General features: G+C 69.0%; 43 protein-coding genes and 6 pseudogenes. 33 read left to right on the top strand and 16 right to left on the bottom strand.

Annotation, left to right across the window (positions count from 1 at the left end; genetic code table 11):
- Positions 1–102: 102 nt before the first annotated feature.
- On the top strand, positions 103–579 hold the full coding sequence (locus ACFYZQ_RS39295) for an AAA family ATPase (protein WP_389158950.1): 477 nt from the start codon (positions 103–105) through the stop codon (positions 577–579).
- 129 nt (positions 580–708) lie between these two features.
- Here the strand turns inward: ACFYZQ_RS39295 and ACFYZQ_RS39290 are convergent, their stop codons facing one another.
- The 4 genes from ACFYZQ_RS39290 to ACFYZQ_RS39275 form a co-directional block, all read right to left on the bottom strand.
- The gene (locus ACFYZQ_RS39290; protein WP_389158946.1) at positions 709–1596 is read right to left on the bottom strand and encodes a neutral zinc metallopeptidase; all 888 of its coding nucleotides are present in this window, start codon (positions 1594–1596) and stop codon (positions 709–711) included.
- Positions 1597–1840: 244 nt separating this feature from the next.
- A complete protein-coding gene (locus tag ACFYZQ_RS39285) occupies positions 1841–2023 on the bottom strand; it encodes a suppressor of fused domain protein (RefSeq protein ID WP_389158956.1) in 183 nt (60 codons plus the stop codon).
- A gap of 265 nt (positions 2024–2288) precedes the next feature.
- The gene (locus tag ACFYZQ_RS39280; protein WP_389158943.1) at positions 2289–2900 is read right to left on the bottom strand and encodes a hypothetical protein; all 612 of its coding nucleotides are present in this window, start codon (positions 2898–2900) and stop codon (positions 2289–2291) included.
- Positions 2901–3115: 215 nt separating this feature from the next.
- Positions 3116–3241: a hypothetical protein gene (locus ACFYZQ_RS39275; RefSeq protein WP_389158940.1), complete on the bottom strand. Its 126-nt coding sequence runs from the start codon at positions 3239–3241 to the stop codon at positions 3116–3118.
- Positions 3242–3765: 524 nt separating this feature from the next.
- On the opposite strand from ACFYZQ_RS39275, the gene ACFYZQ_RS39270 reads away from it, so the two are divergent.
- Positions 3766–4098, top strand: coding sequence for a hypothetical protein (locus ACFYZQ_RS39270; protein ID WP_389158937.1), 333 nt, complete (start codon positions 3766–3768; stop codon positions 4096–4098).
- A 329-nt stretch (positions 4099–4427) separates the two neighbouring features.
- Complete coding sequence (locus tag ACFYZQ_RS39265; RefSeq protein WP_389158934.1) at positions 4428–5165, top strand: hypothetical protein; 738 nt, start codon at positions 4428–4430, stop codon at positions 5163–5165.
- Between the two features lie 16 nt (positions 5166–5181).
- Here ACFYZQ_RS39265 and ACFYZQ_RS39260 read toward each other — a convergent pair.
- A pseudogene (locus tag ACFYZQ_RS39260) lies at positions 5182–5292 on the bottom strand (IS5/IS1182 family transposase); the annotation flags it as partial.
- A 50-nt stretch (positions 5293–5342) separates the two neighbouring features.
- On the opposite strand from ACFYZQ_RS39260, the gene ACFYZQ_RS39255 reads away from it, so the two are divergent.
- Entirely contained in the window at positions 5343–5867 is a 525-nt protein-coding gene (locus tag ACFYZQ_RS39255) for an AAA family ATPase (RefSeq protein WP_389158931.1), read from the top strand.
- Between the two features lie 290 nt (positions 5868–6157).
- Here the strand turns inward: ACFYZQ_RS39255 and ACFYZQ_RS39250 are convergent, their stop codons facing one another.
- Positions 6158–6736: a hypothetical protein gene (locus ACFYZQ_RS39250; RefSeq protein WP_389158928.1), complete on the bottom strand. Its 579-nt coding sequence runs from the start codon at positions 6734–6736 to the stop codon at positions 6158–6160.
- An 838-nt stretch (positions 6737–7574) separates the two neighbouring features.
- Between ACFYZQ_RS39250 and mscL the strand changes: the two genes are divergently transcribed.
- Together mscL and ACFYZQ_RS39240 are read left to right on the top strand one after the other, a co-directional pair.
- A complete protein-coding gene (gene mscL, locus ACFYZQ_RS39245) occupies positions 7575–8018 on the top strand; it encodes a large conductance mechanosensitive channel protein MscL (protein WP_389158925.1) in 444 nt (147 codons plus the stop codon).
- A 220-nt stretch (positions 8019–8238) separates the two neighbouring features.
- Positions 8239–8355: pseudogene (locus ACFYZQ_RS39240) on the top strand (IS5/IS1182 family transposase); the annotation flags it as partial.
- Positions 8356–8364: 9 nt separating this feature from the next.
- Here ACFYZQ_RS39240 and ACFYZQ_RS39235 read toward each other — a convergent pair.
- Complete coding sequence (locus ACFYZQ_RS39235) at positions 8365–9246, bottom strand: NAD(P)H-binding protein (RefSeq protein ID WP_389158922.1); 882 nt, start codon at positions 9244–9246, stop codon at positions 8365–8367.
- 84 nt (positions 9247–9330) lie between these two features.
- Between ACFYZQ_RS39235 and ACFYZQ_RS39230 the strand changes: the two genes are divergently transcribed.
- From ACFYZQ_RS39230 to ACFYZQ_RS39170, 13 genes and pseudogenes are all read left to right on the top strand, one after another.
- Complete coding sequence (locus ACFYZQ_RS39230; RefSeq protein WP_389158919.1) at positions 9331–10071, top strand: helix-turn-helix transcriptional regulator; 741 nt, start codon at positions 9331–9333, stop codon at positions 10069–10071.
- A gap of 65 nt (positions 10072–10136) precedes the next feature.
- Positions 10137–10277, top strand: a pseudogene (locus ACFYZQ_RS39225) (IS5/IS1182 family transposase); the annotation flags it as partial.
- Positions 10278–10739: 462 nt separating this feature from the next.
- A pseudogene (locus ACFYZQ_RS39220) lies at positions 10740–10868 on the top strand (hypothetical protein); the annotation flags it as partial.
- 100 nt (positions 10869–10968) lie between these two features.
- On the top strand, positions 10969–11373 hold the full coding sequence (locus ACFYZQ_RS39215) for a hypothetical protein (RefSeq protein WP_389158959.1): 405 nt from the start codon (positions 10969–10971) through the stop codon (positions 11371–11373).
- 214 nt (positions 11374–11587) lie between these two features.
- Positions 11588–11746, top strand: coding sequence for a hypothetical protein (locus tag ACFYZQ_RS39210; RefSeq protein WP_389158916.1), 159 nt, complete (start codon positions 11588–11590; stop codon positions 11744–11746).
- A 340-nt stretch (positions 11747–12086) separates the two neighbouring features.
- The gene (locus ACFYZQ_RS39205; protein ID WP_389158914.1) at positions 12087–12350 is read left to right on the top strand and encodes a hypothetical protein; all 264 of its coding nucleotides are present in this window, start codon (positions 12087–12089) and stop codon (positions 12348–12350) included.
- Positions 12340–14121, top strand: a complete 1782-nt coding sequence (locus ACFYZQ_RS39200; RefSeq protein WP_389158912.1) for a ThiF family adenylyltransferase — start codon at positions 12340–12342, stop codon at positions 14119–14121. The genes ACFYZQ_RS39205 and ACFYZQ_RS39200 overlap by 11 nt, the downstream gene beginning before the upstream one ends.
- Entirely contained in the window at positions 14102–14530 is a 429-nt protein-coding gene (locus tag ACFYZQ_RS39195; RefSeq protein ID WP_389158909.1) for a hypothetical protein, read from the top strand. The genes ACFYZQ_RS39200 and ACFYZQ_RS39195 overlap by 20 nt, the downstream gene beginning before the upstream one ends.
- A complete protein-coding gene (locus ACFYZQ_RS39190) occupies positions 14530–15018 on the top strand; it encodes a hypothetical protein (protein WP_389158907.1) in 489 nt (162 codons plus the stop codon). Before ACFYZQ_RS39195 ends, ACFYZQ_RS39190 begins: the two co-directional genes overlap by 1 nt.
- Complete coding sequence (locus ACFYZQ_RS39185; protein WP_389158904.1) at positions 14999–16321, top strand: hypothetical protein; 1323 nt, start codon at positions 14999–15001, stop codon at positions 16319–16321. Before ACFYZQ_RS39190 ends, ACFYZQ_RS39185 begins: the two co-directional genes overlap by 20 nt.
- Positions 16322–16356: 35 nt before the next feature.
- Complete coding sequence (locus tag ACFYZQ_RS39180) at positions 16357–17001, top strand: Mov34/MPN/PAD-1 family protein (RefSeq protein WP_389158901.1); 645 nt, start codon at positions 16357–16359, stop codon at positions 16999–17001.
- Entirely contained in the window at positions 16998–19256 is a 2259-nt protein-coding gene (locus ACFYZQ_RS39175) for an AAA family ATPase (RefSeq protein ID WP_389158898.1), read from the top strand. Before ACFYZQ_RS39180 ends, ACFYZQ_RS39175 begins: the two co-directional genes overlap by 4 nt.
- Positions 19257–19359: 103 nt before the next feature.
- Positions 19360–21372 (top strand): caspase domain-containing protein, encoded by a 2013-nt coding sequence (locus tag ACFYZQ_RS39170; protein ID WP_389158895.1) that lies wholly within the window; start codon positions 19360–19362, stop codon positions 21370–21372.
- A 20-nt stretch (positions 21373–21392) separates the two neighbouring features.
- Here the strand turns inward: ACFYZQ_RS39170 and ACFYZQ_RS39165 are convergent, their stop codons facing one another.
- Positions 21393–24263, bottom strand: coding sequence for a CHAT domain-containing protein (locus ACFYZQ_RS39165; RefSeq protein ID WP_389158892.1), 2871 nt, complete (start codon positions 24261–24263; stop codon positions 21393–21395).
- Positions 24264–24551: 288 nt separating this feature from the next.
- Here ACFYZQ_RS39165 and ACFYZQ_RS39160 point away from each other — a divergent pair, with 288 nt between their 5' ends.
- Positions 24552–24899 (top strand): hypothetical protein, encoded by a 348-nt coding sequence (locus ACFYZQ_RS39160; protein ID WP_389158889.1) that lies wholly within the window; start codon positions 24552–24554, stop codon positions 24897–24899.
- A gap of 200 nt (positions 24900–25099) precedes the next feature.
- On the opposite strand, the pseudogene ACFYZQ_RS39155 reads toward ACFYZQ_RS39160, so the two are convergent.
- Positions 25100–25801 (bottom strand): annotated as a pseudogene (locus ACFYZQ_RS39155) (transposase); the annotation flags it as partial.
- A gap of 97 nt (positions 25802–25898) precedes the next feature.
- Entirely contained in the window at positions 25899–26249 is a 351-nt protein-coding gene (locus ACFYZQ_RS39150; protein ID WP_389158886.1) for a hypothetical protein, read from the bottom strand.
- A gap of 71 nt (positions 26250–26320) precedes the next feature.
- Between ACFYZQ_RS39150 and ACFYZQ_RS39145 the strand changes: the two genes are divergently transcribed.
- The 4 genes from ACFYZQ_RS39145 to ACFYZQ_RS39130 all read left to right on the top strand — a co-directional run bounded on the left by ACFYZQ_RS39145 (position 26321) and on the right by ACFYZQ_RS39130 (position 30105).
- Positions 26321–26722: a hypothetical protein gene (locus ACFYZQ_RS39145; protein ID WP_389158883.1), complete on the top strand. Its 402-nt coding sequence runs from the start codon at positions 26321–26323 to the stop codon at positions 26720–26722.
- A gap of 178 nt (positions 26723–26900) precedes the next feature.
- Entirely contained in the window at positions 26901–27434 is a 534-nt protein-coding gene (locus ACFYZQ_RS39140; protein ID WP_389158880.1) for a GNAT family N-acetyltransferase, read from the top strand.
- 207 nt (positions 27435–27641) lie between these two features.
- Positions 27642–28118: a DUF6924 domain-containing protein gene (locus ACFYZQ_RS39135; RefSeq protein ID WP_389158877.1), complete on the top strand. Its 477-nt coding sequence runs from the start codon at positions 27642–27644 to the stop codon at positions 28116–28118.
- Positions 28119–28986: 868 nt separating this feature from the next.
- Positions 28987–30105, top strand: coding sequence for an IS630 family transposase (locus ACFYZQ_RS39130; protein WP_389158874.1), 1119 nt, complete (start codon positions 28987–28989; stop codon positions 30103–30105).
- 283 nt (positions 30106–30388) lie between these two features.
- On the opposite strand, the gene ACFYZQ_RS39125 is transcribed toward ACFYZQ_RS39130, so the two are convergent.
- Entirely contained in the window at positions 30389–31006 is a 618-nt protein-coding gene (locus ACFYZQ_RS39125; protein WP_389158871.1) for a TetR/AcrR family transcriptional regulator, read from the bottom strand.
- Between the two features lie 122 nt (positions 31007–31128).
- Here ACFYZQ_RS39125 and ACFYZQ_RS39120 point away from each other — a divergent pair, with 122 nt between their 5' ends.
- Positions 31129–31533, top strand: coding sequence for a Dabb family protein (locus tag ACFYZQ_RS39120; protein ID WP_389158868.1), 405 nt, complete (start codon positions 31129–31131; stop codon positions 31531–31533).
- Between the two features lie 28 nt (positions 31534–31561).
- Complete coding sequence (locus ACFYZQ_RS39115; protein WP_389158865.1) at positions 31562–32464, top strand: SDR family oxidoreductase; 903 nt, start codon at positions 31562–31564, stop codon at positions 32462–32464.
- Here the strand turns inward: ACFYZQ_RS39115 and ACFYZQ_RS39110 are convergent.
- On the bottom strand, positions 32457–32828 hold the full coding sequence (locus ACFYZQ_RS39110) for a hypothetical protein (protein WP_389158863.1): 372 nt from the start codon (positions 32826–32828) through the stop codon (positions 32457–32459). The two genes, ACFYZQ_RS39115 and ACFYZQ_RS39110, sit on opposite strands and share 8 nt — an antisense overlap.
- On the opposite strand from ACFYZQ_RS39110, the gene ACFYZQ_RS39105 reads away from it, so the two are divergent.
- The 5 genes from ACFYZQ_RS39105 to ACFYZQ_RS39085 all read left to right on the top strand — a co-directional run bounded on the left by ACFYZQ_RS39105 (position 32829) and on the right by ACFYZQ_RS39085 (position 37560).
- A complete protein-coding gene (locus ACFYZQ_RS39105) occupies positions 32829–33164 on the top strand; it encodes a hypothetical protein (protein ID WP_389158860.1) in 336 nt (111 codons plus the stop codon).
- 53 nt (positions 33165–33217) lie between these two features.
- Positions 33218–34143, top strand: a protein-coding gene (locus ACFYZQ_RS39100; protein ID WP_389158953.1) for an IS5 family transposase whose coding sequence is annotated in 2 segments (ribosomal slippage) — positions 33218–33581 and positions 33581–34143 — 927 coding nt in all. Because the reading frame shifts where the segments join, the coding sequence is not laid out codon by codon here.
- A complete protein-coding gene (locus ACFYZQ_RS39095; RefSeq protein WP_389158857.1) occupies positions 34088–34303 on the top strand; it encodes a tetratricopeptide repeat protein in 216 nt (71 codons plus the stop codon). Before ACFYZQ_RS39100 ends, ACFYZQ_RS39095 begins: the two co-directional genes overlap by 56 nt.
- A 638-nt stretch (positions 34304–34941) precedes the next feature.
- Entirely contained in the window at positions 34942–35967 is a 1026-nt protein-coding gene (locus ACFYZQ_RS39090) for a hypothetical protein (protein ID WP_389158854.1), read from the top strand.
- 729 nt (positions 35968–36696) lie between these two features.
- Positions 36697–37560: a hypothetical protein gene (locus tag ACFYZQ_RS39085; RefSeq protein WP_389158851.1), complete on the top strand. Its 864-nt coding sequence runs from the start codon at positions 36697–36699 to the stop codon at positions 37558–37560.
- Positions 37561–38270: 710 nt separating this feature from the next.
- On the opposite strand, the gene ACFYZQ_RS39080 is transcribed toward ACFYZQ_RS39085, so the two are convergent.
- Positions 38271–39209, bottom strand: coding sequence for a LysR family transcriptional regulator (locus tag ACFYZQ_RS39080; RefSeq protein ID WP_389158848.1), 939 nt, complete (start codon positions 39207–39209; stop codon positions 38271–38273).
- 81 nt (positions 39210–39290) lie between these two features.
- On the opposite strand from ACFYZQ_RS39080, the gene ACFYZQ_RS39075 reads away from it, so the two are divergent.
- Positions 39291–40328 (top strand): DMT family transporter, encoded by a 1038-nt coding sequence (locus ACFYZQ_RS39075; protein ID WP_389158845.1) that lies wholly within the window; start codon positions 39291–39293, stop codon positions 40326–40328.
- Positions 40329–40405: 77 nt separating this feature from the next.
- On the opposite strand, the pseudogene ACFYZQ_RS39070 reads toward ACFYZQ_RS39075, so the two are convergent.
- From ACFYZQ_RS39070 to ACFYZQ_RS39060, 3 genes and pseudogenes are all read right to left on the bottom strand, one after another.
- Positions 40406–41803: pseudogene (locus ACFYZQ_RS39070) on the bottom strand (Helicase associated domain protein); the annotation flags it as partial.
- Positions 41804–41898: 95 nt separating this feature from the next.
- Positions 41899–44268 carry a hypothetical protein gene (locus ACFYZQ_RS39065; protein ID WP_389158842.1) on the bottom strand — a complete coding sequence of 790 codons (2370 nt, stop codon included), beginning with the start codon at positions 44266–44268 and terminating at the stop codon, positions 41899–41901.
- Positions 44265–45101, bottom strand: coding sequence for a hypothetical protein (locus tag ACFYZQ_RS39060; RefSeq protein WP_389158839.1), 837 nt, complete (start codon positions 45099–45101; stop codon positions 44265–44267). The genes ACFYZQ_RS39065 and ACFYZQ_RS39060 overlap by 4 nt, the downstream gene beginning before the upstream one ends.
- Before the next feature lie 295 nt (positions 45102–45396).
- Here ACFYZQ_RS39060 and ACFYZQ_RS39055 point away from each other — a divergent pair, with 295 nt between their 5' ends.
- Positions 45397–46491: a tyrosine-type recombinase/integrase gene (locus tag ACFYZQ_RS39055; protein ID WP_389158836.1), complete on the top strand. Its 1095-nt coding sequence runs from the start codon at positions 45397–45399 to the stop codon at positions 46489–46491.
- The last annotated feature ends 91 nt before the right edge of the window (positions 46492–46582 follow it).

Genomic DNA, 46582 nt, shown 5'->3' with positions numbered 1-46582 from the left:
GCACGACGGCGCAGCTCAAGCGGGTAGTGGGAAGGACGTGCCATAACTCGATCCTCTCAAACGATCGAGTCCCTACCGAACCCGGAACGGTTCACACAGGTCGTGAGGGTGGAGCTGGTGATGGCCGCCAAACGGCACGGCATGCCGACCGTCGCGGTCGTCGTCGCCACACGGCTGTCGGTCTGCCTGGAGCGCCAGAGCCCGCGGCCGGACAACCGGCGCGTGCCTGAGGACGTCGTCCGCGCCCAGCACCAGGCCATGGTCCACTCCCACCAGCGTCTCGCGGCCGAAGGCTTCAGTACCACCGTCTTCGTCGACACCCTGTATCGCCTGGAGCCGTTCCTCGAGCGGCTCTCGCAGGCCCGGGAGGCCGAACTCGGGCGCGACGGCAGCACCGGCTTCGGCGGGCCCCGGCGCCGGACCAGCTCACCTACACGGCCGACTTCGCCTGGCCTCACCGGTGGTGGATCGCCAGCACCGACGGCAAACCGCCCCGGGAGTCGAGCAGCTACGAGCGGACCCGGGTCGCCAGCCTCGCCCTGCAGAACGCGATCCGCGACGCCCGTACCGCGCGGGTGAAGCCCGCGCGACGAGCCATCAGCCCCTGCCACCACGAGTTCAACCTCAGTAACAACCGACCGCGGCGCGGCACATCTGCCCACCAGCGGCGACCCATAGCCGGGCGTCGTAACGTGGTTGTCAGTGTGGTCAGCTGAACGTGTTGCAGCTGGCGACGCGGCCGGAGCGGTAGCCGGTGGAGAACCATTGCTGGCGCTGGCTCGCGGAGCCGTGGGTCCAGGTGTCGGGTGTGACCTTGCCTTGGTAGCGCTGCTGGATACGGTCGTCTCCGACGGCGGCGGCCGCGTCCAGCCCGCGGTTGATGTCGTCCTTCGTCAAGTCGGTGACCAGTGGCTTACCGCTCTTGGGGTCGGGGGTGGTGGTGGCGTGGTGGGCCCACACTCCGGCGTAGCAGTCCGCCTGCAACTCGAGTTTCACCGAGCCGCTGTTCTGGCCCTTTCCGCTGCCGCGGGAGATCGTTCCGCTGAGGTCCTGGACGTGGTGGCCGTATTCGTGCGCGATGACGTAGGCCTCGGCGAACGGGCCGCCCTTGGCGCCGAACTTGCTGCTCAAGTCGTTGAAGAAGCCGAGGTCGAGATAGACCTGGTCATCGGCTGAGCAGTAGAAGGGGCCGACCTCGGAAGTCGCGTTCCCGCAGCCGGTGTTCACACTGCCGGTGAACAGGAACGTGGGGGCCTGCTGGTAGGGCTTACCGGCGGCTGTCTCCGTCTGCTTCCAGAATGCCTGCACGCTGTCGACCACGGCGACGATCCGGCACTCCTCCTTGCGGTTGGCGTCGGCACCGGTCCGGCAGTCCGCCGCGAGGTCCGCGACTGACTTGCCGGACGAGGACGTGTCGCTGCTGCCCGAGCCGAACATGCCGGGGTCGACACCCAAGAGCACGGACGCGACCAGCACCACGAGCCCGACCAGTCCCCCGCCGATGGTCTTCCCGCCGCCCGGGATCCCGCCAAGCACACCTCCCCGCCCGTCCGTGACCTCGAACGTGTCCAGAGCAGCATCGTCGTCAAATTGCATACGTTGACCCTCCCTCAAGCAGCGCGCCGGACCGCCCCGCGTCGTCCCGCTCGCCTACCCCGTACGAGGACATCCCCATCCCGTCCTCTTCCCGCTCCGCCTCTTGGAGGAGCCGGCGGGCGACGTCGCGACGCCGCTCTGTGGGTGAACGGCGGACCGCCGTGCGGCAACGGCCCCTCCATGCCGTCGACCGCACAGCGCGGCGCCCCGCCTGCCGCCGGTGCCGGGACCGTGCCCGCGAGGTTCAGGCGACGGACGGCCGCCGCGGGTCGGTCGGGACGATCGCGTACTCGTCGAAGAGCCGTTCAAGGGTTTCGTGACCGTGCGTGCGGCGGTACTCCATCTCGGCCGCCGTCACCGGCAGCACCCAGACAACGCGGGCGTGTCCGCCGGCCAGCGCGAATTTTTCCAGGCCCGAGGGGGGGATCAGCAGGTGGCCACGGTGGGACCCGGGCAGTCAGGGCTCCACGATGGGCAGGCTGTGCTCGAGGTCGAGGCGGGTGATCGGCGTGGTAGTAGACGGTCATGACCAAGAGCTCGGCGAAGCGCTCGTCGCGGACGGGGGCGTGAGGACGATTCCAGGCCGTGGCCGTCGGTCGCGATCGTGGACCAGTAGCCGGCGGTGATGTAGGCCCAGCTGTCGGCGCGCGGTCCTGATGCGACGGGCATCGGCCACCGCCACGAGGCGCGCCTCAGTACAGGGGCCAGGCCGAACGCGGGGTGTGAAGCCGTGCCTGGGTGGCACCGGTGCGCTCGAGCTCTGCCACGAGGACGGTCAGGACGACACGCGCAAGCATCGGCATGACCCCGTCCTTGGCGTCCAGGGTCAGTGTCAGCTTCGTCTCGTCGACCCAGGTGCAGTTCGCGTAGTAAGGCGCGGTGGCGATCTGGTCGGCGGCGGGTACGCGGCCGTCTTCGGTCGCCTGGCCGACCGAGGGAGCGGCAGCTCGCAGCGCCGTGACGGCCGCCTGCGGGTCGCAGTCGGTGACCGCGACGCACCAGACCTGGTCGGCAAGGAACTCGTAGTCCTCGCATTTGATGGTGGTGATCGGCAGTGTGTGGGGGTCGACGGTGATGCCGCCGGGCTGGCTCAAGGAGGTCGCGGCCCGGCGCATCCACGCGGCGGTGCGCACATCGTGCGCCTCGAGGTAGGCCTGCGCGATCCGCCAAGGCGCGTCCAGGACGCCGAGTTCGGCTGCCTCTGCGAATCGCTCCTCCGCGCCGTCGCGGTCGCCCGCGGCCAACAGTTCGCGGCCGTGCTGGAGGGCGGCCTCGCCGTCGGGGCCGGGCTGGTGATCATCCATACCGTCATCCCTACCAGTCAGCTCGGGCTGGTGGGCCGTTTCCCAGGGATGGACACCAGCAATGGGTGAGCCGGTCGACGCCTACAGGTCGGTATCGCCGTGCCCCTGGGCCCCTCCACGCGCGGTGGTGCTCGCGCCGGAGGGCTGGCCGGGCTCATCTCCTCGTCGAGCTCGCTGCCCATCGGCCGGTCGGCCGCGTTGTGGCTTCGCCGGCGTCAGGGGAGAGCGTTGCGCAGATAGGCGGGCAGTATCTGGCAGGTTGCCGGATCCGTGGCCCAGCCGGGGTCGGCGAGTTGCCCGACAGCGATGACGGACTGGTAGCCGTCGCCGGTGCGGGCCACGACGCGGAACGTTCACCCCGGGGGACCGGTCGGCGAGGCGCGCTCTGAGAACAGTCCGGTCCACGTCGGTGGAGTCCGCACCGGTGACCCACGGCCGAAGTCGTTGCAGATCCACACGCCGCTGAATGGTTCATGCATCAACATTTCAACATTTCCACTGCACGCATGTCTTCGCCGTACACGACCGCGATCATGCCCCTACACACCTGCCCGGCGCCCGTTACCGGTGAGTACTGGCCGGAAAGCGAGCCTCTTGCACCCGATGACTCCTTTATCGCGCGCTCGGACGGGTGCGACGGTTCGCCACTGCGGTGGGGCACCCGCTCACGAGCCACACGCAGGATGGGGCGCTGTCGTCATGTCCTGGCGCTCACCGTCGGCCGCAGCGTCAGCGACCCGGTCATAATGTTCCCCGTGTGCCGGGCCCGGTGCTCCGCGAGTGCGCCCGACCGGCGTCAGCTCGCAGACGGATCGCAGCGCGGGCCGCTCCTGTACAGCAACTCTCAACCCGGAAGGCCCGACCCATGAACGCGGCAGCCAGCGCCACGACCGTCAGGACGAATACGGGCGATACCGCCACCCTGACTCGCGCCGCCGTCATTCAGGCATCCCGCACGGAACCCGACTACACCGCCTACGCCCCCAATGACGTCTGGGTCGTCGCCGACATCGGTGGCCGTCTCATCCCGGTGATCCCGTTGGTGCGCGCCGCCCTTGGTGCCGAACCGCACAACACCAATGAGGCTGAAGTCAGGATCAGGGAGCTCGGGTTCCAGATCTTTATCAAGCGCCTGTACACCCCGGGCGGACAGCCTGTCCGGCTCACGCAGACACAGCTCAAGGACGCCCGCCCGTAATCGATGGAGGGCGGCAGGAGCGCGCGCCGCGATGCCGTGGTGAAGATGCGGGCGGGGCAGATCGTGGTTCGCGGCGGGACGGCCCGTCATGGGCAAGAGCCCGTTCACCCTCGGCGTGGCGCTGGTCTCGAGCGCGCCGGCTGGGGCGTTCCCAAAGAGCCCCGCCCGTCTCGCGGGGCTCCTTGATGAGCGGGTGAGCAGAGCCGCGACAGTTTACGCGGAGCCGCGTGGACGGGCCCGGCCACGGTCGGGACGGGGGGCGCAGGCATGGTGTCGTCTGCCGTGTGCGCGGGCATGCTGCGGGCATCGCGGGCGGGGAGGGAACGGCCATGGCGGCGATCACGGAGGTGCAGCGGAGCCGATCGGTGCGGGGACGTGTGGCGCTCCACCTGTTCCGCTGGACGATGGTGCTCCTCGTTCTCTTCTTCACCGTGCGGACCTACGACGAGACCGCCATCGCCGTCGCGCGCGGCACCGGAGGGCTGGACACCGTGGACGCGACCGTGGTGGAGGTCCGGGATGTCTCCCACGAAGGCTGCTCCGGCTCCGGCCAGGACACGAACTGTGACGAGAAGGTCAGCTGGTTCAGTCAGGATGTCACTCTGCGTGTGGGCGACGGTGGCACCAGGACGGTGTCGGTGGACAGCCGTGGGCCGTCCTTCGCCGAGGGACGGCAGGTGCGGCTGGGGCTGTGGCACGACAAGGCCGTGGAGATCGACGGGTACGTCGTCCACAGCGCCTGGACCGGCGACGGCTTCTTCTTCGTCGTCCCCGTGCTGCTGTACCCCCTGGCCATGGGTTACGTGATCGTGGTGGCCGTCGCGCTGCTGGCGCGGGTGCTGGGCCGAGGCGGACGGGCCCGCCTGGGTGTGGGTGACCGCTTTGCCGCAGCCACGTTCGGTGTCGTTGCCGGCCTGGCCTCGTGTGTGGCCCTGATCTTCTTCTCGGCGGCACGGGATGCGACACCCGCGTGGTGGCCGATCGCACCGGTCGGTGCCGGGTCGGCCGTCGCCGCACTGATGCTCGTCAGCGGAGCGCGGAAGGCGGCCGGGCCGAGTCACGGGTGACCTGTCCCGCCTACATCCCGGTCATGCCCCGGCCCCATTCCCCGGCAAGGTGGATCTTGGAGGTCAGACCGCCACGCGAACGGCCGAGTCCGTGGCCCCCGTCCGCCTGTGGCTCAGCCTGTGATCGGGTAGATAAAGCGGTGGTCGCCCGATTGGCTTCCCTGCCACGATCTGGGTGTGACCACGTTGTTCCTGATGGTCGGCCTGCCAGGGGCCGGAAAGACCACGCGGGCTCGGCAGCTCGCCGCGGAGCACGGCGCGCTGCGTTTGACGCCCGACGACTGGATGATTCCCCTGTTCGGCGAGGCGGAGGCGGACGGGAAGCGCGACGTGCTGGAGGGGCGCATGCTCTGGCTCGCCTTGGAGGCGGTCAAACTGGGCACCAACGTCGTCGTGGACTACGGCTGCTGGTCACGGGCCGAACGGTCTGCGATCCGCTGGCTGGTGGAGGCCGAGGAGGCGTGCTTCCGCATGGTCTACCTGCCGGTGGACGATGAGACCCAACGCGCCCGTATCGCCCACCGCTGGGCGACCACCCCCGAGGAGACGTTGCCGATGTCCGAGGCCGACATCCTGCACGGGCAGGCGCATTTTGAGGAGCCCGACGCGGCGGAGCTGGAGGGCCGCAGGGTTGCTGGCCCGCCGCCTGGCTGGGTCGGCTGGCGGGAGTGGGCCGCCGACCGGTGGCCGTCGTTCGCGTGACTGCCGCGGCCCCCGACAACTCAGCCTTACCGGGCGTGCCTGCACTAGCCCGAAATGATCCGCCGGACAGGCCCCTAACCGCCGTTTAGCCCGGCGGCCGGACTGGGACTGTCCGCGCCGTGCCCGGGGCCGGAGTGGGGGCCCTGGTCGGTCGGGCGCGTGCAGCGCTACCGTTGGGTTCCCGGGAACCACGCAACGCGGCGGTGTTCCGGTAGGACGCGGGCTCGGGCGCGCGGCGGACACGGCCCCCGGCCCCTATACGGCCTCTCCGGCCGGGCCGCCGCCGTGGCTCAGGAGTAGGTCAACGGGCAGCCGTACCGCAGGGAGTACTGCGCGGCGCGCAGGTAGAGCGCCACGTAGAAGGCCGCGTCCCGGTCCTCGGCCCATGGTCCCGGCCGCACCCGGGCGGTCCGCTCCGCCGCGCCCTCCAGGAACCACAGGCTCAGTGCGAGGTTCTCGCCCGCCGGTATCGCGTCCACGGGCAGTCCGACGGCACCGGCCAGCCGCTCGGCCAGGGCGAGCACCCGCGGGGCCCCGGCGACCGCTGTCTGTTCGCCGGAGTACGCGGTGCCGACGGGGAGCACGATCTCCTCCTCCAGCGCGAACGGCACCAGCACGCTCCAGTCGAGGAGGGCCGACAGCTCCGCGTCGGTCAGCAGCGTCCTGCACAGCGCCACGAAGCCCTCCATGGCCGGGCTGACCTTCTCCTCGAACCAGCCCGGCGCCTCCCGTTCGGCCCGCCGCAGCTCGTAAGGGGGCAGCCCGCGCCGCTCCAGCTCGGTGTTCAGCGCGGCGGCGACGTCCCCGTACCCGTCCTCGCCCGGCTGCGACCAGTCCTGCGCGGTGATACTCACCAGATAGACACCCACGATCGCAACGTACCGGCCGCCACCGACAACGTCCCGGCCCCTCGTGACAAACCCCGGACCGACGGCTGGTAGGGATCGTTGAGCCTTTTGGAGACCACCCCGTCCATCCCGACCGATCCTCTACAGCCACTCGCGCGCGGTGGCCGGGTCGGTGGTCGACGGACACAACGTCCACGGCGCGAAGAGCCGACGGGCGGCGAACAGGGACTCCAGAGCCGCCCGGCACCGCTGGTACGGCCACCGGTCGCGTACGTCCTGGTTCGAACGCCACGAAGTGAGCCGGCCATAACTCCAATCACGGGTGGACCCGCCCGAGTGACCTGAGCGCGACACGTTGACGAGGAGGTGCGGGCAGACTGCCGCACCGGGCGGCGCCTCTGAGCACGGTGATCAGCATGGTCGTGGCACCGATCGAGCCATGACTCCACGCACCTTGTGGCCGGCAACCGACGGCCGAGCCCATACCGCGTTCCTGCGAGGAGGCCCACCGGGCATGACGAGCCCGGGATCGGCCCGTCTGCGACCAAGACTTGAGCGGTCGATCGCAGACCGTCGGCGGCATTCCGGGCCGGTCAGCGAGGAGATGGGCGAATGATCTACCCAGTCAGCGCCCCAAAGGACGTGCCAGACCTGGGTGCGTTGCCCGGCCAAGAGTGACCGTTCGGCCACTGGCCCGAGCTGGGTGAGACGGACGACAGCGATGCAGAGGATGGCCTCGGCGAGCCGGCGGCGGCCGTGGTGCCGCCACGCAGCAGGTATGGGTGAGACGTGGCAGGGCATCCGGGGTGAGGAGCCGGGGCGTCGCCCGTCGACGTCATGGACTTGAAAGGGTGTAAAGGTGAAGGGCTTCCGCAGCTTCATCCTGCGCGGCAATGTGGTCGACCTGGCGGTCGGCATCGTCATCGGAGCGGCGTTTACCGCCGTCGTCAACGGCTTCGTCAGCGCCTTTTTGACCCCGCTCGTTGGGCTGGCCACCGGTGCCACCGGCGACATGGCCCGCAAGACCTTCACAGTAGGCGCCACCAAGTTCCCCTACGGCACCTTCATCAACGCGGCGATCAGCTTCCTCCTCCTAGCCAGCGCCCTGTACTTCCTGGTCGTGCTCCCGATCAACAAGCTCCACGAACGCCTCGCCCCGCACCAAGACGTCCAAGCCCCCAAACGGGACTGCCCCGAATGCCTCAGCCCCGTACCCGCCCAGGCCCGACGCTGCGCCTCCTGCACCGTCTCCCTGCCTGCCGTGCCCGCTCAGGCCGGGGAGACAACCCAGCGCGCCGGGTGACCCGACCTCCATGGCCCGGCCTGCGTTGCCGGGCCCGTCGCGGGCACGTCCGCGGTGACCGTAGCTACCGCCTGTGCCAGGGCATCCAACGTCGGCTCCGCTCAGCCTTCCCTCCAGCCCGCGGGGAGGCCGTCGGGTGCATGCACCGGGCGGGCACTGGCGTCGCCCGCCCGGGAATTGCGGCGTTTCGGCTGAGTACCCCGCACGGGCCGGGGCGGCGAGTTGGCTCGCCGGCTGCCGCCGCCTGCACCGCCGCTACGAGCGCAAAGCCGAGCACTTCCTGGCCTTCTCCAGCATCGCCTGCACCCTCATCTGCTACCGCAGACTCACCAAATGAGACGACGTCTTACGAGGCGTCGACGATCTGGTGCCGGAGATGGTCATAGGCCCAGGCAGCGAGGGTCGTCGGGGTGGTTGTCTGGACGGTGCGGCGCTGTTCGGGCACGAAGTTTTCGCGCAGGCCGGTCGACATTCCGAGCACGGCCTCGACCAATCCGTCGGTCATCCCGGCCTGGCGGAGCTGGGTGCGCATGGCGTCGTGGGTGATCTGTTCGACGCTGATCTGCCGACCAGTGGCGGCAGTAAGGATTTCGGCGACGTGTCGCCAGGTGAGGTCGGCGGGTCCGTGAATTGCTTGCACGCACCGTCCGGACCAGGTGGTAGAAAGCAGACGGGTGGCGGCGACCTCGGCGATGTCACGAGGCGCCACCCAGGCCATGGGTAGGTCGAGCGGAAGAATCACCTGGAGGGTGCCGGCTCGCAAGGCGTCGAGCTGAAGTTCGAGATTGGTGAAGAAGTAGCCGCAGCGGAGGTGGGTGACGTCGACGCCAATGTCGTTTAAAGCAGTTTCCGTGTGTGCTAGGCCGTCGATCTCGCCGGCGCCGTGACGTTTCTCGGCGCCGACGCTGCTCTGGAAGACGACACGGCCGATCCGGTTGTCGGTGACAGCGCGGACCACGCTGCTGGTGGCGCGGGCGTAGTCGGCGAGGGGATCCTCGCTGCCGGTGGTCGGGTCCACCCAGAACAGCGCGCCAACGTCTTCAGTGGCGGCTACCACCGCGTCGACATCGTACTGATCGACCGGCACGGCATCCACCTCGTCCTGGAACTCGGGAGCCAGCCGGTCAGGTTCGCGCAGCAAGACGCGTGGCCGGACCCCGGCGCGGATCAGCGTGGCGACTACATGGCGGCCGACGTTACCGGTCGGGGTAGTGACAGCGATCTGCATTGTTTCCTCTCGTCCAGTTACTGGGCTTCAGGCTAGGACCTGAGGAGGCCTGAACCTGTCCTCCTCTCCTGGAAGACTGCGGGCATGGACCTCGACCCGACGATCAGAACCTTGACTTTGCTGACTCTGCTGCAGTCGGGGGGCGACTGGACGGCTGCCGACCTGGCCGAACGGCTCGGCACGAGCGTCCGCACCATACGACGCGACGCCCAGCGGCTACGCCGGCTCGGGTATACCGTCGAGGCCCGCCCGGGACCAGGCAGCACCTACCGGCTGAGCCCTGGAATCAAAGTCCCCCCGCTGCTGTTCACCGTCGACGAGATCACTGCACTGGTAGCAGGACTGCACGTGATCCGCACCTGGCTCCCCAAGGAGGCGGTCGCGTCGAGCGCCTTGCTCAAGCTCGACCAAATCTTGCCCCGACCCCTGCGCCGCCGCGCAGCCGCCACCAACCTCGCAACCGAGGTGCTCCAGCAGCCCGACGCTGCGATCTCGGCGGCAACCATCGGTGTCATCGCCGACGCGGTAGCCGAGGACAGCAGGCTCCGATTCCGCTACATCGACCAGCACGACCGACCGTCCACCCGCCTGGTCGAGCCATACCGCCACTTCCTACGCGCCGGCCAGTGGTACCTCGTGGCGTTCGATGTCGACCGGGACGACTGGCGCACCTTTCGCCTCGACCGAGTCACCGACATCTCCCCGGTGGCGGGCACCTACCAGCCCCACGAATTCCCTGATGTGTCCATCGAACACTGGTTGACCACCGACTTCGGCCGCGCCACTTCACGCTCACTCCGCTCAGCCGCCAAGCCTGCTCGATGACGTCGACGTTCGCGTACGACCCGCGTAATCCTGAACGTCCGTCTTCGACAACGTGGCGATCGGACCGCTGGACCGTCGTGCGCACCATGGCCTGGCTCGTCGGCTCCCGCCGCACCCACCGCCGCTATGAGCGCAGAGCCGAGCACTTCCTCGCGTTCGTTGCCATCGCCGCAGCCCTCATCGGGTATCGCCGTCTCGACAGATGAGCGGGCCGACCGCGCAGATGCTGACCATGCCTGCGTTGTCAGCGGCAGTCCATGAGGTGCGCTCACCATCTCGAAGGGATTCTCGGGTCACCTGGTCTTCGCTCGCAGCAACCGCCCTCTGTTGGAAGCTCCCGTGTTCTACAGCCTCGACGTGAGAACTCTAGGCGGTCATGCACACATGGGAGTCACGGTCGGGCGGCTGGCAAACACTCCAAATCGATTCCGGGACATGGGACGACGCGGCCCTGCCCGCCCTGGTTGAGTGGAGCAGTGCACCGGCCTGCGTCGCCGACGTCTCCGACAGTTCCCTCGCTCTCGTGACCGGGCTGGACATCACCGGGCAGCGTTGGCAGGCATGGCTCAACCTAGACATCACCGCCAGGCTTTTGACCGAGGAGCCCGAAGACCTCGAAGATCAACTCCTGCGGCTGGACACGCCAGAGTTCCTCGAAGCCGTCAGACATGAGCGCGTCGAGCTCGAAGGAGCCGGCCCTGGCGGGGCGCTCGTTCGGGGACGCTCTGACGTCCTACCCGACGTCGAGTGTCGTCGGGATCATGCGAGGAGAGACCCACCTGCTCAACCCGCCGCCGCAGACCTCCATCGCCGAGGACGACCTGATCATCGTCATCGCCCCGGACGACGACACAGCCTGGACGGACGACTGCGCGGGAGCTGGCCGAGAAGGCGGCGATGGCGTCCGGCCCTGCCACGCCCGCGCGACCGGAGCGGGTGCTCCTGCTGGGCTGGAATCGCCGAGCGCCGCTCGTCGTGGAGCAGCTGCGCCGCCGCGCCCGGCCCGGATCGGCCGTCGACGTGGTGGCGAACGGCGGTGAGGCGACGGTCCGGCAGGTGAGCGAGGCGGACGCGGACAGCGGCGCCGGCCTGACCTTGACCCTGCACCACGGGGACGTCACCCGCCCCGAGACCCTGCGGCGTCTGGACGTTCATTCCTATGACAGCCTCATCGTGCTCCGCCAGGACTTCGCTCCCGGACAACGGCCGGACGACCCCGACAACCGCACGCTCGTCACCCTCGTGCTTCTGCGCCAGCTGGAGGAGACCAGCGGACGCGAACTGCCGTCGTCACCGAACTGATCGACGACAGCAACCGGGCGCTGGCGCCCATCAGTCCCGGAGCCGACGTGATCATCAGCGGCAGGCTGATCGGCCTGCTCATGGCACAGACTCCCCAGAACCGGCACCTGGCAGCGGTGTTCGAGGAACTGTTCTCCGCCGACGGCGCCGGGGTCCGCATGCGGCCGGCCGCCGACTACGTGCTGCCGGGGTCGAGACGTCGTTCGCCACCGTCGTGGCCGCGGCACGCCATCGCGGCGAATGCGCCATCGGTTACCGAAGCCACGACGACTCCTCGACGAGTCCCGGCCACGGCCTGCGGATCAACCCGCCCAAAGCCGAGCGGCGCCACTGGAGGGCCGAGGACGAGGTGGTCGTCGTCGGCAAGGACTGACGAAAGACTTATCTTGGAACGTTTGTGCTAAGAAATCGCCACTCCCGTCACATAATCGAATGAGTGGTCGAAGAAGATCGCCTGGAAAGGTGACGTGCCATATTGTCTCGTCAATTACCTTCACGAAAAGCGGGTAGTCGGTTCATACTTGGCGCCCGAGGGGTGACAGGGGGTCTGGTCGAATTCGGGGGGATTCTTCGGCGAGTGAGTATCAATTCCGTGGCGCACACGGCAGCCTTTTTCGTGCGCCGCGTCGTCGGCATCCGATGGCCTGCCGTTCCGCGTTCTCTCCGTGCCTTCGCGCCTTGGCGCCGAGCTCCACACAGAGAAAGAGATCTCCATGAGCACGACGACGGTTACCTTGCGCAATGCGATTTCCAATGCTCGCCAGGCCATTGATGTCCAGCCGGGACAGACGGTCCGGCAAGCGGTCGACAACAGCGGGTTCATCGCAGCGGGCAGCGACTTCAGTGTGCGGGACAAGAACGGACAGGTGGTGGACGACAGGCCGGTCGAGGATTACGCCAACACCGTCCTGTCCGTGGGACTGCCCGGTGACAATGTCGTCGGCGGCGTCACGGCCGGGGTGCGCCGTGTCCGCTGAGCGCTACGTACGGCAGAGCGGCGTCCTCGTCCAGGATCTGGTCGCCGACGCACGGATCGCCGTCCGGGGTTCCGGCGCGGCCCTGACCTACCTGCTCCAATGCCTGGCCATGATGGGCGCTGGAAGCAGGCACGGGCACATCAGACTCGTCGGTATGGAGCGGCTCGTCGAAGAGCAGGACCTCGCCGATCAGTTCCTGCTCTGCCCCGACGATCTGGGTGCGCCTCTCGACCAGGCCCTTGCCCTGCGCACTCACCAGATGAACGGCTCGGTCCGTGTGTTCGCCGACTCACGGCCACGGGACGCGCGAGAACTGGTCCTGGCCGTTCCGCGGGCCGCCGAGACGGAAGCGGCCGCGGCCTGGGGCACGGTGGACGTCTGGGGGCAGGTGCTGCCCCTGGCCGTCAGCGTGGGGCCCGATGTCCTGCCGGACGCGGCGGACGAGACGGGCCCGCTGACCGCCGCGCTGGGAGCCGTGTGCGGGGGACTGCTCGCCCAGGCCGCGCTAGTCGAGTTGGGCGCACTCGTGGACGGCCCAGCGGTCGTCTCCCAGTGGACCGAGGAGCGCCTCATGGTGCGCGCACCGGGCATCGGCGCCGCCGCGAAGTCCCTGATGGCGCGGGACAACCCGCAGCCGGATCTGCAGGGCCTACTGGAGCATGTGGCCACGGCCGGGCAGGCGCACGACTTCACCGTGCAGGTGGACGGGCAGCCGGCGCGGCCCAGGGTGACCGCGGTGGTCGATGACGACCATGTACTGGCTTCCGTGGCGGTGCCGGACTCGAACCGGACCCGCTCGCCGGTCGCCGTCGTACCCGCGCGGCGGCCGCCCCGGCGCACTCAGCCATGCTTCTGGTCTCCACTGGCAGACATCGTCCCCGACGCCGCGGGCCCCCTTTCCGAGCACTGGGAGCCGCGGCCGATCCCGGACGCCCGGGTGGTCCTGTGCGGCGCGGGGGCTCTCGGCGGCTGGGCTGCCGGGGTCCTGGCCGCCAGCGGCACCGTGGGACATCTGACCGTCATCGACATGGACGACAGGGTCGAACTGCACAACCTCAACCGCCAGATCCTGTTCGGGGACGGCGACGTCGGCGCCGCGAAGGCCGAGCGGACCGCCGCCCGGCTGCGGGCCATCAACCCCGGGCTGGAGGTCGAGGCCCTGGCGACCGTGATCGGCCCGGACCTGCTCACCGCTTCAGCCGTGGTCGACATCGGCGCGCTCGCAGGCAGCCCGGAACTGCAGGCACAACTGGCCCAGGCCACTCGGCTGCGTGCCTTGCTGGAACAGCAACTCGCCATGGCCTGGGCGGTGTTGTCGTGCCCGGACAACCAGCAGACCCGCTGGACGCTGAACGTACTCGCCGAACGGCACAAGCTGCCCCTCGTCAACGGCGCCGTGGACGGACTAACCGGCCGCGTGCACGTCTGCGATCCAGGCACATCGAGCATGTGCCTCGTGTGCTGGCTCGGAGCGTCGATCGCCGACGACCCGGTACGGCGCTCCTGCACGGACATCGTCGACGGCGTACCCATCCCGTCACTCGTCACCAGCGCGGCGATCGTGGGCGCCACCCAGGCGGCGACGCTGATCGCCACGCTGACCGGGGCGGCGGACCGGGTCAGGCGCTTCCACGTCTGGGACGGGACCACGGCCTCCCTCACCGGCCATCGGGCCGGTGAACGGGACCCCGAGGAGTGCCCGGCCCACCTGGGCGACCCCTTGGTCGGCACGAGTGGACAGGAGGACGACCGTGGCCATACCCCCGCATGAGTTCTTCGAGGCGAAGGGCCAGTTCTTCGACCTCGAACCGCTGGCGACGGACCGGGACAACTGGGTCACGAGCATCGCGGTGACGGTGCGCGGGATTCTCGGATCCGCGAATCTCCCCAGGCGCCACCGCCCGCAGGACTACCGCCTGCTCATCGACGTCACACGACTACGGGAAGAACTGCCCGCCGTCTGGGTGTTCTCCCCCGCCAACCCGGAGATTCAGCACGTCAACATCTTCCGCCCCAGTGAGACGTGCCCCTTCACCCGGACACGGCTGCCCCTGCTGTGCTGGGGGACGACCGGCACGGCCTGGCAGCACCAACCCCAGCCGGCCCGCACCCTGTCCAACTTCCTCGAGGCGACGCGCCAGGTCCTCGCCAACGCCAACATGGACAGCAGGGCCCGCTGATGCCGGTGACCGAAGCGGAGGTGCTGGCGCTGCGGAGGGACCATCCGGGCATCGGTGTCCTGGCGCGCGAGACCCGGCCGACCACACTGCTGATGGCACGGTGGCGGGCGCTGCTCGCAGCGCAGCCCCTGACCGGACAGCCCGACGTGGTCGCCGTCACCGTCGGAATGCGGGGCATCGCCGGCGGTGGATCGTGGATCCGACAGGACTACGGATTGGTACTGGACGTCAGCGCGTTGCACCGGAGGCTGCCGACGGTCTGGATCACCGCGCCGACGGACGTCCAGATCCGGCACGTGAACATCTGGCGGTCGGCCGACGACGGCGCGTGGTGCCCCTGGCTCGGCATGCGACTGCCGTACGTGTGCTGGTTCACCTACGCGGACGCATGGTCGGGCGCCTCACCGTCGAACCGCACGCTGGGTGCCGCGCTCGAATACGTCAAACAGCTTCTGAACACGGAGAATCATGACAGTCCGGCACGTTGAACACCGGGCGTTGAGTCTGCGGCTCGCCCTGCCCGTCACCCTGGTCGGCCCCGCCTTCTTCCTTTCCTCCTATCTCCTGTCCGTCGGTTGGGCCGTGCCGAGTGGCTGCCGGGCAGCTGCGGTGGGTCTCGCGGCGACCGTGACGGCCTGGCTCGGCACCTCCGAATGGTTCACCACGCATCCGCCCGGTCCACAGACCGGCCCCGACATCCGCAATGCTCTGCTCGCAGCACTGCTGCCCTGTGCGGCTCTCGCCGCCCTCTCCGTCGCGCTGCTGCGGCGCGGCGACTCCGCCGGTGTCTGGGCCGTCATCCCGGTGATCGCCCTCGCGCAGGCCGGCCTCCTGCTGCACACCCTTCGGACCGACCGGGACACCGGGTCCGGCGGTGACGGCCGATCTGCCGACGAGCGAACGCACGCCCCGCACGCGTCACCGGCGCAGCCGGCACCGCGGACTGCGGAGGAGACACCGGCCGTGCAGGCGCCGGCGGCTGTCGAGGAGACACCGGAGCGGCCCGCCGTGGACACTCCGGACGACGACGCGGTGAAGCCTGCTCCCGGCGCCTCGTCGACCGACGCCGCACCGGCCGAGGCGACACCAGCCGCCCCGCCCGACACGCCGACGGACCAGGAAGACCAGGACGACACCGCACCCGCCCCGCAGGTCACGGACCCGGCGGACCCGGCCGACGATACGACGCCGCGGCAAGACCCTGAACCGGAGCCGAAGCCGAGCACCCCGCAGGTGGGCATCGACGCCGAACTGTGGCGGAATCTCGCGGACGCGCTCAGAGAACCCGCCGACCGCCGCAAGGAACAGGGCGGCCTCGCGCTCACAGCCCGGACGGAGGACGGACTGTGGACCATCGTGGGCGCCGTTCTGCCGCAGCAGACCTCGGCCACCTCCGTCCGGTGCGAGTTCTCCGTCCTCGACGTGGAACGGGTGCGCGGCGCGCTGGACTCCCTCGGACCCGACCACCAGGACGTCGTCAGCATCACCTGGCTGCACACCCACCCCGGCCTGTCGGTGTTCCTGTCCGCCACCGACCACGCCACCTCGGCCAACTGGCGGGCACTCGACCCGGAGTTCCGGCCCGTCGTCATCGACGTCACCGAGCAGGAACTGTGCGACCAGATCGGGGTGTTCGACGCCCACGGCAAGGCCCTGCGCATCGGCCTGGTCGGCGGCGTCCTGCCCACCGAGACGGCCACAGCCGTCCGCCAAGCCGTCCTCGACCACTACCGGTCGTCGGGTGCCCCGCAGCCCACCGTGCTCGTTGGAGCGGAACCGTGCCCCACCTGACCGACCGACATGCCCCGCAATCGGCCCAGGAACGGATGATGCTGAGGTCACTGATCCGCGCACACGCCGGAGACGACGTGGTCTTCGACCGGGAGTGGGGCCGCACCCTGCTCGCGTACTTCGCCCGCTTCACCACCGAGCGCGGCGGCGTACTGGTCGGCAAGCGGTCCACGGGACCGGTCGAGATCACGGCAGCGGTCTTCCCACCCCAGCGAGTCTCCACCGCGACCCGCTGCTCGTTCGACACCGGGGTGATCGAGGGAGTGCACGAGACCCTCAGTGATGTACGACGTACCGAGCGAGGTGACCACGGCACCACGGTCCTCGGCTGGGTGCACAGCCATCCACGCATGGGCGTGTTCCTCTCCGACCAGGACCGCCACACCCTCACGACCTGGACCAGCCTGGACGCGGCCGCCGTCGCCCTTGTCGCCGACCCGTTCGCGCAGAGCAGCCAGATCCGCGCCTGGGGAGACCGGTGCGCGCCCCGGCCCATCCGGGTCCGCGACGAGTCCGAGGGACTCATGCTCGACGAGGGCGTCCTGCTCGCCGACGCGCTGAGCGGAGTGGTGGACCCCGGGCTCCGCGGTCTGTGGGACATCGTCGGCTCCGCCGGGGTCATATCGATCAGTGCCGTCCGGGCCAGGCCCGCCGCGGGACCGGCCGAGGAGGAGCGGTGAACACGATCGTGACGGTCCGGGCTCTCGCGGACGACGTGGTGATCCACGGCCACTGCTACACCAACGTGCCGGACTCAAGGGCCGGCGACCTGCTGCGCGTGGCCACGTCCGACGCCGCCATCTACTGCCGGGCCGCATGGGATTTCACCGACCGTTTCGGTACGGCGGCCGAGATCGCGCTCGACCGCTGGCAGCGCGCGGCGCTGCGCGGCGGCGAGGGGGCCGAGGTCCGGGTCGAGGTGGAACGCGGGACCGTTCCCCCCGCCGGCGAGGTACGGCTGAACCTGCTGCGCGGCACGACGGCATCCGGTGCCGAACTGCGCGACTTCCTCGCCGCCGGCCTCTACCCCCTCTATCCGGGGCTGCGTTTCTCCCACCGCCCGCTGGGCGCGGCAGGCGACGGCGGCGACAGATGCGGTGAGTACGTCGTGGACCGGGTCCTCGCCGAGGGCATCGACGTACCCGTAGCCGCCGTCGATCCCTCGCTGAGGATCAGCGTCCAGCGTTCTCCCGCACTGCGCGCGGTGTGGCCTGGCTATGAGGACCTCGGCGGCATCGACGATGTGGTGGCGCTGCTGCGCCGGGAGATCGAGGTGCCGCTCAGACGGTCCGAAGCGCTGCGCCGCCTGGGTGTGTACGCCCCGGCAGGCATCCTGCTGCACGGTCCGCCGGGCACCGGCAAGACGACACTCACCCGGGCGGTCAGCGCGCGCTGTGCCCAGGACGGGGTGGAGACCGTCATGTTGCGCGGGCCGGCTCTGGTCACCCAGCAGCGGGAGGAGGCGGAGGCCGCGCTGCGTGAGGCTCTGCGCCCGGTCGCCGAGGGTGAACCGGCGCGACTGGTCGTCATCGAGGACATCGACTACCTGGCACCGGCCCGCGACACCCCCGTACCGGGTGGCTCCTTCCTGGGGCTGCTGCACGAACTGCTGGACCGGCCGGACCGGCCGGTGATCATCGCTACGACCAGCCGTCCCGACGACGTGGATGCCGCGATTCGCCGTCTGGGCCGACTCGGTCAGGGAATTCGCATGCCACTGCCCTCGGAGGAGGGCCGCCGCGCGATCCTTGCGATCCACACCCGGGATCTCTCCCTGGCCATAGACGACGAGATGGCGCGGGGCGAGCTGCTGCGCGAGCTGGCGGCCCGTACGTCCGGATTCGTGGGATCCGACCTGGCGGCCCTGTGCCATGAGGCGGGGCGCGTAGCCTTGCGCCGGGCCTTCCCGCTGGACGTGCTGGAGCAGGAGGCCGCCGTCGCGTCGCCCGGAGACGACGCCGTGGAGGACCTGCGCACTGCGGGCGAGGAAGGACCCCTGTCCCCGGGCGGGTTGCCGGAGCCGGTCTCCGCCCTGCGCATCCAGGAAGCGGACTGGACGGCCGCCTTGACCATGGTCACCCCGTCCGCGATCGGCGGGGTGATCCCCGAGCTGCCGACAACCGGCTTCGCCGATGTCGTCGGCCTCGACGCCACCGTCACCCAGTTGCGGGAACGCCTGCTCCTCCCGCTGCGTGACCCCGCGCTGTTCGCCGAGGCAGGGGTGCGTGTCGAGCGCGGGGTGCTCTTCCACGGTCCGCCAGGCACCGGCAAGACGCTGCTGGCCCGAGCGCTGGCGCATGAGTGCGAGCGCCGCTTTCTGTCCGTAAGGGGTCCGGAGCTGCTCAACCAGTGGTTCGGCGAGTCGGAGCGTGCGGTGCGGGATCTGTTCGAGCGTGCCCGGCACCTCGCCCCGAGCATTCTCTTCTTCGACGAGGTCGACGCCCTGGCACCGCGACGCACCAGCGGCAGCGGTGACGGCGGCGCGGCCAACCGGGTGGTCAACCAGCTCCTCGCGGAACTCGACGGGCTCGAGGATCTCGGGCACGTCACCGTCGTCGGCGCCACCAACAACCACGAGCGCATCGATCCGGCACTGCTGCGACCCGGCAGGCTGGGCCTGCACATCGAGGTGCCCCTACCCGATACGGCGGGCCGGGAGGCCCTGTTCGCGCTGTACCTGCCGCAGGGTGCGGTCGAGGACCGCATCCCGGAGTACGCGAGCAGGTCGGACGGCATGTCCGGAGCCGCCATCGCGATGGTGGCCCGGGAAGCGCGGCTGGCCGCGCTGCGCCGCGGCCGTTTCCAGGAGCTCCTCCCGGTCAGCCACGACGACGTGCTTTACGGCCTGGCCACGGTCCGCGGTCATACCTGGACCGGTACCGCCGGCTCGGGCGAACGAGCTGCGGCGGCCGTGCCCGGCGACCGCCCGGCCTGACGGAGCGCCGCTCGGACCGTCCCGTACCCCTTCCTCCGACAACCGCCATGTACCCGGATGCTGCCGCGAAGGCCCCGTCCACACCCGAAAGCAGGTTGCTTGCGTGACCCTTTACGCCCTCTTGGTCGGGATCGACGCCTACCAGGCACCGGTCATGCCGCTGCACGGCTGCCGCTCGGACGTCATGGCCGTGGCGGACCAACTGCGCCGCCGGGGCCCGGACGCGGAGCTCAGCATCCTCAGCCTGACCGACGCGGAGGCCACCCGCCGGGCCGTGATCGCCGGGTTCCGACACCATCTGGGCCTGGCCACCGCGGAGGACAGCGCGCTCCTCTGGTTCAGCGGCCACGGCTCGCAAGCCCCCGTGCCCCCGGAACTCGCGCACCTCGAGCCGACCGGAATGCTGCAGACCCTGCTGTGCGCCGACAGCAGGCACGATGGCACGCCCGACCTGTACGACAAGGAACTGGCCGTCCTCATCGAGGAGATCACCGCGCGAGGAACCCACTTCGTGGCCGTGCTCGACTGCTGCCACGCCGACAGCGGCACTCGCGCGCCCCTCACCCCGTGCCTGGCCGCGCCGTCCGGTCAGCAGCCCCTGCGGGTGCGCCACCATCCGGCCTCGACCACGCCACCACCACTCTCGGCCCTGCTGGAGGAGCTTCGCACCCGGCCGGGCAGGACGGCGACGGCGGACGGCTCCGACACCAACCCGCACGTACTGCTGGCAGCCTGCCACTCCGACCAGTACGCCGTCGAGATCCCCACCGACGATGGACCTCGCGGCCTGTTCAGCCTGGCCCTGCTGGAACAGCTGAGGGATCTTGGCCCCGGGGCCACCTACCGGCAACTGCTGACCGGTGCCCGCTGCCGGGTCGAGAACAGCGCCCAAGGACAGGTACCGGTGCTGTCCCCGGCCGCAGACGCCGTGGTCGACCGCCCGTTCCTCGGCGGGCCGGTCAGCGCGAACGGCTCACCGGTGACCCTGCGCCGACTGCGCGGTCGTTGGGAGGTCGACGCGGGAGCCTGCCACGGGGTGCCGACCAGCACGTCGGAAGACCCTGTCCGGTTCGCCAGGCCCGGGTCCGACCCCTTGCAGGAGGTCGTGGTGACGCAGGTGCTGACCGACCGCAGTGTGGTCGAGCCGATCGGCTGGACACCACATCCGGACCGACAGCACCCCGTGGTCCTCACGAGCGTCCCACTGCCCGCGGGCACGGTCGCACTGCAGAACGACAGCAGGCACGCCGCCCAGGTCGCCCAGTTGGTCAGCACTGCCCTCGGCAGCGCGGGACCGGGTGGACTGCCGTCACCCCACATACGTGCCGTCGACACCGCCAAGACGGAGCAACTGCCCGATTTCCGGGTCCTTGTGCCCCGTCCGGCGACCGCGTGGATCTGTGCGAGCGACGGCGTCCCGCTCGCCCCGGAGTCCCCCTGCGGCACGGCGGAAGAAGCGTCCCGCGTGGTCGCGGATCTGGAACACATGGCTCGCTGGCACCGCGTCAAGAGCCTGCACAACCCGGTCTCCGCGCTGGCCAACGCCGTCTCCGTGGAGGTGGTGGCCGCCGCTCGCGACGAGTCCGTCGACCTGGGCACACGTCCACCGCTGCGACCGGGTCCGGACGGAGCCGTACACCTCGCTTACCACCGGGGGCCGGCCGGCTGGGAGGCGCCCCAGGTGTTCGTACGGCTGCGCAATGCCACGGACCGTCGTCTGTACTGCGCCCTGCTCGACCTGACCGACCGGTTCCGCATCCACCCCCAGCTGTTCTCCGGCGACTGGATCGCTCCCGGGCGCACCGCCTCAGCGGCCTGGGGAAGGGCCATCACCATGAGCCTGCCGCCCGGCCGGCCGCCGGCGCCCGGTGCCAGCGGAACCGACTGGCTGAAGGTCCTGGTGGCGCAGACACCCTTCTCGTCCGCCGGGTTCGTGCTCGGCCGGCTCGGCGAGCCGGAGGCGACGGCCGTCCGTACCGGCACGGGCGGATACCAGGGCGTCCTCGACCGGCTGGGCCTTGCCGCGCTCCACCGGGACGCCGAGCCGGTGCGGCCCAGGGCGGGCGACTGGACCACGGGCATCCTGCCGGTGATCGTCCATGTCCCCGCCGTCTGAGCGGCCGCCCGGACGGCGCATCACCATCCGATGTGTACGAACGCCGCCCAGGAGGCGAGATCCGACTCCTGATGTGTGCGCAGCTGTTCGCGCAGGTGGCTGGGCATCGTCGCAGGCTCTTCCCGGCGGCCGATCATGCACAGCTGGGCGTGGTGCAGGGCGTCGGCCGGGCGCATGCCCTCCGCCCGCAGGTAGTGGTGGAACAGGAACATCAGTACGGAAGTCGCGGCGTCCTCCACGCTCCAGGTCGCACTCACCACCGACCGGACCCGGCCCGCCAGCAGGGTGGTGCTCAGACTGAACGCCTCGTCATGGCCCCGTCCCGACCGGCCGGTGCTGCACGCGGCGAGGACCGCCAGTGCGACATCCCGTCCCGGACCCCGCACCAGTGCGTCCAGAACACGTTCGGCCGCCAGATGCTCGCCCCGATGGAGCAGCAGATAGGAGCTCTCACCCGGCGCGGTGCTCTCCTCGACGATGCCGTGGCACGCCAGGTGCACCATGGAACCGCCGTCGGGACCCGAGAACCAGCGCAACACCTCCGCAGCGGTCCCGGCCCCCTCCGGGCTGGGCTCGCCGCCGGGCATCCTGCCGATGTAACGGGCGTCGGGGTAGAAGCAGTCCCTCACCGCCAGGGCCTCCAGACGTGCCCCGGGCAGTTCGCGCGCCGCGCCGGCCGTGTCCGGGTCGCCCACCACGAGTCCGCCTTCGGTCAGCGGGACGGGTTGGCGCCCGGCCGTCTCGCACAGCAGCCGCGCGGACGGCGCGTAGGAGAAGACGGCTCGCTCCATCGCGTACCGCCAGGTGCCGTTCGGCGCCCGGGTGCGGGCCGCGTGCCAGGGCACCCGGGCCAGCTCCCGTAAGGGGATGAGGACCAAGCGCACCGGGCGGCCCGCGGGCAGGAGTAGACGCTCGAAGAGCGGACCGATCACCGCGTCCCAGGCCCACTCGCAGATGCCGTCTAGCACCTGCGGCGCACTGACCACGGCATCCCGCAGGGCGCTGCCGCGACGGTCGGTGTTTCCGTCGGCCGTTCCCCGGGCGGCGTCGGTGAGGAAGCCGTCGAACGCCGCCGTGCCGGAGTCGTTCAGCCGGGGCAGCCGGAGCCAGCTCGCGGGAGCGTCGACGGGCACCACGACGGCGGCGCCGTCGAGTTCGTCGCCGGGCATGAGGTAGACGAGGGCGTCGGCCCCGAGGGCCCGCAGGGCGGCCCGGGTCTCCTGTCCGTCGGGCGGGTCGAGCAGGCGAGAGGCGCCCTCGCCCAGGTCGGCCACCGGTGCACCGTCATCCCGCACCGGCACACCCGACAGAGCCGTCATCACCCGACGGCGCAGGTCCATGGGGACCTCGCCGGCCGGGGCGGCGGCCCGGGCCCGCTGCCATTCCGCTGCGAGCTCAGCGTGCCCGGTGGCTGTCAGACGCGCCGTGAGGTCGCGGGTCTCGGTCGCGGCGTAGAGGATGAGACCACGACCGGCGTCGAGGGCGACGGCCGCGTCCTCCGCGGCGTCGTCCTCTAGACACCACCGGGCGGTGAACAAGGCGTCCCCGGCCGCGTGCCGTGCGATGGCCTGCATTTCGTCCGCCGTGGACTCCAGCAGCACGCTCCAGGCGTGTCCGCGCAGCCCGCGCAGTGCGGTCGAGCGACCGAGTTCCATACGGCCGGAGAGCCGGTAGGCGTGCGCCAGCGGCATGGTGACGGAGGTCCACAGCATGTGCATGCTCGACGCGGTGGCGTCCCGGGCCTGTTCCAGCAGGTCGGTGCCGGCCTTCAGGGACTGACGGTCGCCCGTGAGCTCGACCAGCCGGAGATAGGCGGTGCCGGCACTGATCTGGTAGAAGGGCCGGCGTGGGTCGTGCGCCGGACTGAGTTCGAGCGCCTCGGTCAGGTGGCTGATGGCATCGTCCACCGACTGACGTGTGTCCACGAGGAGTTCGGCCATGGCGAGCTGGGCCAGATGGAACGCGCGCATCCGGTCGTCATGTCCGGGCTGAGCGGCTGTCTCCCGGAACCTGTGCAGGAGGGCCTGTACGTCCGTGAGTGCTGCTCCGCCGGTACCCGCGGTCTGGTTCCGCCCCGGGCTCGCGTGACGAAGGAGTGCCAGAAGAGCGGCGGTCGAGTCCGCCATCTGCTCCAGCCACCCGCCCATCGGATCGCCGGGAGGACAGCGCTGTGCGCTGTCCCGCAATTCGTCGAGGCGTCGTTCGAGGCCGGTGAAGTCGGAGCGCACGCTCATCGCGTGCATGGTCAGCATCAGCTGCATGATCTCGGCCCGATCGCGCACGGAGGCGGGTCGATCGGCCATCTGGTCGGAGAACTCCCGCATGTGTTCGGTCACCTGCCGGGCCTCGGCCGCGGTGGGATTCTCCTGCACCAGCAGATGCTGTACGGCGAGCTGTGCGGTTCTCACCAGGTCGGCGTACGGCTGTGCATCCCCGACGACACCGGCGAATTCCTCCAGCTTTTGTGCCGCCGCACGGGAGTCGAAGCCGCGGCGGCTCTCCTCCGCGGCCTTCAGGAGATCGGCCGCGTGCAAGGCGGCGGACAGCACCGGCCAGTCCTGCAGCGGTGCGGGATCGGTGTCTGCGACGTCCGCCAGGGCCACGGCCCAGGACAGGCGGGGAGAACCCAGCAGCCGGCCTGATTTCAGCATTGCGGCGGCGAGGACCGCCGCCAGCTTCGCCCGGCCGGGCAGCTCGAACGGCAGGGCTTGGAAGTCCGCGAGCGCCTGGTCGATGTCAGCGTCCCGGCTGAGGGATTCGTAACGGCAGGCGTGAATCCAGCACCGTGCGAAGACCCAGGGGATTCGTTCCTCCGGTGGCAGGGCTTCGACGGCCTGTGCGGTTCTCGTGACGAGCGCCTCCAGCGGGTCAGTCCCTGGCACATCAGTCATGGCGCCCCCCTGCGCTCCGTATGCCGACGCCATGCGACGGTATCGGCAAACCATGCCGGGCGTGCCCGCCGATGCCCACGCGGACAGGAAGTGACAGACGATGACCGGCTTCTGGCCAGGTCGTGCCAGGAGTCGGTTGGGCCGGGCCGGTGGGCGCCGCGCGGCGGCCTTGGAACATTCCCGATCCGGTTCCCCAGCGCCGCGCCACCCGGCGACGATGGATGGCACCTCGACGCGAGCTTCCAAGGCGACGCCGACCCGGGCGACTACTTCAGCTACCGCGTCAACGTGGCATCCAAGGGACGGGCCCTGCTCATGCCCTTCCTCTTCTCCGAGACCGACGAGAACGACGCGCCCACCCGCATCCGGGTTGGCTCGCACCTCGACGTGGCACCCCTGCTGGCACCCTACGGCGAGTACGGCCTCACGATGGTGGAGATCTCGACGCGGGCCATACCGGCGACCGAGCACTGCTCGATCGCCTTCGCCACCGGCCGGCCCGGCGATGTCTACCTGTGCCACCCGTTGCTGGTACACGCCGCCCAACCGCCCCTGGACCCGGTCGAGCCGTACGACGTAGACCACGGGACGTCACCGGTTGAGCAAGCGCGCGCGATGAGCCCCGGCGCCGGGTGAGGGACTTGGTGCTGGGTCTGCTGTGGAGCTGCCACACGTAGTCACGGTCCCCGCCCGCTGTTCCGGGTTCAGGTCAGTTGGAGGGGATCGGGCAGATCCGCCGCGGGATGCATGCGCAGGAGCGTGTGCAGGACGCCGGCGGCCGGACATGAGGCTGGGCGAGAACGCCTCGCGGGCCAGGCCGCCGACGGGGTCACGCAGGCGAAGTTGTGCATGGTGGTGACGGCCTGGACGGCGTGGTGGAGGCCGTCGCCCCTTTGGCGGCAGTCACGGAGGATCTTTCAGTTCTTCATCCGGGCGAAGGTGTGCTCGACGCGGGCTCGCACGCGCCGGTGTTCGGCGTTGTCTTCCTCCTGGCCGCGCAGGAGGGGACGTCCGGGTCGTCTGCGGTGCGGGACGATCAGCCCGGTGCCCAGGCAGGCGCCGTCCGCGATCACGGTCGTGCCCGCCGCCACGGCCGGCAGGTCCGAGGCGCGCCAGACGTGTGCGTCTGCCTTGTTGCCGGGCGCCGGCCGGGCCGAGGCCACCACCAGGCGGGTGTCGGCGTCGATGATGACCTGCACATTCGCCGAGAACCGGTAGTTGCGTGAGGAGGCTGCGACCTGCCGGTCACGGACCGGGAGCAGGGTGCCGTCCACGATCCAAAACCGGTCGGCGCCCGGCACCGGCCTGGGTGCCGGCTCCAGCGCATGCAGCGGTCGCAGGCGCTGGATGACACGGCAGACGGTGGCGGTTGAGCAGCCGAAGAGCGGGGCGAGCTGCCGCATGGTGAGGTTCGTGCGGTAGTACACGGCCACCCGCAGCACCCGCTCGTCCAGCGGAAGACACCACGGCCGGCCCCCGCCGGGGCCGTTTCCACCCCGCTCCCGCACCACCCGCAGCAGCTTCTCGAACCGCCCCATCCGCAACCCGGTAAAGGTCTCCACTCACACCGGCTCAGCCCTCAACACCCCACCCATACAGGCAAAATGCCCGCCACCAGGCCTTCTGCAACACCCTTTAGGCCGGCTGCGTACCCGGATCGCCGGCGAACTCGGCATCGACGCCGACCCGAAAGCCATCGGCCCCAGGGTGCTGATCCTCCTCGAAGAGATCAACGCCACCATGAAGCAGCTGGCCCGCTACTGGGAGAAGATCCGCGAGTCCGGCGACCCGAAGGTCTCCCCGGCCGTCGACGCCCTCAACGAGATCCTCTACATGGGCCGCCAACTGCGCATGCACGTCCTCCTGGTCGCCCAGTCCGCCACCGCCCGCGCCCTGGGAGGCCTGGAGGTCCGCGAGCAGTTCGCCACCCGCATCCTCGCCCGCCACAACGTGAACGCCTGGCGCATGCTCGCCCCCGAGGTCCATCCGGCGCCGAAGTCCACCAAGCACCACGGCCGCGCCCAGGTCGTCATCGCGGCTCCGCCCGCGAGACCCAGGTGCTCTTCTTCACCGAGACCGAAGCCCGCGAGTGGGCCACCACCGGCAAGAAGGCCGCCGACGGCCCGAACCCCGCAGCTCTCACCGCGCAGGCCGGCCCCGCGCAGCTGCAGGAGTTGCGGCAGCTGGTTCGCCACTGGGACACGGTTCGGGAGAAGGGCGACCCGAAGACGTCCCCGGCCGTCGACGCCTTCCACGTCCTCTTCGACGGCCACCCCGCCGCCAGCGCCCTCGGTCCGCTGGGAGACGAGCAGTTCGCCACCGTGGCCCTGCGGCGGGTTCCTACCCGCACCTGGAACCGGCTCGCCCCGCAGATCGGCCCCCGTGACGGGGATTCCCGATTTTTGGCTCTGTCCGCAGTTTTCGTGAATGATGTTGGTGCTGCGGCAGGCTGCCGCTGAATCGGTCTCACCTCTCGATCGTGCTGCCGAAACGGCACGTCGTCTGCACAGCCCTCAGCCCGATGTTTCCCCTGTGACGGTGCGGGTGCAGGCTGTTTGACGTCTTGTGTTTCCGGAGTGGCAGCGCGGGCGGGCGTCGGATTACCGATGAGGCGTTTGCCTTGGGCAGGATGGGCGCATGACAGAGATCCGCACACCCCGTCTCCTCCTCCGTAGCTGGCACGACGACGACCTCGTGCCGATGGCGGACATCAACGCGGACCCACGGGTGATGCGCTGGATCGACGACGGCTCGGTGCGCGACCTGGACCACACGGCCGAGGCCATCGAGCGATGGGAGGAGGAGTGGGACGAGGAGGGCTTCGGGCTCTTCGCCGTCGAGCTGCTGGCCTCGGGCGAACTGATCGGCTTCACGGGACTGTCCGTGCCCGAGTTCCTGCCGGAGGTGATGCCCGCCGTGGCGATCAGCTGGCGGCTGGGTTCACAGTTCTGGGACCAGGGGTACGCGTCCGAAGCCGCGCACGCCACGCTGGAGTTCGCGCTTCAGGACCGCGGCCTGGACCGCGTCATCAGCATCAACCGGGTGGGGGACAACGCCTCCGAGAACGTCATCCGCAAGCTCGGCATGGTGCCCGAGCGGGAGACGGTGCACCCGGTGTACGGCTACCTTCTGCGCGTTCACGCCATCGACCTCACTGAGTTCCAGGCGTAAATCGGCCGAACCATCGATCATCGCAAGACAGCCGGCCAATGTCCCCCTACGTCCCCGAGCGCATTGATCGCGACGGTACGGACACGACGGACAGATAGTGTCTTCCCGTCGATGGCCTGCGCTTTCACGGACGGCGGGCAGAGCCTCGAAAACGGCCTGTGAGACAGTCGGGCACGGCTCACCGATCGTCACCGAGGAGAAGGATCCATGAGAGTGTTGCCCGCCGTCACCGGCCGTGATGAGTTCGACGTCCTGGTCGTCAGGACCGACTACCACGACGACCAGGTGTGGCAGAACGTGACGGCGGCGCTGATGGAGTCCTGGGGGGACAGACAGTACGAGGCACACGTCCACTTCATAGACGACCCGGCCTGGGCAGGAGCGACAGTTGACGAGGCGCTGAATGCGGTCTGCGCCGACGAGAACCTGGCCGTTGTCTTCCTCGCCGACCGGACAACCATGCAGGCCGAGAGCCATGCGTTGCTGGCGGTCACCACACTGACGCGGGAGGAGTGCGTGGACGACGAGGACTACGAGCAGCTGACCGAGTTCGGCCGTGAGTTCCGCACCGTCCCCGCAGGGGTCCACGACGTCCACGCAAACCTGAGCATCGGCAACCTGGGCTTCGAGGAGTACGCCGCATGGGCTCACGATGATCCCGAGGGGATATACCGGTCCTTCTGAACCGGGCTCACCGAACTGCGGACAGAGCCAGATTCAAAAGTCCCCATCACCGTCCCGAACGGCAGCACGCACCCCGGCCGACTCCACCTCGTGCAAGGCCTCACCGCCCCCAGACGCAGGTGCTCCTCCTGACCGACGCCGAAGCCGCAGCATGGAGCACGTCCACGGTGGCCGGGGAGATCTCACCTGGACCGGACGCACCACGGGTCCCGGGGAGTTCAGCCATCCCCGGGGTCCGGCGTCATGGAGTCACGCTGTTCAAGGACGCCGCGACAGCCGCGTCACGCCGCCGCCCGCTGAGGGTGCCTCGTGGTGCGCGAGGCCACCGCGGCAGTGCGTTAGTTGAACCAGTAGCGGACGCCGTGGTGGTGGGAGCAGATGCGCTGCGAGTGCCGCGAGTAGGACTGGGTAGCGTTCTTGCACTTCGCGGTCTCGTACTTGTTGACGGGCTTCTTGTGGTGCGTCCAGCCGCACGCTCCGGTGGTGTGGTGGATGCAGTGAGGTGCACGGTTTTCCGGGTCCTCCTCCAGCCGGCCCGGTTGTAGGGCGAGCCGATCGATTGATCGCGAGGGAGCCTGGTCGGGTTCTCAACGAGTGCGGAGGTGCGGGATGACATGGCCGACGACAAGCCGGTCACCACTGCGATCCAGCAGGGGACCGACCGGTACGCCTCGTAGAGCGCGGAGATGCTCCCGGTCTCGGCGGCCTCCTGAAGTGGCATGTCGCGTTTTTGCGCGGGGACCAGTCCAAGAGGCCATCCGATGGGAATCTGCTCGCTCGTCTAGTGCTCTGACCGCGTAGGTTCGCCGGGTTGGTGGTCGTGGCGGTTGGATGTGCACTGACGTCCGTCCCGACCGCTGGGGGTGTGGTGGCAGAGCCTGTCCGTGTGCGCAGGTTGACCGATCAGGAGGGGCAGAAACTGCAGCAGATCGTGCGCCGGGGCAGCACCAGTTCGGTGCGGTTCCGGCGGGCGATGATGCTGCTGGCCTCGGCCGGCGGGAACCGGGTGCCGGTGACCGCGAAGCTGGTGCAAGCCGACGAGGACACCGTCCGGGACGTGATCCACCGGTTCAACGAGATCGGCCTGGCCTGCCTGGACCCTCAGTGGGCGGGAGGCCGTCCCCGCCTGCTCAGTCCTGACGACGAGGACTTCGTCGTTCAGACGGCCACCACCCGCCCCACCAAGCTCGGCCAGCCCTTCACCCGCTGGTCCATCCGCAAACTCGCCACCTACCTGCGGAAAGTGCACGGCCGCGTGATCCGGATCGGCCGCGAGGCATTACGGTGCCTGCTCGCCCGCCGCGGCATCACCTTCCAGCGCACCAAGACCTGGAAGGAGTCACCGGACCCCGAGCGCGACGCCAAGCTCGACCGCATCGAGCACGTGCTGGAACGCTTCCCTGACCGGGTGTTCGCGTTCGACGAGTTCGGCCCGCTTGGTATCCGGCCCGCCGCCGGCGCGTGCTGGGCTGCTGCTGGTCACCCCGAGCGCCATCCCGCGACGTACCACCGCACTCACGGAGTGCGGTACTTCCACGGCTGCTACTCGATCGGCGACGACACCCTGTGGGGCGTCAACCGTCGCAAGAAGGGCGCCGCGAACACCCTGGCCGCGCTCAGGTCGATCCGGGCCGCTCGCCCGGACGGTGCCCCGATCTACGTCATCCTGGACAACTTGTCCGCCCACAAGGGCGACACCATCCGCCGCTGGGCGAAGAAGAACAGGGTCGAGCTGTGCTTCACGCCGACCTACGCGTCCTGGGCCAACCCGATCGAGGCCCACTTCGGGCCGTTGCGACAGTTCACGATCGCCAACTCCAACCACCGCAACCACACCACACAGACCCGGGCCCTCCACGCCTATCTCCGCTGGCGCAACGCCAACGCCCGCCACCCCGACGTCCTTGCCGCCCAGCGTCGAGAGCGCGCCCGCAGCCGCAGTGAGAAGGGCATCCGATGGGGCGGACGAGCGAGGATGGCGGCTTGATCATTCGCTGACGTTCAACGTCGCGCAGTCCGCGACTCCAGTTCGGACAGCACCGCCCGGAGCCGCTCCAGGGCCGCGGTCGTGTCCGGCTCTCCGCGATTTCAAGGTCAAGATGGCAACGCCCCATGCCGCTGCCCGCGCCGGTGACCTCGCCGTCGAGCTCGGACGCCGTCTCCAGAGCCTCCTCGACGTCGTCACGATCGATCGGCAGCCCCACGAAGACAATCTCGACGAACAGTCCGGTCCTCCCTCTAAACCCGGCGAACCACAGCGGTCAGAGCACCTAGCTGCTCGCCGGTCGACCGTTCGCCGGCGTCTCGGTTCGCCAGCCGAGGAGGATCGTGCGAAGCGCCTGTTCGGCGAGGTAGCGGGCGCGATCGTTGCCGACGCTGCCGAGGTAACTGAGCGACGCGATGCCGTACAGCGTGCCCCAGAGGATCTCACACGCCTGGTCGAAATCGGCCAGGACCACGTCGTGTGCAGCCGACCAGGAGATGAGCAGCTCCTTGAGGACGTCGATGACCGGTTCCGCGACGCGCCGGCGTTCGTCCGCGTCGACCATCGGGTCGTTCATGACCTGGAAGAGGTGGGGGTGCTCGCCGGCGAACCGGACGTACTGCGACGCAATGCGCGTCATGCGCCGGTCCGTATCGGGCTCCTGCGCGGCTTGGCGGAACTCGCTCAGCATCAGGCGGTGACCGTGCGCGACCAACTCCAGTACGAGCGCGTCCTTGTTGGCGAAGTGCTGGTAGACGACGGGCGCGGAATATTCGACATCGGTGGCGATGCGCCGGATCGTCAGGGCCGCGATGCCCTCGGTCTCGAGGACGTGCAGCGCGGCCTCGATGATCCGCTCCCGGGTGTTCGCCCGTTCACGGGCCCGTCTCGTGCTGGTCGGCATGGTCCGTCACTTCGCTTCGATGGTGTCCTCGAACACTAGTCACCGCCTTGACCGCGCCGGCACCGCGCGTCATAGTTAACGCCGTTAGGAATTATAACGACGTTAGGAACGAGTAGTAAGTCATGATTTACCACATCAACAGAGTCACGATGAAGGCCACTGCGACGCCTGAGCAGATCGAAGGGGTGCTGGAGAGCTGGCGCAATCAGGGCCGGTCGAATCCCGCCATCAAGTCCTTCGTCGTCGGCCGCGACCACGGCGGCGACTACACGTACGGCGCGGTGTTCGTCGTCGAACATCTCGACGGTCTCTTCGCCTACCTGACGCACCCGACCACCTACCAGACCGACCACCTCGGGCTGCACCTGGTCGAACGGCTGGAGATCTTCGACGTCAGTGACGACGACGACCCTGACCTGAACACCAAGATCCAGGAACTGCACCGGCGCCGCAACGAGCTCAACCCGCAGATCGCCGGCATGCTCGCAGACGTGCCCACCTACACCGGCTCCGGCGTGGACGACTGACCGATACCCCGGAGAAGGAGAAACCGCCATGGCCAAGCACGTCATCATCGGTGCCGGTTCCATCGGTACCAACGTCGCTCGTCTGCTCGCCGAGCGCGGCGAGAGCGTCCGGATCGTCACCCGCAGCGGCTCCGGCCCCGAGCACCCGCTGGTCGACCGGGTCGCCGCGGACGCGTCCGACCCCTCCCGCCTGACCGAGCTGTCCCGCGGCGCGGAAGTGATCTACCACTGCGCCAATCCACCCTCATACACGGTGTGGGAGCGCCTGTTGCCGCCCCTGCAGACGGCGGCCATCACCGCCGCCAAGGCGAACGACGCCGTCCTCGCGCTGACCGGCAGCCTTTACGCCTACGGTCCGCAGCCCGGCGGCCGGATGAACGAACACACCCCCATGGCCGCCACCGGGCACAAGGGCCGTCTGCGCAGACGCATGTGGGAACAGGCCCTCGCCGGGGGGATCCGCACCGTCGAGGTCCGCGGCTCCGACTACATCGGCAAGGACGCCAACGGCATCTACTCCCTGCTCATCAAGTCGGCCCTGCAGAAGGGAAAAGCGGCCTGGATCACCGGCCACCTGGACATGCCGCACACCTTCACCTTCAACGGCGACATGGCACAGGCCCTCATCACGCTGGCCTCGGAAGAACGCGCGTGGGGCCGACCCTGGCACGTGCCGTCCGCGCCGGCCGTCACCATTCGCGAGCTGGCGCGGCGCTACGCCGTCGCGGCGGGCCGGCCACCGGCCAAACTAATCCAGATACCGCGCTCCGTGACGCGTACGGCCGGGCTGATCGTGCCGATCGCCCGCGAGATGGCCGAGATGGACTACCAGTGGTACGCGCCGTTCCACATGGACGCGACGGAGACCGCCGACACCTTCCGCCTGACCGCCACCGACCTCGACACCGCCGTACGCAACGAGGTCAGCTGAACTCCCACCGCCACACCTGCAGGCCGACGGCATGGCCGCCGACACCGTGAACGTTCGTGGTCACGGCACTAGGCCGCTGTGAAGAGCATCGGGAAGCGCAGGCCCAGCGGAAACACAGCCCCTGGACCCCGGCCACGACCGGGATCGGGAGCTGTTCGAACCGGTTGACCACGGCCATGACCTGGTCGAAGTCGGCTCGCAGGCTGGTGCGGTCGGTGTCGAGCCAGGGCCGGAAGTCGCCACCGTAACTGAAGTCGGGTCCCTCGGCCTGCAGCACGACGGCACGGGCCTGGCTGCGCGTGATGGCGTCGACGGAGTCGCTGAGCTTGTTCTTTAACGTCGGGTGCTTCTCATGGTCTGTCACATGTACGGTGCCGTGGTGACAGATGGGCTGTACCCACGGCTGGCGGATGCGTTCCCGGCACTTGCTACCGAGATCGCTGAACTGCTGCGTGTTGAGGGTGAACCGCTGGCCGAGGTGGTCGCTGACCTGCCCTACTACGGCCCGTGCACCTGTACCGCAACTTGCATCAACCTGCTGACCGCGCCGCCCGGTTCGTCGGGTTCCTCGATAATCCAACTCGAACGCGATGGCATGGACGTCATCTGGCTGAGCTTGGATCCCTCCCGGACCACTATCACCGACATTGAAGTTCTGGACGGACGCGACCTCGGCCCAAGCGCCCAGCGATCTGGTTAAGGCCTGTCCTACGGATCTTGTGACTGTCTCGGTTGTGGTTCGTTGGCATGCTCATGGGGCGGGGAGATCTCACAAGTGAAGAATGGGCCCGGCTGAAGCCGCATCTACCGAAGCGTGGCCAGCGCGGGGGTCGTTGGGAGAGTCATCGCAGGATCATCAACGGGATCCTCTATCGGAACCGGACCGGGGTGCCGTGGCGGGATCTACCTGCACGTTTCGGCAAGTGGAAGACCGTGTACGAGCGTCATCGGCGCTGGTCAGCGGATGGCACATGGGACCGGCTTTTCGCGGCTGTCCTCGCCGACGCCGATGCGGAAGGCCGGATCGACTGGTCGATGGTGAGCGTGGACTCCACCTCCTGCAGGGCCCACCAACACGCCGCCGGGGCACCCAAGAAGCCTCCACGGCTGCCGGGAAAAGACGCACGCCCCGGCAGCACCGCCCCGACGAGGGGCTGGGACGCTCCCGGGGCGGCCTGACCTGCAAAACCCACCTCGCCGGTGAGGGCGGATGCCGTCCACTGGCCCTGTTGATCACCCCGGGCCAGTGGGGCGACGCCCCACAGCTGATCCCAGTCATGGAGCGTGTCCGTGTCGCCCGCCTGGACGGTGGACGTCCCCGGACTCGGCCTGACCATCTCGGCGGCGACAAAGCGTATTCGTCCCGCCGTAACCGCCGCTACCTGCGCAGACGCCAGATCAAGCACACGATCCCCGAACCGAAGAACCAGCGGGCCAACCGCCAACGCAAAGGCAGCAGGGGTGGTCGGCCTGCCAGCTTCGACAAGACGATTTACAAGCGCAGGAACGAAGTTGAGCGAACGATCAACGCCCTGAAGAACTCCAGGTCCGTGGCCACGAGATTCGACAAGCGTGCCTACGTCTTCCACGGCACCGTCACCGTTGCCTCGATCCGGCCATCGCATGGCCGACGCACTGCACAGCGCGGGCGATCACGCCGCAGCGGCGGACAGGTATGAGCGCGTCCTGACGCAGCGCCGCCGCGTCCTCGGCTCAGAGCACCCAGACACCCTCGCCAGCAGGCTAGGACTGGATACCTGCCGGGCGGAACAGCACCAAGGACAGCCATCGACGTCCCGCTCCGTCCGCAGACGGGGCCGGGGCAGGGCCAGCCACTGAGCACACCAAGCACCGACGGCCGGGCCATCGCCGTCGACATCGACGCCGCCTCGCACATCCTGGTCTGCAGCGGCACCGGCGGCAGCACGACCATCCTGCGCACCCTCACCGCCCAGTTCCTCCACCAGGGCGCCCACGCCCTGGTCCTCGACCACACCCGTATCGCCCACCTGTGGGCGAAGGACCTGACGACGGTCACCCACCGCGGCAACGTCGCCAGCATCCACGACGCCTTGGTCGGCCTCGGCTCCGAGCTTCAGCGCCGCATCGCCCTCGACGGCGACCTCGACAGCGGTGTGCAACGGCTGATGGGCCGGGTCATCGTCGTCACCCCGGCCCACCGCCAGGCCGGTGCCCGACCTCGTGTCGTACGCCCCCGAAGTCCCCGCCTCACGCGAACAGCCGGCTTGCCGCTTCGCCGCCCCTGCGCGGCCACGGCCTGCCGATCGAGACCGTGATGGACCATCTCCTGACCGGCGGCGGCCCGGACGGAATGGACGCCAAGGTCGTCGCTGTCCAGGTGGTACGTGGCGACGAACCGCGCGCGTGGACGGACATCCACGCGGCGATCGTGGACCTGCTCCCGGGCCATGTGCCGGCGAGGGCCGTTGTCAGAGGCGATTGGCAAGATTGCGGCCGTGAATGTCACTCCTGTCACTCCGCCACGGCCGATCGACGTTGCTGCGGTTTTTCCCCAACTGGCTCCGCTGGCCCGCACGGCGACCCGCCTGCACCCCCGCCCTGGGGCGCCGACGTGGCACGACAGCTCGATCGGCGGGCCGCTGCTGTGGCCCGCCGAGGAGCCGTGGCCGCACTGCGAGGAACCGCATGTGGTGGATGGCATCAACCCAGCCCAGTCCCCGGCGGATCTGCGGCTGGAACGACGGATCTTCGCCGCCTCACACGGCCGGGACCTGACTCCGGAGGAACGGGAGACTATCGAGCGGATCCGACCCCCTCGGACGTATCCGGTGAGGCTGGCGGTCCAGTCGTACGACGGCCCCATAGCGATGCTGCCCGTCGCGCAACTGTACGTAAGGGATGTGCCCGATCTGAGCCCGCCGGAGGGCAAGGACCTGCTGCAGGTTCTGTGGTGCCCCTTCGATCATCCGATCATGCCCAGGACCCTGCTCTTCTGGCGTTCGGCAGCCGCCGTCACCGACATTCTCGACACGCCCCCTGAGCCGCCCGCAGTGCAGTTCGACGGCTATCTACCGGAACCGTGCGTGCTCGAACCGGAGCAGATCACCGAGTACCCCGACCATCTGGAGCTGAGCGAGGAACTGCGGGAGCAACTCAAGCAGTGGAGTGTGCCGCAGGCAGCAGAGGAAGACATGGACCCGGACACGTACTACGACTGTGTGCTGTCCAACGCACCCGGCTGGAAGGTCGGCGGCTGGCCCGCTTGGGACTCCACCGACCCCAGCTCGCAGCCCTGCTCCGAGTGCGGCACCGGCATGGAGGTCCTGATGACCGTCGCCACGTTCGAGGAAGGGGACGACGCCGGGAACAGCTGGTCTCCGCACCCCCACCCAGGTGCTGGACCGTACCCCGGCCATCGCGGCTACAATGCGACCGGTGTCCAGATAGGCAGCGGCTACCGGCAGCACCTGTTCGTCTGCCCGGCGGAGCCCGAGCATCCGCACATCGAGTTGATGACGTAGCCCGTCCGCAGTGTGCAGCCGGGGCGTCACGGTGCGGGCATGCCGGGCCGACCGCCGCCAGGCCTGGGTCGCGCCCCCTACGGCGCGGACGCGGCCCTCGCCGCATACGCGGGCAAGGTCGCGGCCGCACGGAGCGCGTATCTGCGCGGCCACCGTGCCATCCACGCCCAGGAGGCCCGCTGGACCGACCCAGATGGGTGGCGGTCGACGGCATCGACCGTCCGCTCGACACCTTCACCTGTCAGGCCGCCGGTGACTACCTCCAGCACCAGCGAAGGTGCTGGCCACAGACCCGCAACCCCTACCTGTTCAGCAGCTCGCAGATCGCCAACCCCGACGCACCGGTCAGTGTCGGCTGGATGCAGCTAGTGCTGCGCGGCCTGCCCGCGACTGCTCTACAGCTCCGCGAAGATCGGCTTCTCGAAGAGGCATCAGCCAGCGGCGCCCACCCGCTCCACATGTGTGCTCTGTTCAACATCACCCCTGGGACAGGCCTGCGCTACGTCCGACCCTTCTGGCCGGACCCAGGACCCGGACATCCCAGTGAGCGCCTTTCACCTGAGTACGCGTACTCAAGTCAAGGGTAGGCGAGGTGAGGCAGAGTGCTCCCGTCGCGGAAGACGATCACGGGGGTGCGCAGTGAGCAGCGCGGGGACAGCTGAACCAATACCAGGGCCGCGGCGGCCGAGCGGGCGCACGCTGCGCGCGGCCGGCGTGGGGCTCGGCCTCATGGTGTCGCTGTTCCTCGCGGAGTGGCTGCTGGTCTCTTCCTCCGCCTGCCGGAACGCCCCCGGCTGGGGCTGCGTCGGGGTGGTCGTGCTGTGGGGCGACGCCACCCCGTTCGTGCTGCTTATCGTTGGGTGGCCGGTGTTGCGGATGCTCGGGGTGCGCCCGGCGTGGCTCACCGCGCTGCTCGGCGCCGGTCTGAGCTGGTATCTGCTGCGGTATCTGACGGCGGTGGACACCCTCCCCGCGCTCCCGGGCGGCGTCAGCTGGGTCCAGTTTGCGCTGCCGACTGCCGCCTTCGCCCTCGCAGCGTGGTTCACCGCGTCTCTGCGCGCCTGGCTGCCGCGCGTGGCGACGGTGGTGGCGCTTGCGCTGGTGGTGCCGGTGAACACGTTGGCCGTCTCGCAGGTCAACGACAGCCGGCAGGATGCGGCCTTGTCGGCGAGCCGGGTCCCGCTGCTCGGACCGCAGGTCCCCAGCGGCTACCACATCGAAGGTGTTGGGACCGAGACCCTCACCGCTCCCACCTTCTTCTACCGTATCGCCCCCGACGGCCGGCAGGCGACCACCATGGCGGAGCTGCAGCGCGAGATCCATGTCATCGTCGCGCCGGTGCAGCCGCAGTTCACCCCACCATCGCACTGCGCCGCGATCAACTCCGTCTATCCCGTCCCAGCCCCCGCCTGTACCGCCGTCGCGCCGGGCGTGTGGCGTTCGGGGAACTCGCAGTACGTCTCCTACTACATCCGGGTTGGCGACACGGTGGCGGACATCCAGGCGACCTCGCCGCCGGTGAGCGCGGCTGTGCTGACGTCAATTGCGCGGAGCATGAGTGTCCGTCAGCCGTCCTACTTCACCGGAGGGTGAGGGGCTGTTTGCGATGCGGCCCTGGCAACGAGCTGCTCACGAGCCGGGAAGTTGACCATCGGTAGCCTGTTGACCGGCGATGGCTAACCCGGCTGTCCGGAGAAGTTGTCCGCTTGCGGGAGACGTTGAATGAGGCCATCTGATGACAGCGAACCGGCTTGAGCTCCACATCGATCGTGGCAGGGTCCACGCGGGGACGATGACATCCCACCGCACCACGTGATCCGACAGATCCGTGCCGTGCGTGGGGACATGACCGTCGGCGAGGCCGTCGGCGTCGTCACTCGCGGCAGCAATCGCTACCACCTGGCTTCCGTGGCCGGAGGGGCAATCTGGGCGCTGTTCGGAGGAGGACTTCGCCGGCCGGCGGGGCGCGGCGGGCGAGGAGCAGTCCTAGTGCTCTGACCCCATACGTTTGCCGGGTTGATGATCGGGTATCGGATATCGAGTTCTGTCCGATGTCGGGCTGTGGCACGATGCCGCGGTGATCACCTCAGCCATACCGCCCGTCGTTCCTGCAGGTCACATGGCCAAGCAGGAACAACCCGTGCTCGCCCTCCCCAGCGGTCTGGAGCTGCGCCCCTGGTGCGCCAGCGACGCCGACACCGTGGTAACTGCGGGCCAGGATCCGGCATTCGGGAAGGTACGCCCTTGGCGTTCGACCCGAGGCTGATCCACAGGTTCCGAGCATTGCTCCTCAGTGTCCGCATTCAGTCACCGTGGTCGTCGGCACCTGGCTGGACCTCGTCGTCCCGGGTCTGGATTACTGCGGCGGCACGGTGCAGCTCGGCGAGAACCGTGCGGATGGCATTGCGGGCGATGCGTTCGGGACGGTGCAGTACGTCGATGTGGCGGTGGGTGTGTACACCGCTGAGCGGTTTGAGGACGACCGCGGGGTGGGGACTCGCCGTCCAACGCGGCATGAGTGCCAAACCGCCGCCGGCTGCCACGACCTCGGCGACCACGGAGAATTCGTTGACGCGGTGGACGATGTCGGGCCGACGGTTCGCGGCAGTGGCGATGGCCTCGATGGTGGCCAGCAGCGGGAATCCGTCGTGCACGGTGATCCAGGGCTGATCGGCCACGTCCTGCGGGGACAGCTGGCGCCGTGCGGCCAACGGGTGGTCGATGGGTACCGCGATGTCGAGCGGTTCGCGCAGCAGCGTGGTGGCGGTCACGGTGCGCGGCCATGCCGGAGCGTGGTCGAGCCGGTGGGCGAGCACGAGGTCGTAGTCGCGGGTGAGGCGGGGGAAGTGGTTCTGGGCTACGTCCTCGTCGGCGAGCGCCAGGCGGGGGCGGCCCGGGCCGGTGAGGCCGCGCAGCAGAAGAGGGAAGAACGTGGCCGCTCCACTGTGGAAGGCGGCCACCGAGACGACGCCGTCGGGCTGTTCGACGTAGTCAGTGACGGCGTTCCGTGCTCGTGCCAGGGCGGTCTCCACCTCGATCGCGGCGTCGGCCAGTGCCTGCCCGGCCTCGGTGAGCACCACCCGGCGTCCCGCGCGCTCGGTCAGCGGCACGGGGATCGAGCGTTGCAGCAGCCGCAGTTGCTGCGAGACCGCCGAGGGCGTCACCAGCAGAGCTTCGGCGACCGCGGTGACGCTGCCGAGCTCTCTCAGTTCCCGCAGAATCCGCAATTGTCGTGCATCCACCTCAATAGTGTAGGGCTGCTACAGCGTTGTTTCAGAGGTTGGCACTGGGCTTCAGTTTCCTGGTCGGGCAGCGTGTGGCGCATGCGTGATGCCCGCCGTACCGACCTGATACTTCTCCTCGTTGCGCTCGTCTGGGGTTCCAGCTACCTGTCGGCGAAGACGGCCACCGCCGTTCTTCCGGTCCTCGTGGTGCTGTTCGCCCGGTATGCCATCTCGGCGATCGCCTGCCTTGCTCTGGTCGCCTCCCGTGGGGCGTCCCGACGCTGGACCCGCCCCGAGCTCCGCGTGGGGGCGCTGCTGGGCGTCACGCAGGCGGCGGTCCTGGTGCTGGAGACGTACGGGGTGGCACACACCAGCGCCGCCAACGCGGGCCTGATCATCAGCCTGACCATCGTGCTGACGCCGCTGCTGGACCGCACGGGTGGCAGCGGCAGGCTGCCTCTGACGTTCTTCGCGGCTGCCGGTCTGTGCGTCCTGGCCGTGGGGTTCCTTCTGTCCGGCACCGGACTACACACCGTGCGGACCGGCGACCTGCTGATGCTCGCCGCGGCAGCGGTGCGTGCCGGACACGTCGCGCTCGTCGGTCGACTCTCCGTGGGCCGCACCCTGCGCCCGCTGCACCTCACGGCCGTCCAGTCCCTCGTCGGCTCCGCACTCTTTCTGGCACCCGCCGCGTCCAACCTGGAGACGCTGGCGCACAGCGATGCCATGACCTGGGCTCAGCTCGCTTATCTGGCTCTGTTCTGCAGCCTCTTCGCCTTCCTGGCGCAGACACGGGCGGTGCAGCGGACGTCAGCCAGCCGGGCCAGCCTCCTGCTGGGCACCGAACCGGTCTGGGCGGTCGCGGTGGGAATCGGCCTCGGCGGCGAAAGGCTTGCCGTCCTGTCTGCCCTCGGTGCGTCGCTCATGGTCGCCGGAACCTATTGGGGTCAGGCCATCGAGCGCGCCCACCGCACCGGCCCGGAGCGGGACACCGACGACCACCTCGAACACTCCGCCGCCCCGCCCGCAGCCCGGAACAGCACATCCACCGACTCGACTCCGGCCCGCCGTGCCCTCGCTCCGTCCCACCCAGCATCCCGCATACAGAATCAAACGGCTTATCGGCCCATCCGGTAATGTGCGCGCGGCCCATCCGTGAATGCTGTCCAGGCTCCCGCTGGCGCTGTCGCGGACGCCCCGACAGCGGACGAACGTCAGCTGCGCCCGGACTGTTCTGCAGCCCAGGTGTAGCCCAGCTCGGCGAGGGCGGCCCGCTGTGTCGCATCCAGCCGGTCACGCCTGGCTTTCTGGTTACTCAGAAACTCACCCAGTTTGATCGCCGAACCGTCCGGCAGTTCCTCAATGTGTGCCCGTGCAACGACGGTTCTGCCTTCCCGCTGGATGTACTGGGTGAGGGCGGCCAGACCGCGTTGGAAGGCTGATCCTTTCCCTCCGCCCTTAGTCGTCGGGGCCGGGGCGGGCGGTTCGGTGGGTGTTACCCCCAGCCGTGCGAGCCGTTGCTGCTGTTCTTCGGAGAGTTCCGCCCAGCTGCGGCGTTGCCGTTGGAGCCATTTGCCGAGGTCATCGCCTTCGTAGAGGACGCCGGGGGCGATGTCGGGCAGGACGTCGTGGGGATCGTCGGTGGCGAGGTCGGCGAGCACTTTGTAGTGGCGTTGCCAGTCCAGTGGCCAGGGGCAGTTCCAGTCCGGGTCGATCTGGGCGAGTTGTGCGGCTCGGGTTGTGGCGCGCTGCGGGTTCTTGCCGAGGCCGTGGCTGCGGCGGAGGTTGGCCATGTGTTCCCCGACCGGGACCAGTTCACTGTCGGCGTCGCCCCATACGGCATCTCGCCTGGGGGCGAGGTGACCGTGCGCGCGGCGGTATGACCGCAGTACCGCCAGCTTCTGCTCCCAGGCTTCGTCGCCGGGTTCCCACACCATCCCGGCCTCGTCGAGCAGCATCTTGCGATGGGGATCGAGTTCGCCCGCGCGGTACACGCGTCGCTGCTGGTGGACCCACCGCCCCAGCGGGAACGCTTTGGTGGCACCGGCCTCGGTCTCGGTGTCGTACGGGACTGCGTACAGGCCGGTGATGTGGTTGTCCTTCCGCCAGCGCAGCAGGGCCTGGTAGCCCTCGAGCCAGACCAGGGATTCGGGCCGGTACACCCGGGTGCGCAAGAACGCCGCGATCGTGGCTGCGTCCCTGGGGGTGGAGAAGTGCAGCAGCGCCGACTCCGCCGCGCTCTCGGCCCCGGTCTGCCCACTCTCTCCTTGGGCCGTGGTGCCGATGATCTGCCCGTCCTCGTCCCGCTTCACGTGCACCTGCCGTCGCCCACTGGTCAGCGCCCGGCTGGCGAGCTGTTCGACGAGGCGTTCCGAGTGACTGCGGAGTCCTTGGAGCACGGCTACCAGGGGTGCGAACGAGGCGGAAGCGACCATGTCGGTCGGGTCCTCGCCGGGCTTAAGGAAGACGGGCACGATGATCCTGGCGGTCTTGGCCGTGCCGTCGGGGTTCGGGCGCAGGGCGCGGCCGATGTTCTGCACGATCTCCACCTGGGAGCCGCGGGTGTCGGCGAAGCAGACGGCTTCCACGCCCCGCTCGCCGACGATGTCGATTATCTATAGGTGGAGAAGCGTGAGGGAAGTTTGTTGCGCTGCTCCAGCGGGCGTAGCGGCTCCACACCGCCGACGTTGCTCTCTGGCTTGGTCGATCACTGATCGATGTCGTCGAAGAGGCTGCGCTGCGAGCCGGAGGGCTGGTTTCTGCCCTGTTGCTCGCCGTCATCTTCCGCAGCGTCAGGCTCCCAGCCATCGTTGCTGGGTGGCCGAGACCGACGCTCGTGGTTATAGAAGTCGCGTGCATGGTCGAACTCTGCGGCTGCGTCGTCGTCGCCCCGCTCGTCGAAGGCCAGGTAGTACCAGAACAAGGCGCTCTCGATGGGGTCGTCATCGTCTCCGGTAGCGTCCTCAAGCCACTCACCCACCACGTCGACAAGTGTTGGAACGAGCTCTTGCCGCACGTGCTCGAACAGCTGCTCACGCTCCTCGTCGGTGAGGAGGAGGTGCCAGACCTTCTTCTGCCAGTCCGTGGCCTCAATCCAGGAAGCGTCCGGTCCGGAGACGGCGAGCTCTTTCATGCGCTCAATGGCCCGTTGCCGAATGTCTTCTGTCAGTAGACCGGCCTGGTGGAGCCGTGCGAGTACGGTCGTCCGGGTGTCGTACTGGGCGGGGGAGTAGAACTTGACGAGTGTTTCGCTCAGTTGCGGGTCTGCAGTCATATAGGCGCGCAGGAACGTGTCGGAGCCGCGGTAAACCACATATGACAGGACGGCTTCTTCCGGAGGCAGATGGTGTTGCCATGATGCGAGGCGGTTGTAGGGGCGGGCTCGCAGGGCGGCCAGACGTTGCGCTGCCTGCTTGTAGAGCGAGGGTGGGATACGCAGGAGGGTGCCTTGGCGTTGCTCGCTGTCGCGGTCGAGACAGTCGGTGCGTGACAGGAGTGCCTGGTCGGTCATACCGGTGAGGACGACCGGCAGCAGGTGTGGCTGGGTGGCCAGCCAGGCGGCGAAGCCTTCTCGCAGAGTGGGGTGGTGGAAGGCCCAGTAGCCCTGGCCGTCGGATGACGTGTTGAGGCGGAGGAAGGTACCGGTGAGTGCGGTCAAGGCTTTGCTGACGCCGGCCTGCGTGGAGCCGGCTCGCTCGATGATGTCGCGGTCGCCGGCATCGAGGGTGATCGGGTTTGGCAGGCCGGGCAGCGTCTCGTCTCGGGCCGTTGCGTACGTGAGCGCGAGCGCCGCGTGGGCGTGGGTGTCCAGCTGGTCGTAGACATCGCTGAGCAATTGCTGGGACTGCGCCATGAATGCCGTGATGCCCTGCCGTGTCAGGGGCAGTTTGGAAGTGAATGCCTGCAGCCCCAGACGACGTGCGGCCTCGGGGCGGAAGGGGGCGGCGTCCGCTGCTGCTTCCAGGTGCGGTTTCATCTGGGCGCGTACGTCTTGGGGCTGGTCGCCGGCGGAGAGGTGGTTGTACAGGATCTGTTGCCGCTCTTCGCGGGTGAGGTCGGCGACGTCTACGGTGACCTGCTGTTCGTGCAGCCGGGGGTAGGAGTACGGCTTCAGCAGCGGGCGGGCTTCGTTGTAGATGTAGCTGCGGGAGGTCAATACCACTCGGGCGCCGTTCTTGACCGCGCTCATCACGTGTGGCAGGTCGCGTGCCCAGGCGTGGGTGAGGTGTTCCTCGTGGCGGACAGCGCCGAAGGCGTCGTCGAGCCAGAAGAACTGGTCCTTCTCGTGCGGATTCCAGCGTTGTACGAGTTCTTCGGAGGTCCGGGCCTTGACAGCCATGCAGTCCCAGTTATCAGCCGCGCTGATGGCCAGCATCAGCGCGATGACGGACTTGCCGACGGCCGGGTCGCCCAACAGCAGCACAAAGCCGTGGTCACGCAGCGCGCGGGCGGCCTTGCGGTAGGCGCCGGTGACGACGAACGTGGCCACCTGCTCGGGCGCGGACGCCATGAGTACAGAGGCCTGGGCGTAGGCACGCTCGTCGAGGATCTGCGAGAGATCACCGAGCCCGTAGACGCGGGGGACGAACATTCGCAGCCTGCGGTGCGTGGCGATCATGTCGCTCAGCCACTGACCGTCCAGGATTAGCGGATGCGCGACCCCGCATGCGCTCAGCCGACGGCGGATCTCCTCCTCGGAGGTGCCGGTGACCCGCGCGTTTGTCAGCAGTACGTACGTTCCGCACACTCCGCGCTTCACCAGGGCGCTGACCTTGTCGAATTCGTCTTCCAGCTCCGACGGGGCGAGCGTGGTGTCGGCCTTCTTGGTGTGCTTGCACTGCAGCACGAACGGCCCTGGCGGAACGTCTCGAACGCCACTGGGGTCGGTCGGCGGCTGCCAGGTGCCGTAGAACGCGCCGTCTCGGCCTCCGTCGTTGGAGTCGGCGAATGCCTGCACCGACTGCCCCCATACCTCCCGCAGGACAGCCGCGCACAGGTCCTGGAAGGCCCGCCAGCCCAAGGTGTGCAGGGTAAACCGGGGAGAGCCGGCAGCCACGACTTCGCCTGCGCTGCTCACGCGCCGTCCCCGCTGTCGTGTTCATCGGCGTCATGGTCGGCGAGTGCGGCCATCGCCTCCCACATGGCCTCATCGTCGTAATCCGGCACCACCAGGTCAGGTGTCAGGTCGTTGCTGTCGGGGTCCAGGTTTTCGGACTGGGCCAGCACCTCGACCAGGAACCGTCGCGCGGCCTTCAGCAGGCCGGGATCATCCAGCCACAGCCCGAACTCCAAGCTGCGGCGGGAGCTCCCCGTGCCGTTGGCGCTGCCTAGCCACAGTCGGTGCGGCGTGAAGCCGGTGACATCTGCCACGCCTCCCAGAGCGTCCTCGTCATGCCACCACAGCTCACCTAGCAACAGCATCTTGGTGTGGAGTATCGGGACGAGATGGTTTCCGGCCTTGCGATAGCCCAGGGTGCGTAGTGCCGGGAGCCGGACGCGTTCCTGCGGCGAGCCAGGGCCCAGCACTGGTGCCTTGCCGTCCTGGTGGAAGCGCAGCTCCTCTAGCTCGGAGAAAGCCCAGGTTGGGAGGCCAGCCGCGTCTTTCACAGCCTCGGCGACCTTCCGCAACCGCTCTGCGTGGTACTTGCCCCGTGGTTGCTTGCTCACCACCACGCACGCGGCGGGGAACTCGGCGATGCGCTGCAGCAGCTCGGCATCGTCCACCCACAAAAAGGCCCCGAGCATCGCAGGCCCCAGGCTTCTCGACCGCCGCTGCTGTTCGAGATCACGCCGGAACTTGTCAATCCCCCCGATGAGACCTGCCAGCACGTTCGTCCCGAACTGGACAGGACGCTTCCCGTCCTCCAGGACTGCCTGCACGTCGAACTGCTTGGAAAACGACGGATCCATATGCCCCCCTGTGCTGCCAGCATTATGACGCGACACCACAGATTGCCGGGTGCTGAGCGGCAGCGGGGAGCGTGGTGGCCCGTGGTCCCTTCAGTCCTCGCCGACCTGCCCTGGCCGCGCCGACGCGTAGCGGACCGGCGCCAAGACGTCGGCTGCAGGGGCACGGATTATCCATAGGTGCGCGGGCTTGTGTGGTGTGTTCGGTGTGGTTGCCACCTGGTCGTGTAGGAGATGTCTGGAAGCGGCGCCGGCTGGGGGCGGGCTTGGTTGTGTTTGGGGGGTGGAGCAGGCATATGTGGCTGAGCGTTCGGTCTCCCCGTCGACTGGTGTGGAGCGGTGGGTGGTGGCCGACGCACGTACCTATGACCTGCATGCCGAGGCGTGTGCGTTTTTGGCGGGGTTGCGTAGCAAGGGCCGCTCGCCGAACACGGAACGGGTCTACGCGGGCCGTCTCGCCCTCTATCTGAACTACTGCACCCAGCGCCGTATCGAGTGGTCGTGTCCGGGTTTCATGGCGCTGTCCGGGCTGCAGCAGTGGCTGGTCACCACGCCGCTGCCGGCCCGCAGCCGCCGCTCTCCGACCACGGCGGCGCCCCGCTACCGTTCGCAGGGTACGGCGAACGCGGTGATGACGGCGGTCACGGACTTCCTGCGTTTCGGCGCGCTCCACGGCTGGGTTCCCGCGCAGACGGCCGGTTTGTTGTCGGAGCCGAAGTTCCTGCGGTTCTTGCCGGCCGGTTACGACGCCGGCGAGCGTGGCCAGTGGCGTCAGGTCCAGGTGTCGGCTTTTCGTTTCCAGGTCAGCGAGCCCGGATACGAGGACCTGTCCCCGCAGCAGATCCGCCGCATGATCGCGGATACGCCCCGGGCGCGGGACCGTTTCCTCATCGCGCTGCTCGCCGCGACCGGCCTGCGGATCGGGGAGGCCCTGGGCCTGCGTCAGGAGGATCTGCATTTCCTGGCCTCGTCACGCTCGCTGGGCTGCCCGGTTCAGGGGCCGCACCTTCATGTGCGGCGCCGCACCGACAACCCCAACCGGGCCCTGGCCAAGTCCAGACACTCCCGATGCCTCCCCGTCACCCCCGACATCGTCGCCTTCTACACCGACTACCAGCACGAACGGAACCAGGTGGCCGCCGCGGCCGAGACAGGCATGGTGTTCGTGAACCTCTTCCGGCCCCCGCTGGGGCGGGCCATGACCTACCCGAACGCCAAGAACGTCTTCGACCGTCTGGCCCGCCGCGCCGGGCACCCGGCTCGCCCGCACATGCTGCGCCACTCCGCGGCCACCCACTGGCTACGTGAAGGAGTGGACCGGGACGTGGTGCAAAAGCTGCTGGGTCACGCCTCGCCGCTGTCCATGGACCGCTACCGCCACGTCGATGAGTGAACCGTTCCGGGTTCGGTAGGGACTCGATCGTTTGAGAGGATCGAGTTATGGCACGTCCTTCCCACTACCCGCTTGAGCTGCGCCGTCGTGC

The organism is Streptomyces sp. NPDC001843, assembly GCF_042891955.1.
Taxonomy (GTDB): Bacteria; Actinomycetota; Actinomycetes; order Streptomycetales; family Streptomycetaceae; genus Streptomyces.
This window is presented reverse-complemented; position numbering and strand designations above follow the sequence as displayed.

Bases quoted from the DNA above. Each gene is read 5' to 3' on its own strand.
- ACFYZQ_RS39140 (WP_389158880.1), top strand. From the start codon at position 26,901: ATGACAGAGATCCGCACACCCCGTCTCCTCCTCCGTAGCTGGCACGAC.
- ACFYZQ_RS39120 (WP_389158868.1), top strand. From the start codon at position 31,129: ATGATTTACCACATCAACAGAGTCACGATGAAGGCCACTGCGACGCCT.
- ACFYZQ_RS39125 (WP_389158871.1), bottom strand. From the start codon at position 31,006: ATGCCGACCAGCACGAGACGGGCCCGTGAACGGGCGAACACCCGGGAG.
- ACFYZQ_RS39215 (WP_389158959.1), top strand. From the start codon at position 10,969: ATGGCGTCCGGCCCTGCCACGCCCGCGCGACCGGAGCGGGTGCTCCTG.
- ACFYZQ_RS39265 (WP_389158934.1), top strand. From the start codon at position 4,428: ATGGCGGCGATCACGGAGGTGCAGCGGAGCCGATCGGTGCGGGGACGT.
- ACFYZQ_RS39115 (WP_389158865.1), top strand. From the start codon at position 31,562: ATGGCCAAGCACGTCATCATCGGTGCCGGTTCCATCGGTACCAACGTC.
- ACFYZQ_RS39060 (WP_389158839.1), bottom strand. From the start codon at position 45,101: ATGGATCCGTCGTTTTCCAAGCAGTTCGACGTGCAGGCAGTCCTGGAG.
- ACFYZQ_RS39185 (WP_389158904.1), top strand. From the start codon at position 14,999: ATGACAGTCCGGCACGTTGAACACCGGGCGTTGAGTCTGCGGCTCGCC.
- ACFYZQ_RS39105 (WP_389158860.1), top strand. From the start codon at position 32,829: ATGTACGGTGCCGTGGTGACAGATGGGCTGTACCCACGGCTGGCGGAT.
- ACFYZQ_RS39205 (WP_389158914.1), top strand. From the start codon at position 12,087: ATGAGCACGACGACGGTTACCTTGCGCAATGCGATTTCCAATGCTCGC.
- ACFYZQ_RS39180 (WP_389158901.1), top strand. From the start codon at position 16,357: ATGATGCTGAGGTCACTGATCCGCGCACACGCCGGAGACGACGTGGTC.
- ACFYZQ_RS39075 (WP_389158845.1), top strand. From the start codon at position 39,291: ATGCGTGATGCCCGCCGTACCGACCTGATACTTCTCCTCGTTGCGCTC.
- ACFYZQ_RS39270 (WP_389158937.1), top strand. From the start codon at position 3,766: ATGAACGCGGCAGCCAGCGCCACGACCGTCAGGACGAATACGGGCGAT.
- ACFYZQ_RS39235 (WP_389158922.1), bottom strand. From the start codon at position 9,246: ATGCAGATCGCTGTCACTACCCCGACCGGTAACGTCGGCCGCCATGTA.
- ACFYZQ_RS39135 (WP_389158877.1), top strand. From the start codon at position 27,642: ATGAGAGTGTTGCCCGCCGTCACCGGCCGTGATGAGTTCGACGTCCTG.
- ACFYZQ_RS39190 (WP_389158907.1), top strand. From the start codon at position 14,530: ATGCCGGTGACCGAAGCGGAGGTGCTGGCGCTGCGGAGGGACCATCCG.
- ACFYZQ_RS39290 (WP_389158946.1), bottom strand. From the start codon at position 1,596: ATGCAATTTGACGACGATGCTGCTCTGGACACGTTCGAGGTCACGGAC.
- ACFYZQ_RS39165 (WP_389158892.1), bottom strand. From the start codon at position 24,263: ATGACTGATGTGCCAGGGACTGACCCGCTGGAGGCGCTCGTCACGAGA.
- ACFYZQ_RS39280 (WP_389158943.1), bottom strand. From the start codon at position 2,900: ATGGATGATCACCAGCCCGGCCCCGACGGCGAGGCCGCCCTCCAGCAC.
- ACFYZQ_RS39150 (WP_389158886.1), bottom strand. From the start codon at position 26,249: ATGGACCTCGGGGGCGAGCATGCGCCAGGCGTTCACGTTGTGGCGGGC.
- ACFYZQ_RS39085 (WP_389158851.1), top strand. From the start codon at position 36,697: ATGGTGTCGCTGTTCCTCGCGGAGTGGCTGCTGGTCTCTTCCTCCGCC.
- ACFYZQ_RS39095 (WP_389158857.1), top strand. From the start codon at position 34,088: ATGGCCGACGCACTGCACAGCGCGGGCGATCACGCCGCAGCGGCGGAC.
- ACFYZQ_RS39230 (WP_389158919.1), top strand. From the start codon at position 9,331: ATGGACCTCGACCCGACGATCAGAACCTTGACTTTGCTGACTCTGCTG.